The organism is Niveispirillum sp. SYP-B3756 (assembly GCF_009495745.1).
Taxonomy (GTDB): Bacteria; Pseudomonadota; Alphaproteobacteria; order Azospirillales; family Azospirillaceae; genus Niveispirillum.
Map to the genome: position 1 here is coordinate 1 of NZ_WIDQ01000024.1, position 43,986 is coordinate 43,986.

Consider the following 43,986-nt stretch of genomic DNA (forward strand, 5'->3'; position numbering starts at 1 on the left):
TGACAAGGACAACCCGCCTCGTCACCTGAAACGCAGGGCAGCGTGCCCAGCCCAAACCCGTCCCGCCAACCCCAAAACCAGCATCCGGAAACTCGCCAAGCGGCGCGAACAAGGCGCTGTGACCGCATAACCCTGCCCAGAACAAACACTACCACGTGGTGGAACTATCACCTCCTCGGTGCATAATCCGGGCTAGCATCCCAAGGTCTTGGAATGGCTGGCCGATCACCCAAGACGGGTGTTCCATTTCACGCCTGCTTCCGTCTTCCAGCTCCAGGACGAAATCAAGCGCTTCATCAAGGGGCACAACGGATCAGCAAAGCCCTTCTCGAAAAACTGTGCCGCGCCCCTGTTCCCTTCAATGAGTCCGCGCAATGGCTTGGCTTTAACCTGCGGTATCCCAGCCCGGCAGCGGGGTCAGCAGTAGATTGCTGATGCGGCCGTTGGCCGTCAGCATCATAGCCAGTTCCACCACACCACCATCATAACGGGCGCGGTAGCGATAGAGCACCTCACCGCACAAATCTTGCCGGTTGAACAGGGCCAGTTCCTGCATGGGTCCGAGGGTGGAAAGCGTCTTGCCGTATTCCACCATCAGTTCGGTGAAGTCCAGCTTGGCGTAATCGGTAAAGGCCGCATAGGCTACATTGCCGCCGGCCATATCCGCCAGCAATTGCCGTGCCCGCGCCGTTACCTTGGGATCGGCGTCGGATATCGGTGTGACAGGCTTGTCGGCCAAGCCCGGTTCCAGCAGCCCGGCGACATGCCGCGCCAGGGTGGCAGCATCCGCCCCCTCTCCATTGGCGAAGATGGCGATGGTCAGCTTCCGTTCCGGATAGCGGACCACATGGGTCTGAAACCCCTGCCAACTGCCGGAATGCCACCAAGCTTGTTCCCGGCCCTCACCGCGCTGATACCAACCGAGACCGTAGGGATAGGTACAGCCATTGGCCAGCCGGGCAGGCGCGGCGATCTGGGCCCAGGATTCCGCCGTCAGCACCCGGCGCCCATCCATGCCCATGGCCCAGGCCGCATAATCCAGCGGGGAGAGATAGAGCGAGCCGTCAGCGGTCGAATTGGCCGTCGCCGAAATCCATTCGGCATTGCGCAACTGGCCCTCGCGCGTCTCATATCCTGCGGCGCGATTGGGGATCACGTCCAGGTCGCTGATGGCCCTGGCCGTACGCATCCCCAGCGGGGTGAAGACGCGCTGTCGCAGAAAATCCGCGTAATAGAGTCCGCTGACCCGCTTCACCAGGAAGCCCAGCACGATATAATCGGCGTAGGAGAAGCGCCAGCGGCTGCCGGCCGCAAAGTTCAAATCCTGCTTGGCAATAATGCCCAGCAATTCCGCTTCTGTATAATCGGCGCGGAAATCGCCATTGGGCGTGGCCGGCAGGCCGGAACTATGGTTCAGCAACTGGCGGATGGTGATGGGCTGCCAGGTTTTGGGCACCTCTGGCAGATGCAGGCGGATGGAATCATCCAGCCGCAGCTTCCCATCTTCCACCAGCAGCATGACGGCCGCCGCCGTCAACTGCATCCCGACAGCCCCTGTTTTGAACAGCGTGTCCGGATGCACCGGCACCTGATGTTCCAGATTGGCCAGCCCATAGCCCTGGGCGCGCAGCAACTGCCCGTCACGCACAATGGTCAGGCCAAGGCCGGGAATGGCATCGCGGGCCATGGTGGCGGCGATATAATCGTCCACCGGTTCCGCCGCCGCTATGGAAGCCGCCAGCCCGGTCAGCAGGAGGGCGGCCAGGAGATGTCTGAGCTGTTTCATAAGGGCCATTTCTGGCAGCCTCCACCGGTTCGGCACAATTGCCGAACCGGTCAATCCTTTGGCGAAACTGGCCGCTCTGGTGGGGCGGGGACGGCACCGGGGCCGGTCAGCGCCTTCGACCTGTCCCAGATGCCCTGGATTTGCAGGTCGCGGCGCAGCACCAGCGTGGCCCCCAGATTGGCCGCTCCCATGGTGCGCACCTTATAGAGTGCTTCAAATCCATGTGACGGCTGGTCGGCCTGCAATGCGCTGGCCGTTGCCAGCCGCGCCGGATCACTGGCCAGTTCCGCCATTTCCAGCAGGCCGGGATCGCGGATGCCGGCAATCACCATGATGCGGTTATCGGCCGGGCCGGGCAGGCTGGCAATATAGCCATAATCCATGCGCGGGATGCGTTCTTCCGTCAGCACCACCCCATCGGACTGGTAATGCGTTCCCGTGGCCTTATCCATCAGGTCGGTCAAGCCTTCATCCAGCGCGAAGCCGGAGACCTGGAACAGCGGGTCACGCAGCAGAACATTCAACCCGCTCAGCAGCCCGACATAGACCATGTCGGAGGCTTTGAAGATGTCGGGGGTCAGTTGCGATGCAGCGATCAGCCGGATCGGCCGCGCCCGCCCACCTTCCAGATTGCGTAGGGTATTGTTGATCTTCTCCAGCGCCTGCAGGGTGCCGGAGGAGATATATTGTTCACGCGCACCGGTGATGCGTTCGCCGGCGGCGGGATTATGCATCAGATAGATGTCCAGATCCTCCCGCACCAGGACGGATCGTTCCCAGACAAGGCGCGGGGGGGCACCGGGGGGCGGCTTCTCCGCCCCGTTCTGCCCAAACAGGAAATAATCGCCCATGACGATGGTGATTGGCCGGTCGCTGCTGGCCAGCGGTTGCCAGAGGCTGGCAGCAGGGCTGCCGGCTGACAGGGGCCCCCGGCTGGTCAGCACGAAGAACAGCAGGGCGCAGAGACCCAGCAGGCCAATGGCGGCCAGCGCCAGCCGACCGGCCTGCTGGTGCCGGGGCGGGACGGCGGCAGGTTCGGCCGTTGCCGGTTCCGGCATTGCTGCCGGGGCGGGGGCCGCTGCCGCGACACCGATCAGGCTGATGCTGTACTCGCCCACCGGGATCATCAGCCGAGGGCCGGGCTGATCCCGATGGGTTTCTTCCAGCATCTTGCGCAGGCGATGGACATAGACCCGGACGGTGGAATCCTTGGGCGCGTCCAGCGGCTCCCCGCTGGCAAAGACCGCGTTGGCGATTTCCAATTCTGTTGGCGGCCGCGATTCAAGCGTCCGCTCCAGCAGGAAATCAAACAGGCGCAGCAGCTTGTCCGACCGTTTGCCGCCCAGCTCCTCCCGCAGGGTCTGGGCGGCTTGGCGCAACAGCTCTTCCCGTGAAGCATCCTCACCCCCCCCGCTGTCGGCCCTGGTGGCGGCCGCTTGGACCGGTGGGGTGTTGGGGGGGGACCATGGCTTCATGCGGTGAACCTTCAGCATCGCGCGACCAATAGGGATGACTGTAGCCGATCATGCGGTGACAACACCATTGTGAAGCATCGCGCGCCCGACTGTCGCTGTCGCCGGCGTCGGAAATCCAGCCCCAATTGCCGAAACGCCCCGGTGAACGGGGTCTGTAACGGTTTCGGAACTGTAATTAACTCCCCCGGAACGGGGCGAATGTTACGTTAAGTCAACCATTCTGCATACTCTGGTGGTGTCTGGCGATAAGCCGGCCGCCCCTGATCACCGGCGGCGGCCGGCAGGGGGTGGGGTGTCCCTGATGGGACGCGATACCGCTCAGCCCACGGGTAATTCGGGCCGGCAACAGATGATCCAGCCGGATGTCCGGCGCGCAATGCGGGGGCGGATGGGCCACATGAACAAGGAGTTGATTGATGAGACTGAGCAGGAAATCGGTATCGGCGATCGTTGGCGTGAGCCTTGTCGCCGGCTTGGTCGTGGCGCCGGCCTTGGCTCACCATTCGTTCGCAATGTTCGATCAGACGAAGGTGGATCAGCTGCAAAAGGCCACCGTCAGCGAATTCCGCTTCGCCAACCCGCATTCCTTTGTCGTGGTCAGCGTCGATGGCCCCTCGGGCAAGACCAAATATGCCCTGGAATGCAGCAGCGTGAATATGATGGTGGCCGGCGGTTGGGAGGCAACGACCATCAAAGCGGGCGATCAGGTGAGTGTTGATTACTATCCGCTGCGTGATGGTCGCCCCGGCGGGATGCTGAAGACGATCACCGTTCCCGATGGCCGCACCTTGAGTGGTTGGTGAGGAGCGCCCCCGCACTGGGGCACCGATAATAAGCACAAGGCTGGGAGGCCTGTAATGCGGGCAGTGAAATCGATGATGCTCGCCGTCGCCCTGGTGGCGATGGGCGTGGGTGCAGACGTGCGCGCGGCGAAGCCGGCGGCGGAACCGGATATTACCGGTGTCTGGCAAATCTATCCCGATCCGTTTGCGGGGGAGGAAAACACCTTCCTGGAACTGCCGGTGCCGGGTGAAGGGCCGAAGCTGAAAGAGCCCTATGCCAGCCAGTGGAAGGCGCAGCGCGCCAAGCGCGATGCCATGCTGAAGGCGGGCACCCCACTGGTCGATCCCAGCACCTTATGTATGCCGGAAGGGATGCCCATGCTGATGGGTGCGATCTTCCCGCTGGAATTCCTGCAGACCAAGGGCCGCCTGACGGTGCTGGGCGAATATCTGGCCCAGGTGCGGCGCGTCTATCTGAACGAGCCGATGCCGCCGGCGAACAAGCTGATCCCCTCCTATTATGGCATCTCGGTCGGCCATTGGGAAAAGGACACGCTGATCATCACCACCCGCGGGGTGAAGGAAGATGTGCAGTTCTTCGAAATTCCGCACAGCAATGAGATGGTGATTACGGAACGCATCCGCCTGACCGGGCCGGACCTGATGGAAAACCAGATCACCATCGAAGATCCCAAGATGCTGCAGGAGCCGTACCGTTTCACCTACGGCTATAAGCGCGATCATAATTACCGGATCATGGAATATTATTGTGAGCGCGAAGATCCGCTGTTCAAGGTCACCCCTGACGGCAAGGTGGAGATGAAATCGCTGGACGAAATCAAGTGAACGGGTGCGGGCCGCCCGGCTTGGCGGCCCGCCATCGCCCAGATGAACAGAGGCATCATGCCGCACAGACGCACTTTCCTGAAACAGGTGCTGGCGGCCGGGGTCGTGCCGGCGCTTTTCACCCCCGATGTTCTGGCGACCCCGCGCCGCGTTGACATTCTGTCGGCCATGCGACGGGAGGAGATGATCCTGCGCTCCCCCAGCCTGGGCGACGGCTATCACCTGTCCTGGACTGGGCAGGGGACGCAGGTGGTGGGCGTCAATGACGGTTCAGGCTGGGCCGATCCGCCCACCGCCTTTTATAATACGCGCCTGTGGACCATCAGCGGCACGCCCGAGAATGCGCGCTTCGCGGAGGTGGCAACCTATCCCGTCATCAACCGGTCCGCCCGGCCGGAGGGGGCGACCGTCTATTATGGGTCCGGCCTGTTGGCCGTGGGCCGGCGCATCTACCAGTTCATCAGCACGCTGGATAATGCAGAGGATCGGCCGCGTCACTGGACGGGGGCGAAGCTGGTCTTCTCCGACGATGGTGGCCGGACCTGGCGCAACCGCGACGGTTCTACCCCTGTGATCTGGGAGGATTGGGCGGAGCAGACGCGCGACCGCTTCAGCTTTTTCCAGGAACCGGGGGGCTGCTTCTCCCTTCTGTCCATCCTGCAGATGGGCCGGGATTATGCTGCCAACCGCGATGGCTATATCTATGTCTACAGCCCCAACGGTAATACCGATGGGACGATGAACGAACTGGTGATGTTCCGCGTACCCATCGCGCGGATGCTGGATCGTGATGCCTATGAGTTCTTTGCCGGGCACCGGGCCGATGGGGGGGCCGACTGGCGGCGGGACATCGCTGCGCGGGTGCCCGTGCATGTCTTCCCGCGCGGCTGGGTCAATCACACCAACCTGTTTCCAGGCGATCTGGTGCTGGAATCCTGGCTGCCCAGCGTTGTCTATAATGAGGCGCTGGGCCTTTACATGATGGCCGCCGCCGGCATCGGTGTGGCCCCTGACGGGACGGAGTTCGGCAAGCCCAGCTATCTGGGCCTGTGGGTGGCGGACACGCCCTGGGGCCCTTGGCGCCAGATTCATGAGGAGACGGCCTGGAAGCCGGGCGGCGATGCGGCGGCCCGCGCCTATGGCCCCCGCATCGCGCCCGGCTGGGTGGCGGCGGATGGCAAATCCTTCTGGCTGGTCTGGTCGGATCTGGACGGCATCCGCGCCTTTGCCACCGATCAGGCGCAATTGGCGGCGTCGCTGGAGAAAGTAACCGATCCCTTGTCACGCACCCGGATTGAAGCGGATTTCCTGCGCCGGTACACGCCGCGCTTTGCCTTCAACGCCCAGCGCGTCGATCTGGTCACAGGCTGATCTTTTTCGCATCGCCCCGGTGACAGGGATTGCTATTTGCTTTAAGCTTAAAATATCTATTTGCACACAATATCCACGGATGGCGGACATGGCTGAACGTTCCTTTGCCAAGGAAGTGGAACATTTGCGCCTGGGGGACGGGGAGGTCTTTCGGGGCGAGGCGATCCTGGCGATCACCAAGGGCCTGCTGCAGGCCGGTGTCTCCTATGTGGGCGGCTATCAGGGCTCGCCCATTTCGCACCTGATGGATGTGTTGGCCGATGCCAAGGACATTCTGGGTGAGTTGGGGGTCAATTTTCAAAGCTCCGCCAATGAGGCGACGGCGGCGGCCATGCTGTCGGCGAGCGTTATGTATCCCTTGCGCGGGGCGGTGGCTTGGAAATCCACGGTGGGCACCAATGTCGCCTCTGACGCGCTGGCCAATCTGGCCTCCGGCGGGGTGACCGGCGGCACGCTGGTGATCATCGGGGAGGATTATGGCGAAGGTTCCTCCATCATGCAGGAACGCACCCATGCCTTTGCGATGAAGTCGCAGATGTGGTTGCTGGACCCGCGCCCGGACCATACCTGTATCGTCGACCTGATCGCCAAGGGCTTTGAGCTGTCGGAGGCGTCGAACACGCCGGTGATGCTGGAGGTGCGGGTGCGCACCTGCCACATGCATGGGCATTTCATCGCCAAGGATAATGTCCGCCCGGCCTTCGGCCTGGATGATGCGCTGAACGCGCCCAAACGCGATCTGGGCCGCATCGTGCTGCCGCCCGCCGCCTATGAACATGAGCAGGAAAAGATCGCCCGCCGCCTGCCGGCCGCCATCGATTTCATCCGCCGCAACAAGCTGAATGAATGGTTCGGGCCGGCGGATGGCCGGGTCGGTATCATTCTTCAGGGCGGCATGTACAATAATGTCATCCGCGCGCTGCAATATCTCGGCCTGTCCGACGCTTACGGCAATACGCAGATCCCGCTCTATGTGATGAACGTCACCTATCCGCTGATCGACAGCGAGGTGGCCGACTTTGCCCAGGGCAAGGATGCTGTGCTGATCGTGGAGGAAGGCCAGCCCGATTATCTGGAACAGGCGCTGAATACGGTGCTGCGCCGGCGCGACATCCAGACCCCGCTGCATGGCAAGGACGTGCTGCCCATGGCGGGCGATTACACGATCCACGCCATCATGAAAGGGGTGCAGGGTTTCCTGGACAAGCGCGCACCGCAATTGCTGGGCAACCGGCCGCCTGTGCCCGATGCAACCCCGGTTCTTGCCGACCCCAAGGTGGTGCATCTGAAATCGGTGGTGCCGCCCCGGCCGCCAGGCCTGTGCACCGGCTGCCCGGAACGCCCGATCTTCGCGGCCATGAAGCTGGTGCAGCAGGAATTGGGTGACCATCATGTGTCGGCCGATATTGGCTGTCATCTGTTCTCCATCCTGCCGCCCTTCAATATAGGCAACACCACCATGGGCTTTGGCCTGGGCGCCGCCTCTTCCGCCGCCTTCAGCCAGAGCGGGGGCAAACGCTCCATCGCGGTGATGGGGGATGGTGGCTTCTGGCATAATGGCCTGACCAGCGGCATCGGCAATGCCGTGTTCAACAAGCATGACGGCGTCTTCCTGATTGTCGATAATTTCTATTCCTCGGCGACGGGCGGGCAGGACATCCTGTCATCGCGTGCGCTCAACAAGCATCGCAAGACCAACAATCCCATTTCCAAGGCGGTGGCCGGCGTCGGCGCCACCTGGGTGCGGGAGGTGGACCGGACCTATGATGTGGGCCGGATGCGGGCGGTGCTGAAAGAGGCGCTGACGACGAAGGAGGAAGGGCCGAAGATCATCATCGCCTCTTCCGAATGCATGTTGAACCGCCAGCGGCGGGAAAAGCCCCTGGTCGCCAAGGCGATCAAGGGTGGCAAGCGGGTGGTCAAGGAGCGGTTCGGCGTGGATGAGGATGTCTGCACCGGCGACCATGCCTGCATCCGCCTGTCCGGCTGCCCGTCCTTGTCGGTGAAGCAGCTGGATGACCCGCTGCGCGACGATCCGGTGGCCGCCATCGACAATTCCTGTGTCGCCTGCGGCAATTGCGGGGAAGTGTCGGAGGCGGCGGCCCTATGCCCGTCCTTCTACCGGGCTGAGGTTGTTCATAACCCGACCGGCTGGGACCGGTTCAAAGCCAAGCTGTCGATGGCGCTGATCGGCTTTCTGCAACAGCGGCGCGACCGCCGCCGTATTGTGGCGGAGGCGGCCTGATGCGCGACCAGACACTCAGGCTGCCCCTTGCCGCTGCGGGTGCAGCGACGGAGCGGCCGATCACCATCGCTATCGTGGCCATGGGCGGGCAGGGCGGCGGTGTGCTGTCCGGCTGGATCGTGCAACTGGCGGAAGATGCCGGCTGGGTCGCCCAGTCAACCTCCGTTCCCGGCGTGGCCCAGCGGACCGGGGCCACAATCTATTATGTGGAAATGATGCCGCCGGCCAATGGGCAGCGGCCGATCCTGGCCCAGATGCCCACCCCGGGTGATGTGGACATCGTTCTGGCCTCGGAATTCATGGAAGCCGGCCGGTCGATCCTGCGTGGCATCGTCACGCCCGACCGCACAACGCTGATCGCCTCCAACCATCGGTCGCTTGCCATATCGGAGAAAAGCGCGCCGGGCGGAGGCATTGCCGACAGCGGTGCCGTGGTGGAGGCCATCGGCGTAACGGCCCGCCAACAGATCATCTTCAATATGGATGAGCTGGCGGTCCGCAATGGCAGCGTGATTTCGTCCGCCCTGTTCGGTGCCTTGAGCGGATCGGGCGCCTTGCCCTTCAGCCGGGAGGATTATCACGCCGTCATCAAGCGCGATGGCAAGGGCGTGGCAGCCAGCCTGAAGACCTTTGATGCTGCCTTTGACCGGGTGACCAATCCACCGCCGCCCGTGGTGCTGGAGAATGTGCCCGCCAAACAGGTGGCCCCGGCTGCCGCCGATCCCCGCTTTGCAGCATTGCTGACCAGCCTGCGCGAGAGCCTGCCGGAAGCGGCCTGGCCGATGGCAGAGGCGGGCCTGCGCAAGGTGGTGGATTACCAGGATGAACGTTACGGCTGGGAATATCTGGAGATTCTGGGCCATGTCCAGTCGATTGACCGGCTGGCCGGCGGGGAGGCGCATCACTATGCCTTCACCGAGAATGCCGCCAAATATCTGGCCAATGCCATGACCTATGATGACGTGATCCGCGTGGCCGACCTGAAGACGCGGGCCGCCCGGCGGGCCCGCATCGCGCGGGAGGTTGGTGCCGGGCCGCAGCATATCCTGGGCACCACCGAATTCATGCATCCTCGGATGGAGGAGATTGCCGGTATGTTGCCGGCCGGCTTCGCCCGCTGGCTGAAAAGCCGGCAAGGGCTCTATGGCTGGTTGGACCGCAAGGTCAATAAGGGACGGCGGGTACGCACCTATTCGCCCGGTTGGTTCCTGGTTCTCTATGTGCTGGGCGGGATGCAATGGCTGCGGCGGGGATCGCTGCGCCATGCGGAGGAAGTGGCCCACCGGGAGGAATGGCTGCGCTGTGCCTATGATCTGGTCGGCAGCAACTATGATCTGGGGGTGGAGGTGCTGAAATGCCACCGGCTGATCAAGGGCTATTCCGATACCCATGCGCGTGGCCTGTCGAAATTCGACAAGGTAATGGCCGAAATCCGCCGCATCGCGCCGCGCTTTGATGCGGCGGTCTGGGCACGGCGTCTGCGGGAAACCGCGATCAAGGATGGGGAGGGCGGCGATCTGGACGGCCTGATCCGCACCTTGCACACGCTGGATTGAGCCGCCATGCGCTGCTCTCGCCACAAGGCAAACCCCTTGAACAGGCTGGTGAAGATGGGCGCGGTCACACAAAACTGGCGTCGGGCGGGGCTGGCCATCCTGTTTTTGCTGGTCGGCGGGACCGGTGCCGCACTTGCTGAGGTGCCGCCCCTGCCGACGATCCTGCCGATCCCACCCAGTGACCAGCCGCCTTTATCATCGGCGTTGCGGGCGACCGATCCGGGGACGGAATATCTGGACCTTGCAAGTGCTGGCTATACGGAGGCGGAATATTATCTCTCAGGTACCGCCCCGGCCATCACGGCACAGGGGGCGGTGCTGTTCCAGGCCCCCTATATCACCCGCATCCTGGTGCGCCGGCCCACCGACCCGGCAAAGTTCAACGGCACCGTTGTTATCGAGCCCTTTACCTGGATCGGGGAACGGGGGGCCGGCTGGATCTTGACACGGGATTATCTGGTGCGGCGGGGTTATGCCTGGGTTGGCTATACGCTGAACATCAACAAGCCGGCCGCCGATCCCAAGACAACCACCGACCCTGCCTGGACGCCCGATCCGGAGCCGCAGAACCTGAATTTCGATTTCATGCGCCGGTTCGATTATGCGCGCTATGCCCCGCTGGGCAGCTATTACGACCCGGTGCGGTTCCGGCGGGGCGACCATGCCGACCCGTTTGTGCCGCAATCGCAGGGGATCGGGGCGCAACTGGCCCTGGCGCTGAAATCCAACCTGACCGACGGCCCCCTGGCTGGATTGCGGGTGCAGCGTGTCTATGTGAACAGTTGGGCCGTCACAGCGCAGGTCTGGATGGATTATCTGGACCAGGGCCGGCACCAGCAATGGCGGCTGCCCGATGGCGGCCCCTTGATCGATGCCTATATGACCGGCCGCATGTCCTTTGGGGAGGTGGGGGGCGATGCCATCCGCGTTCCCCGGCAGATGCCAGACACGGCCCCGTTTGTCACCATCTACAGCCAGTCGGAGGCGATGCATGACGCGATGGAAGGCATCGCCCTGCCTCCCGACAGCGATACGCCCCGGTTGCGCTATTACGAGGTGACGGGCATGTCCCACCTGCGTCTGGCCGATCTGGGCACGCAGGAGGTGGAGGATATGCCGGCGGATGTCGGCAAGGAGAATGATCCGAACTGCCAGCATTTCTATGATGAACCGGCGGAGATGGTGGTCTCTGCCCTGTTCGACGCCATGGACCGCTGGGTGCGCAGCGGGCAGCCTATGCCGAAGGTTGAGCGCCTGACTCGGGCCGGGGCTGGCATCGCCCGCGATGCGCGCACGGGGAACATGATCGGCGGCGTGCGGCCGCCCTGGGTCACCGTGCCGGCCGCCACCTATCTGACCGATCAGGAAACCGGCTGCGGCATGGTGTTCGACACAAAGCGCCCCTATGCGCGCGACAAGCTGAAGGCGCTCTATGGCGACTTCCCCAGCTACGAACGTCGTTTTCAGGCCGCGACACAGGCCGCCGCCCGCCAGGGCTTTCTGCTGCCCGAGGATGCGGCACGGCTGCGGCCAGTGGCCGTCCCCGAGAATTTCCAAGGTGGAGCGCGAAAGTGAGCGCAATTGACCTGGGATTTGCTTTAGGCATAAAATATCCTGTCTCAGGAATGAATGCCCCCGGTTCTGCATCGGTGGCCGCAATGCCGGCCGCCGCGACGATATGTGCGAGGATGTGGTGAGCAGCGAAACAGTCTTTTCCCGGTTCGTCTCAACGGCCGGTGTCTATCCAGGACACCCGTTCCTGAATGTTCTGCCCGAAACGGCAGTGCTGTATGGCATTGCGGCGGGGGAAATCACCTATGCCCAGATGCTGGGCCGGGTGCAGGCGCGGCAAGCGGGCTTGCGCGCCGCCGGTATCGGCAAGGGCAGCCGTATCGGCCTGCTGCTGGAAAACCGGCCTGATTTCATTGAAATCTGGTTTGCCGCCAACGGGCTGGGTGCCTCTGTCGTGCCGATCAATCCCGATCTGCGCCGCAGCGAGCTGGAATATCTGATCGGCCATTCGGAAATGGCGGCCGCCTTTGTCCTGCCCCACCGGCTGGAAGAGGTGGCGGCTGCCGCGCGCAGTGCCGGCAGCGCCCTGGTACCGGTGACGCCCCAGGATGCGCTGCCGGCACGAACCGGGGGGACGGGAGAAGCAACTCCGCCCGACCGCGATACGGAAGCGGCCTTGCTCTACACTTCCGGCACCACGGGCGCGCCTAAGGGCTGTGTGCTGACCAACGAATATTTCCTGCATTCTGGCGATTGGTACCGCGATGTCGGCGGGCTGATTTCCTTGCAGCCGGGGCAGGAACGGATGCTGACGCCGTTGCCGGTCTTCCATATGAACGCCATGGCGGTGTCGGTGCTGGCCATGGTCACCCTGGGCGGCTGTCTGACCGTTCTGGATCGCTTCCACCCCGGCACATGGTGGGATGCGGTGCGGCAGAGCCAGGCCACCTGCCTGCATTATCTGGGGGTCATGCCCTCCATCCTGATGAAGGCCCCGCCGGCAGACAATGACCGCGCCCACACCGTGCGTTTCGGCTTTGGCGCCGGGGTGCCGCGTGAACTGCATGGCCCGTTCGAGGAACGGTTCGGCTTCCCGCTGATCGAAGCCTGGGCGATGACGGAGACGGGGAGCGGCGGCGTCATCTGCGCCAGCCAGGAGCCGCGCAAGATCGGCAGCCATTGTTTTGGCCGGCCCAGCGGCGCAGTGGAAATCCGACTTGTCGATGACCAGGATGTTGACGTTGGCACGGATGTGCCGGGCGAAATGCTGGTGCGCCGCGCCGGGGACAATCCGCGTTACGGGTTCTTCAAGGAATATCTGAAGAACCCGGAAGCCACGGCAGAGGCCTGGGCGGGCGGTTGGTTCCATACCGGGGACATCGTGTCGCGCGATGCGGATGGCGACCTGCATTTCGTTGACCGCAAGAAGAACGTCATCCGCCGCTCGGGCGAGAATATCGCGGCGGTGGAGGTGGAATCCATCCTGGCCCGCCATCCGCTGATCAAGCAGGCCGCCGTCGCCGCCACACCCGACGTCCTGCGCGGGGATGAGGTGGCGGCGCTGATCGTGCTCCAGGGCTCGGGGAAGGGTGACCAGACTGTGGCAGAGGAAATCGCCCGCTGGGGTCTGGGGCAGATGGCCTATTACAAGGTGCCGGGCTGGATTGCCTTTGTCCGCGACCTGCCCAAGACGCCGACGGAAAAAATCCTGCGCGCCGCCCTGAAAACCCTGGTCGCCGAGAAAATGGCGGCGGGGCAGTTCCTGGATACCCGCGCCTTGAAGAAGCGACAGGCATGACACGCACCCGCACTTCCTACGACGGGGTGGTTCTCTGCGCACCGGTGACTGTGCCCTATGAACGCTATTCCAGCCAGACGGCCCATTGGTGGGCGGGCCGGGCGTTGCGGGCGCTGGCCCGGGCGACGGGGTTCGGCCCCGGCGACATTGACGGTTTCTGCTTTGCCAGCTTTTCCGCCGCGCCCGACACGGCCGTCGGCATGGTTCAGCATCTGGGCCTGTCGCCGCGCTGGCTGGATCATCTGCCCACCGGAGGGGCCAGCGGCATCATGGCCCTGCGGCGGGCGGCGCGGGCGGTGCAATGTGGCGACGCCGATATTGTCGCCTGCGTTGCCGCCGATACCAACCATCTGGACAGTTTCCGCCAGACCCTGGCCGGCTTTTCCCGCTTTTCGCAGGATGCCGTCTATCCCTATGGTTTTGGCGGGCCGAATGCCACCTTCGCCCTGATCACCGATGCCTATATGCGCACCTATGGCATCGGTCGGGAGCATTTCGGCAAGCTGTGTGTCGCCCAGCGGCGCAACGCCCTTTCCAATCCGTTGGCTCTGATGCGCACAGAACTGACGCTGGAGGACTATCTGCGGGCGCGGCCGATTTCCGACCCGGTGCATCTGTTCGACTGCGTGATGCCCTGCGCCGGGGCGGAGGCTTTCATCGTGACGACGCCGGAAATCGCAGCGGCGCGCGGGCTGAAGGTCGCGCGCATCCTGGCGACGATTGAGCGGCATAATGCCTTCCCCGACGATCCGGTGCAGTTGCGCAGCGGCTGGGCGATGGATGTGGATGATCTCTGGTCCATGGCCGGCATCGGCCCGGAACAGGTGGATATGCTGCAAGCCTATGATGATTATCCGGTGATTGTCGCCATGCAGCTGGAGGATCTGGGCTTCTGCCCCAAGGGACAGGCGGCTGATTTTATCGCCCGTACCGGGTTTGAAATCCATGGCGACCTGCCGCTGAACACCAATGGCGGCCAATTGTCGGCCGGGCAGGCCGGGGCCGCCGGTGGCTTCCAGAATGTCACCGAGGGGTTGCGGCAGGTGCTGCACCAACCTTTGGGCGCCCAGGTGCCGAATGCCAGAACCGCTGCGCTGTCCGGTTTCGGGCTGGTGAATTATGACCGTGGCGTCTGCACTGCCGCCGCCGTGATCGAGGCCTGCCGATGAGCCAGCATCCCCCCCGCGACAAGCGTGATCCCCTGGCCCGGCGCAAGGAGCGCCATACGCCGCCGGGGCTGCGCAGTTCGGCGCTGCACGCCCTGTCCGCCCGCGCGGCGGCCGGGCGCTTTGTGCTTCAATCCTGCCAGGATTGTGGTGCCATGACCTACCCGCCGCGCGATGCCTGCCCCCAATGCTGGGGCGAACTGGTCTGGCAGGATCAGGCGCGCGGTGCCCTGGTGCTGTGTGAGACCACGATCCGCGCCACCACCGACCTTTATTTCCGCGATCATCTGCCTTGGCGCATGGGCAAGCTGGCGCTGGATGCCGGCCCCACGGCGCTGGCCCATCTGCACGCCGACCTGAAGCCGGGTGACCGGGCCGAGATGCATCTGATGCTGGACAAGGGCGGCAACGCGGCCCTGTTCGCCCTGCCAGCCGGAGGGAGGCCCGATATGGATGACCGTCAATGGCGTGAATTCACGGTGCCGGTGAAGGACCGTATCGTTCTGGTCAGCGACGCCCGCAGCGCTGTTGGCCGGGCCGTGGTGAAGGCGCTGCATTCGGCGGGTGCCGGGCTGATCTTTGCCGGCATGGCCCCGCCGGCCCGCGCGGCCGACCTGACGGATGAATGGGCGGGGCTGGACCGGGTGCAGACCCTGCCATTCGACATCACCGACAGTTCGCTGGTGGCCGAGGGCATCAGCAAAATTGCCGGGCCACTGGATATCGTCATCAACACCGCGCGTTTTGTTCGTGGCGGCCGCAATCTGGTGGACCAGAAGCGGATGATGGATATCGCCGTTCTGGGCTTCATGCGCCTGTCGGGGGCCTGTGCGCCCATGCTGGCCGGACGGCCCGCCGGAGCCTTTGTCGATCTTGTCTCCATCCAGGCCCTGGCGGGGGAGGTTGGTTTTGCCGGCTATGCCGCCGCTGAAGCCGCACACCTGTCGCTGCTGCAGAGCTTCCGGCATGACATGCGGGCCCAGGGGGTGCGCGTGCTGTCCATCTTCAGTGGTCCCAGCGATGACGAGGATTACCAGTCGGTGCCACCGCCCAAGGTGGCGCCTGCCCGGCTGGCGCGTGAGGTTGTCGAAGCGCTGCGGATGGGACGGGAAATAAGCTGCGTCGGCGAGGTCGCCAGTGACGCGATGGAACGCTGGCTGGCCGATCCGGCCCTTTTTGTAAGGGAGAAGAACCTGTGACCGCCCTGGACCCCACCCTGTCCGGCCTGATCGCCGGCATCGCCACGCAGCGCATCCGCACCGTGGACCTGACCAATATCCTGTCGCCGGACTTCCCGGTTATCGTGCTGCCGGCGGAATTCGGCCAGTGCGAGCCGTTCCGGATGGAGACCGTGTCCCGCTATGACGGCAACGGCCCGGCCTGGTACTGGAACAATATCTCGATGAATGAACATACCGGCACGCATTTCGACGCGCCGGCCCATTGGATCACCGGCCGCGACGTGCCCAATGGCACCGTGGATGCCATCAGCCCGGATGATTTCATCCATCCCGCCGTCGTCATCGATATCAGCAATGAGGCCGCAGCGGATGAGGATTTCATCGTCACCCGCGCCTTTCTGGAGGCGTGGGAGGCAGCCCATGGAACCATCCCGCCGCGCCACTGGATCTTGCTGCGCAGCGACTGGTCCAAGCGGGTGGGTACGCTGGCTTACCTGAACCTCAAGGATGATGGCGCCCATTCACCGGGGCCGGATGCCGGCGCCATGCGCTTTCTGGTGCAGGAGCGGGACTGTGTTGGGCTGGGGGTGGAAACGGTGGGCACCGATGCCGGACAGGCCTCCCATTTCGCCGAACCGCTGCCGGCCCATTCCATCCTGCATGGGCATGGCCGGTTCGGCCTGCAATGCCTGACCAACCTGGACCAATTGCCGACCTTCGGCGCGGTGATTGTGGCCATGCCGTTGAAAATCAAAGGCGGTTCGGGCAGCCCGCTGCGGGTGATGGCGTTGGTGTCCGGCCACTGAAATGCGCGCAGGAGGGGGGTTACAGTACCGTTACGGCGTCGTTGTGCGGTTCTTTCTCCCCCGATAGGCCCCTTGGAAGCCGCCCGCTGTACCCCGTAGCAAACCGTTTCAACCTGTCGGGCGGGGTCAGACGTCCGGTATCCATAAAATGTCGTCGGGCAGTGTGCGCCAGTTGAGGGGCAGCTGCCAGCCCGCACGATCCGGCGCTGCTGGCCGACGACCCATAAGGGGAGAGTTTCACGTATGTCCATTCAAACATTCAGTCAATGGCTCTATGCCACGCCACTTGCCGTGGCGTTCCGGGAGATGGTCTGGTTCATCCCGACGGTGCAGACCATCCATATCCTGGCCATCGCTATTCTTGTCGGCGCAGCCCTGGTTTCCAACCTGCGATTGGCCGGGATCATCGCCACTGACGAGGCTCCGGCGGCGGTGGTACGCCGTTATCTGCCCTGGATGGGGCCGGCCCTGATCGTGCTGTTATCGACCGGTCTTCTGCTGGTCATCGCCGAGCCGGGCCGCACGCTGGGTAACACGGTGTTCTGGGTCAAGATGGTGCTGGTCCTGTCCGGCTTTGCCCTGACGCGGGGCTTTCAGAAACCCGCCCTGGCGCTCCAGCCGGTGGGGGCGGCTCCTGTGGCCCTGGCGAAGCCGGCGGCCTGGCTGTCCCTGGCTGTCTGGGCGGCGGTGATCTTCTGCGGTCGCTTCATCGCCTATACCTGACGATCCACCGCACCCGGAATTTTCAACATAATCCAGAAAGAGCGGGGGGCTGACATGTCCTTGCAGAACATGCTGCTGGCACTTTATGAATCTGATCTTTCCCTGTGGATTCGCCAGAATCCGCCGGTTTTCCCAACCATTGAATCCTTCCATGTGATTGCCATCGCGCTGGTGTTCGGCACCATCCTGATCGTCGATCTGCGCCTCATCGGCTTTGCGGCGCATCGGCGCAGCATCGACAAGCTGATTACCGAATTGCTGCCCGTTACCTGGGGCGCCTTTGCGCTGGCCGTGGTCACCGGGCTGCTGATGTTCGTGGCCAATGCCCCGGCCTATATGAACAATGCCCAGTTCCTGTGGAAGATGGTGGTGATCGCGGCGGCAGGCATCAATATGATGATCTTCCATGCCACCATTTATCGCCGTATCGCCGATTGGGATGTGATGATCCCCCCCCCCAATGCCGCCCGCACCGCCGGCGTGCTGTCCATTACCTTGTGGCTGACGGTGATCTATCTCGGCCGCTGGATCGGTTTCACGCTGGATACATTCTTCTGAGCGGCTGTATTTCGATATTTTTTATTAAAAGTGGGCCCGATTGAATGATTTCAATCGGGCCCTTTTCATTATTTGGTGTCAGTCGAGCGCGGCGACTGCTTCGATTTCGACAAGATATTTTGGCCCGGCAAGTTTCGGTACAAATATAAGTGTCGCAGCGGGTGCAATGTCGCCAAAAGCATCTTCACGAATTTTGCGCATTTTATCTGGTGCTATCGGGGACACCAGATAGGTAGTGATTTTAACGATATTTTTGGGTGAAACTCCATTGTCAGCAAGAATGCAGACAATATTATTCAAGGCCACCCTGTATTGCTCTTCCACCGTCTCTGGAATTACTGCGTCAGGTGTCTCACCCACTTGGCCCGAGGTGAACAGCAGCCGGCTTCCGGCTGAAACGACGGCTGCGTGCGAATAGGCACCGTAAGGCGGCAGAACCGTCGTGGGGCTGCTGAACTTGATCGATCCGCTCATGGTTCCCTGCTCCTGTGTTAAGGCGATTTGATTGTTGATAAACAGCAACAAAATGATATATATCGTCACATTGTACATAAAAACAAAAAATCGGATGTGCCCCCAACCTATTTGAAGGGGGGCTGTCCAGAAGAACAGGATCAGTGAGGCGAGGGACTGAAAATGAGGAGCTCACAGTACGATATTTTGTTCGAACCCGTTCGTATCGGCCCGGTGACGGCCAAGAACCGTTTCTTCCAGGTTCCCCATTGCAATGGCATGGGGCATCGGGCCCCTTCCGGCATGGCCGCTATGCGCGGCATTAAGGCGGAAGGTGGCTGGGCGGTTGTCTGTACCGAGGTTTGCGAAATTCATCCATCGGCCGATGTTTCCCCGCATTCGCACGCGCGACTGTGGGATGATGCCGATATTCCCGCGCTGGCGCGGGCAGCTGAAGCGATTCATCGGTATGGTGCTTTGGCCGGTGTCGAGTTGGGCCACCATGGCTTCCGTGCTCAGAACCGGACCACCCGCGAAGTACCGATGGGGCCATCGTCGCAGACGGTCGTGTCCTATGATCCGGTCCAATCACGCGTGATGGACAAGCAGGATATTCGTGACCTGCGCCGCTGGCACCGGGCTGCAGCCTTGCGGGCCAAGCGGGCGGGTTTCGACGTGATTTACGTCTATGCCGCGCATGGCCTGGTGACGCCCATGCAGTTTCTGTCACGCCGTTACAATCAGCGTACCGACGAATATGGCGGCTCGCTGGAAAACCGCGTCCGGCTGCTCCGTGAGTTGATCGAGGAGACCAAGGATGCAGTGGGTGATACCTGCGCCGTTCCGGTCCGTATCTGTGTTGATGAACTGATCGGCCCATCTGGCCTGTGCGCCGATGGCGAAGGCCGCGACGTCATCGAAATGCTGGCTGACCTGCCTGATCTGTGGGACGTTACCGTCGGTGACTGGTCCAACGACAGCCGGCCATCGCGGTTTGGGGATGAGGGCGTACATGAGGAATATGTACGTTTCGTCAAACAGGTAACGGGTAAGCCCGTCGTCGGTAACGGGCGTTTCACCTCACCGGACACGATGGTGTCACAGATCCGGCGCGGCGTGCTGGATTTCATTGGGGCTGCCCGTCCCTCCATCGCCGACCCGTTCCTGCCGCGCAAGGTGGAATTGGGGCAGATGGAGGATATCCGCGAATGTATTGGATGCAATATCTGCGCGGCGGCCGATAACACCTATACGCCGATCCGCTGTACCCAGAATCCGACGATGGGTGAAGAATGGCGTCGCGGCTGGCATCCCGAAAAGGTTCCGCCGCAAGAAAGCGAAGACAGCATTCTGGTGGTGGGGGCTGGCCCGGCGGGGCTGGAATGTGCTGTTACCCTGGGCAAACGTGGTTATCAGGTCATGCTCGCCGAAGCCACGGAGGAACTGGGTGGGCGTGCCGTGCGCGAACCACGTTTACCGGGGCTGGCCGTCTGGGGACGCGTGCGTGAATATCGTGTCGAGCAGCTCCACCGCCTTGCCAATGTCGAGGTTTTTCTCGCCAGCCCCATGACGGCGCAGGATGTGCTTGATACGGGGGCGAACCGTGTGGTTGTGGCAACCGGATCGCGGTGGCGTCGGGATGGCGTTGCCCGTTACCATCGCTCTCCCATGACGGTGCTTGATGACCGTTCGGTGTTTACGCCTGACGATATCATGGACGGTACGGCCGTTTCCGGGCCGGTGATCGTTTATGATGACGACCATTATTACATGGGCGGTGTCATTGCGGAAAAGCTGCGCCTTCAGGGGCTTGAGGTTACCCTGGTCACGCCAGCGCCGCTGGTATCCGCTTGGACGGTCAATACGCTGGAGCAGACGCGTATCCAGCGGCGTCTGCTGCAGATCGGTGTGCGTATTCGTGCGAACGAGGCGCTTGTTGCGTTCCAGGACGGGGAAGCGCGTTTGGCCTGTACCTTCACTGGTACCGTGCAGCCCCAACCGGCAAAAGCAGTCATCATGGTCACTGCCCGGCTGCAGAACGACACCCTTTACGATGATTTGATGGCCCGTTCCGACGAATGGGAGGCAGTCGGGCTTAAGGCCGTTACGCGGATCGGTGATGCCGAAGCACCTGGCACCATCGCAGCAGCGATATTCAGCGGGCATCGCCATGCGCGCGAATGTGAGCGGACAACCGGTCAAGAGGGGGTGCCTTTCCTGCGAGAGATTCCGGCCTTAGGTTCCTGGCCCAGCTAGTCGACAGGCCAGGGCAAGCTGTGCCAGGAAGGCGGCAATCGTCGCCGGAGCAGTTTCCGGTCAGCTGGCAACTGCTCTAGGCTGCCGGCAACAGCCCGGCATTCATACGGGCGCGCATTTCCGCTGGCCAGGGGATGGGGCGGCGGGTCAGCAGATCCATGCAGACCAGCACGACATTAGCCCGCAATCTCACCCTGTCATCGCCGGAGAACACAATATGCAGATGACAACTGGTGCGGCCGATATCACGCGTGAAAATGGCAATGGTCAGCAGATCGCCCAACTCGCTGGGGGAGAGGAATTCCGTTTCCAGCTTGACGGTGGGCACGCCGATATGGCGGTCAATATGCAGGCTTTTGAAATCATGGCCCAACGCCTGGGCGCACCAATCCTCCACGGCGGCATTCAGCATTTCAAAATAACGCGGGTAGAAAACGATCCCGGCCGGGTCCACCTGGGAGAAGCGGACCTGGGTGGTGGTTTCAAAGGGCATGTCATGTTCCTCTGGACAGCAGTGCCCGAAGCTCCGTCAGAAGCTCCAGCAGGACTTCCATCCGCTCAAGGGGAAAGTCGCGGAATGTCTCCGCGATCCATTGATGGTGGGCTTCGGCCAAGGTCACAAACTGGGCCCGGCCGGCCTTGGTCAGGGAGACGATGGCCGACCGGGCATCCCGCGGGTCGGTCACCGATTGCAGCAGGCCCTGGGCCTGAAGCTGCCGCACGATGGAGGTGACGTTGCCGTTGGAGACCAGCAGCGCGCGCGACAGCGCGCTCATGCTCAGTCCCTCCGGTGCGCGGTAAAGTGCCGCCATCACATCGAAGCGGGGCAGGGTGGTGTCAAACTGCTCCTCAAAAATGCGACGCAGCCGTTTTTCCCCCACTTTGGCGCAGGAGAGCAGGCGGATCCAGGTTCGCAGTTCCATAGACCCGGCACCTACCGGGGTACGCTCGTTAAAAATCTCGGTTTCGGCTGTCATTCGTATTCTTGTTGGTGACTGGTGGCGTGGGGAAAGTTCGGCATGGGTCCGCATCCGGTGCCAGCCGAAGCGCCAGGAACCAGACAGGTTGATCCGTCCGGCCTCTCCCCGGTCGATAGTTTATGTTTAAAGCAAATCGGAAAGATAGCCAAGCGGCTTGCTGCCGGCAAACCCGGCAACAGCCCCAAAAAATGCCCCCATGGGGGCATTTTCTCCCGTTATTCCCTGTCCCGGCGATCGGAACCGATCACCGGCCTCAAGCGCCGGCGCTGTTTCCGGTCAACCGAAAACAGCGCTAGCGGATCGACCGGGTCAACAGGCTGTTTCGGCTTAACGCCAGATCGCCATTGGCTTTGATTTCAAACAAGGCTTCATAATTGCCATGGATGCCGGCCTCGGCCTCCAGGCTGCGCAGCTGTTCGGGATTGCCGACCAGGGCTGCCATGTTGCGCACCGCCGTATCGCCAATACCGGCGATGATGAAGATGCGCTGACCCAGCGGGGCGGAGAGGCTGGCAATATAACCATAATCCACCTGTGCGCCCGGCTGGCCGGGATCAATTGTGGCGACGAACCGCTTGCCCGAACTGCGGTCTGTCAGCACATTATAGGCCTCTCCCGCCTGGACGCCTGATATCTGCGCCAGCAACGGGGCAACCTGGCCCAGATTGGCAAAACGCCCGACATAGATGATGTCGGTGTCATCCAGCATCCCCGCTGTCAGCCTGGAGGCGGGGATCAGCGGCACATGGCCGCTGCTGTTGGCCCGGAAACGGCTGATGGCGTTCTGTACCTCCCAAGCGGCCACCGTGGTGCCGACAGGGGCGAAATTCAGGTCCAGATCATAGAGTCGGTAAAAGGCTTCCGGATGGGTTTGCAGGTAGCTGCCCAGATTTTCCCGCGACCGGATGCCGGGTTCCAGCGCCATGCGCTGAATCTCCCGCTGGTCCTCCGTTTCGGCGATCAGGAACGTATCCCCGACCACCAGTTGAGCCGGCCCGGTGCCCAGCGGCTGCCAGAAGGCGGTGGCACGTAATTTATGCCCCAGCGGTTCCACCCGCACACTGGACCAGAGCAGCCAGAGCCCGAACCCGCCGGAGATCAGCACCAGCAGGATGGCGAACAGGCTGGCCAGTGATGGTCCGGCGGCTGTTGGAGCGGCGGGGGGCGGTGCTGCTGACGCTTCCGCCGGTTTCTCTTCCTCCGGCGCTTCCTCGGCCGGGGTGATCAGGATGATCCGGTACTCGCCCTTGGGGATTTCCAGTTTCGGGCCGGTCTTGCCGGCATAAAAATCGCCGAGGCGCTTGCGGAGCCGATGCACATAGACGCGCACGCCGGAATCCAGCGACGTGGCTGTATCGCTTGCGCCGTCGCGGCCGAACACGGCCAGCGCAATCTCAATCTCCTTCGGGGCCCGTTCATCCTGGGATCGCTCCACCAGGAAGTTGAAAAGCTGCAACAAGGTGGCCGAGCGTGCATTTGTCAGCTCGGCCCGGACCTTGATCACCTCTTCCGCGAAGCTGTCCGCCGACGCGGACACCTCGTCTGACTGCGGGGGTTTCATGCCTTCCTGCTCCGTCTATTCTTCATTCGGCTTTTTTTGTCCAGCCGCCTGAAAACCGCGCTTGATGCTGCGGGCGTCTCCCAAAAAATGGGAAGAGGCGGCGGGCCGAATACCCTTGTCTCCCAACCTAGCAGGGTGGGTTGTATTTGTTCAGAAAATGTTTGGCACAAGCAACGAAAGGGCGGAAATTTCCGCCCTTGGCCAGAGGCCGTCTCTTACCGTGGCGTACGGGAATAGCGGCCGGGCGGCATCCCGGTCCAATCCTTGAAGGCGCGGGAAAAGGTGGCGGTGTCGGAATAGCCCAGCTGTTCGGCCGCCACCGACAGCGGCAGGTCCGGGCTGCCCAGGATCAGCCGCGCCCGTTCCTGCCGCGCCTCCTGCAACAGTAGCCGGAAGGAGGTGCCCTCCTCCATCAGCCGTCGGCGCAGCGACCGTTCAGACAGCTTCAGTTCCGCCGCCGCGGCGGCACAATCGACATGGGTCCGGCCCAGCCGGCGGGTGATGATATCCTTGGTCAAGGCGGCCAGCCCTTCGGCCGGCTTGCTGTCCGGCCCCATCAGGTCCAGCAGGTGCCATTCCAGAATATTCTTCAGCTTCTGGTCTTCCGACGGAATGGCGCTGGCGAAGGGCCGGTCGAGATCCTCATTGCGGATGGTCAGGCCATTGGCCACCTGGCTGCCTGTCACCGGCGCGCGGAAGAAGCGGGCCAGCGCCTCCTCCCGCCCGGTGATGGCATGTTCGAACTGGACCGAGACCGGCGCCCAGCGGCTGTTGGTCAATTGGCGGATCAGATGGGTATGGCCGGAAATGGCAAATTCCGCATCCTGGCGCCGGGGCCAGATATCCGCATCCTCAATCCGATAGGCATAGGTGGTGCAGTCCGGGCCGATATGGCTGTCGAACAGGGTGCGGCTTTGCAGACGGGACTGGAAGGTCGCCAGATAATCCAGCGCCCCCCGCAGGGTACCAGAGGCGCGCAGCAGCGCATAAAATGGCCCCAGATCGGCCAGCCCGAAGGAAAGCCCCATTTCCAGCCCCAGATCGGGCCGATCCAGCTTGGTGGCGGCATGTTCCAGCAGCGCCACATAGCGGTGCAGCGGCACCCGCTCATAGGGCGTATCCAGCTGGGACAGGAAGAATCCATGCTCACGCAGCAGCGGATCGATGCGCCCATCCATATCGGACAGCACATTCAGCAGGGCGGTGAGAAACAGCGCCCGGATGGTGGGCGGGGTGCCGGTGTTATGATGTTCCGGCTCCGACGATGCTCGGCTTTTCGGCATTCGACGCAAAACCTTTCCTGACCGATTCTGCAAAGCAGTGGTCCCCGCCTGCAATTTACACACAACCATGCGCGGACGAAACTGCTGTTCGTCCGCACAGGATTGCGGCCCGTTGGTCCATGCACCGCAGATGCGCGCCGGGCCGCCACCGCACCCATGTTCCCTATCAGGTTGGACCCATGAGCACCCTGCCTAAGATCGATTTCATCTACCTTTCCGAGCCGGACATGATCCGGGCCGGCGTGACCGATATGGCGGCCTGCGTCGACACGATGGAGGAGATGTTCCGCCTGCTGCACGCCGGTGATTACCGCATGGCCGGGCCGGATAGCAATTCCCACGGCGCCATCGTGATCTTCCCGGAAGAATCACCCTTTCCTAATATGCCCAAGCCGACGGCTGACCGGCGCTTCATGGCTATGCCGGCCTATCTGGGCGGGAATTTCCATACGGCGGGCATGAAATGGTACGGCTCCAACATTGAAAACCGGGGCAAGGGCCTGCCGCGGTCCATCCTGATGTTCATCTTGAATGATGCCGATACGGGGGCACCGCTGGCGTTGATGTCGGCCAACCTTTTGTCGGCCTATCGCACCGGGGCGGTGCCGGGGGTGGGCGCGCGGCATCTGGCGCGCAAGGACAGCCGGGTTGTCGGCATTCTGGGGCCGGGCGTGATGGCCCGCACCTCGCTGGCCGCCTTCATGGCCGTCTGCCCTGCCATTGACACGGTGAAGCTGAAGGGCCGGGGGCAGCAGAATGTCGATGCCTTCCGCGCCTGGATGGCCCAGACCTATCCGCAGATCACCAACGTGCAGGTGGTGGAAACGGATGAACAGGTTGTGCGCGATTGCGATATTGTCACCTTCTGCGCCTCCGTCGCCACGGGTGACCCGTCCATCTATCCGACCGTGAAGCGGGAATGGGTGCGCCCCGGCACCTTCCTGGCCATGCCCGCACCCTGCAACATTGATGCGGGCATGGAAGCGCCGGAAATCCGCAAGGTGCTGGATTTCACCGGCATTTATGAGACCTATCAGGCCGAACATCCCAAGCCGGTGCACAAGATCATTCCGGCCGTGGGCGTGCGCTTCTTCGATCTGGTCGATGAAGGCCGGATCGATCGCAACCAGCTGGAAGATCTGGGCCGTATCGCGGCCGGCGATGCACCCGGCCGCCGCAATGATGATGAAATCATCATCCTGTCGGTTGGCGGCATGGCGGTTGAAGACGTTGCCTGGGGCACGCAGGTCTATCGCAACGCCCTGGCCAACAATATCGGCGTGAAGCTGAACCTGTGGGATGTGCCCGCCCTGCGCTGAGGCTGTTGCCGCTCAAGTGCGTGTCCAGAAAGCGATCGTGTTTCTCCCAAGCGTTCACTAATCACCGCCGTCATTCCCGCCTTCGCGGGAATGACGGTCAAATGGTGGGGGGATGCGATCCTTTTAGGCTGAGTCTGACAAATAATACTGATTCGAGAGAGAAAAATGACCGATATCATCAAGGTAAAGACCGGTAACAAGTTTGAGGAACATGGCAGCTACTCCCGCCTTGTCGCCGTCAATGATCTGATTTTCGTCTCCAACACGGCCGGCCGCAATCCCCGCACCAAGGAAATGTCGGCGGACCCGGTGGAGCAGCTGCATCAGGCGCTCAACAATATTGAAGGGGCATTGGCCTCCGTGGGGGCGGTGCTGGCCGATGTGGTGGCGGCCCGCGTCTTCGTGCAGTTCCCTGACGATGTTGAAACGGTGATGACTGCCTATGGTGAGCGGATGCGCGGCATCAACCCCACCTTGACCATGACCTGCCCGCCGCTGGGTGCCCAATATTACAAGGTGGAGATTGAGGTCACCGCCTGGCGCGGTGCCTCGAAGGCCCAGGTCAAGGAACTGCTGATTTCCCTGTAAGGCGCACGCCCCCCCTTTTTCACGAAAGGGGGGGCGATTTCCGGTTTCAAGAGACACAAGAATGGCACCCGACATGGCGGCACCCGACATCACGCCCGTTGAAACCTCTGCCGGCTTTCCGGCGGCCACCAGCATTGTCATTATCGGCGGCGGCATCATCGGGCTGTCCGCCGCCCTGACGCTGGCAGAGCGGGGCATCCCGGTGGTGGTGCTGGAAAAAGGCCGCATTGCGGGGGAGCAATCGTCCCGCAATCTCGGCTGGGTTCGCAAGATGCTGCGATCGGTGCCGGACCTGCCAATGGCGCAGATGGCCGATCGGCTATGGGCGGAAATGCCCGCGCGGATCGGCCATGATTGCGGCTTCCGGCAGGCCGGCATCCTTTATATCGCCCGCACCGATGCCGAAATGACCAAGCATGAGGCGTGGCTGGCCTCTGTCAGCGGGGCGGGGCTGGACAGCCGGCTGTTGAGCCCGCGCCAGATTGCGTCCCTGGTTCCCGGCGGGGTGGGCACCTGGGTTGGTGGCATCCATACCCCGTCGGACGGACGGGCGGAGCCGACGCTGGCGGCCAGCGCTATCGCCAAGGCGGCCCTGGCCAAAGGGGCGGTGATCGTTGAAAATTGCGCTGTGCGCACCCTGTCGCTGAGCGCTGGGGCCGTCAGCGGTGTGGTGACGGAACGGGGGGAAATCCGCTGCGGGCAGGTCATTCTGGCTGGTGGTGTCTGGTCGCGGCGTTTTCTGGGCAATCTGGGTGTCAGCCTGCTGACCCTGCCGTTGGTCGCCTCCGTCTTGCGCACGGCACCGATGGAAGGGCCATGCGACATGGCCGTCGGCGCGCCGGATTTCTCCTTCCGCAAACGCCATGATGGGGGCTACACGATTACCCAGCGGGGAGCATTGTTCGCGCCCTTGACGCTGGATCACCTGCTGATCGGCCCGCGCTATCTGTCCACGCTGCTGGCGCAATGGCGCAATCTGCGGGTGGCACTGGGCCGGGATTTCCTGGACGATCTGGCGCTGCCCCGCCGCTGGGGCGCCTCTGACCTTTCCCCGTTTGAACGGGTCCGCACCATGGACCCGCCCGTCAATCAGGGCCTGAATGACGAAGCCATGCGCAATCTGGTGGCAGCCTGGCCAACCTTCAAGCAGGCGCAGGTGGCCCAGGCCTGGGGCGGGATGATTGATGTGACGCCGGATTCCCTGCCGGTGATCAGTCCGGTGCCAAAGATACCGGGGCTGGTGCTGGCATCGGGCTTTTCCGGTCACGGCTTTGGTATCGGCCCGGCCGCTGGGCAATTGGCGGCCGATCTGGTGACGGGGGCCCCGCCCTCGCTGGACCCGACGCCCTATCGACTGGACAGGTTCTGACAGGGTGGGGCGGCCTGTCTTCCGCCCCGATTGCCACCGCCGCCTGTGCCCCTATACGCTGAGTTGGTCCCTTGGAATACCCACGCCTTCCCCGCTTTCGCGGGGGAGGCACGGAAGGGGCAAGTAACTAACTTAACATCTATGGCCTGGCGTTGGCGCTGTTCAGACCAGCCCGCGCGTCTCCAGCCGCATACAGACGGCCTTCGGCTCGGTGAAGGATTTCATCGCTTCGCTGCCGAATTCGTGCCCCAGACCGGACAGCTTGTGACCGCCAAAGGGCATGGCCAGATCCAACACATTATGGGTGTTCAGCCAGACCGTGCCGGCATCAATCCGCTCGGCGAGCAGATGCGCGCGGTCCAGGTCGCGCGTCCAGATGCTGGCGGCCAGCCCGAAGGGCGTATCATTGGCCATGCGCACGATATCGGACGCATCATCCACCCGCACGGCGCAGACGACGGGGCCGAAAATCTCCTCCTGCATCACCGACATCTGGGATGAGACGCCGGCCAGCACGGTGGGCTTGTAGAACCAGCCATCTCCTTCCCCAGGGCAGCCGCCCGCCACGGCACTGGCCCCTTCGGCCAGCCCGGCTTCCACCATGGCGGCTACCCGGCTGCGGTGGCGGGCGGAAATCAGCGGCCCCATCTGGGTGGCAGGATCGAAGGCAGAGCCCAGTTTCAGGTTGCGGGCGATCTCACACACCCCTTCCATCACCTTGTCATAGATCGGCGCTTCGATCAGCAGGCGGGAACCGGCGGTGCAAATCTGCCCGCTATTGGCAAAAATCGCCGCAGCGGCACCGGGGATGGCCCGGTCCAGATCGGCATCGGCCAGAATGATGGCCGGCGACTTGCCGCCCAGTTCCAGCGTGACCCGCTTCATGGTCTGGGCGGCAGAGGCCAGGATGTTCTGTCCGGTGGTGGTGGAGCCGGTGAAGGCGATCTTGCGCACCAGCGGATGGTTGACCAGTGCCGTGCCGATTTCCGGCCCGTGGCCGGTGATGATATTCACGGCACCGGCGGGGAACCCGGCTTCCAGGATCAGTTCCCCCAGGCGCAGCGCGGTCAGCGAGGTTTCCAGCGCCGGCTTCAGCACCACGGTGCAGCCAAAGGCGATGGCCGGCGCGATTTTCTGAATCGCCTGACCGATGGGGAAGTTCCAGGGTGTGATGCCGGCGACAACGCCGACCGGCCGGCGCTGGGTATAGGCGCGGTAAACTGCGTCCTCAGGCACCAGCGGCGAATGGCTGACATATTCCCCGGTGATTTTCGAGGCCCAGCCGGCGTAATAGCGCAGCCCATCAATGGTAAATTGCAGGTCGATGGCGCGGGTGACGTTCAACAGCTTGCCGCTGTCCAGCGCTTCCAGCCGCGCCAGTTCCTCCCGGTTTTCTTCCACCAGCAGGGCCAGCCTTTCCAGCAGGCGGCCGCGATCCAGCGGCCGCATGGTGCGCCATTCCCGGCTTTCAAAACAACGATGTGCTGCCTGTACTGCGCGGTCGACATCGTCAATGGTGCAAGCGTGAAGCTGGGTGATGACCCGGCCGGTAGACGGGTCGACCGTATCAACCAGCCGGTCAGGCCGTTGCGGTTCCACCAATTGACCGTCGATCAGCGGCAGGCCGCGGGGCAGCTTCGGCAGGGGATGGGGGGCCGCAGGGCCATCGGGCGCGCGGTTCTGGGCGGATTGGCTCATCTTTCAACTCCACAATGTTCTTAGGGCCGCCCCATCCTGGCCCTGCGGCCCGATCGGCGGGGCGGCTGGTTATGCGGTTGCTGTCTTGGGCGCCTCGCCCAATTCCGTGTCGGCACTGCGGCCTTCTTCGACCTGGGTGGAACCGACCTGGCGATAGGTAGCGGGGCGGAATTTGCGCAAATAGGTGCCATGGGCGAGGCCGATCAACGCCACCGCCAGGAACAAAAGCGGCAGCCGGTTGACGGCGACCAGATCGGTGCCGGTCAGTGCTGAATAATTATCCAGCGACAGATAGGTGGCCACCGCGATCAGCAGACCGCCAATGAGCGGCGCCAGGGTCTTGCCGGCCGAATATTCGTGCCGGCGGGCAAAGTAGACCGGGATGGAAAGGGACGTCACCGTCAGTAGAATCTCCAGCCCGACCGCCCCCATCGAAGAAAGGCTGGTGGCAAGGTTCAGCAGCGGGTCCAGCCCCGCCAGGGCAAACACCCCGACAATGGCCGAAAAGATCACGGTCAGCAGGATGCAGGCCATATAGGGCGAACCATGCAGCGGATGCGCCCGGCCCAGCGGGGCCGGCAACAGCCCGTCGCGTGACAGGGCATACATATAGCGGGTGATATTGTTGAAAAAGCCCAGGGCCGCCGCAAACAGGCTGGTGACGGTCAGCAGGTTCAGCGCATTGCGCCCGAATTCCCCCAGATGCTGCGCCGCGATGCCGGAGACCAAGCGGCCGGGATCGGCCGCCGCCACCGCCTGTATCTTCTCTGGCGTGACCGCCAGCACCAGACACCAGGAGGACAGCACATAGAAGCTGCCCAGCACCAGCACCGCGCCATAGGTGGCGCGGGGAATGGTGACCTTGCGGTTCTTCGCCTCTTCCTGATAGATCGCCGTCGCCTCAAACCCGATGCAGCCATTGATGGCGTAGATCACGCCGATGCCCAGGCCGGGGGCGAAGATGGTGGAAGGCGTGAAGCTGCTGAAATCCAGCCCGGCAAAGCCCCGGTCATAAAGGATCAGCACGTCGATCAGCAGGATCAGCCCCACTTCCAGCAGCAAGGCCACCGTCAGTACCTTGGCTGCCATGGTGATCTTGCGATAGCCCAGCCAGGCAATGGCTGCCATGGCGATGGCGGCCCAGATTTCCCAGCGGCTGCTGATGCCGAACATGCTGTGCAGAAAGTCGGCGGCAAAAAAGGCCATGGCCCCCAGGGTGGAGGTGCCAGCACAGATATAGGCCACCACCGCCGTATAGGCGGCGGCGATCCCCGTCTCCTTGTTCAGGCTGACGGCGATATAGGCATAAAAGGCGCCGGCATTCTTCACATGCGGCATCATGCGCACATAGCCCACGGCGAACAGCAGCATCACGGCGCAGATGCCCAGCTGTGTCCCCGGCATTCCGGCCCCGTTCCCGAAGGCAAAGGCCAGCGGGATGATCCCGGCCAGCACGCCCATCGGCGCGGCACAGGCCAGGATCATGAAAATAATGTCGTTCGTTCCCAGCATTCCGGCCAACAGCCGGTTGGGGGGTTCAGTACCGGAAACGGGATTGCTCATGGCGATGGTGCAGTCCTGGATTCAGGGGTGGTGGCGGCCCGGTTTTAGGGGCGCCCGTCCTGGCGAACGACGGAAAGAAGGGGTCGGTCCCGGCCAGGGTGCCCGTCAAAGGGCAGCATCAGGGCCGCGACGGAAAACCTTCCCACGAAAAATTGTTATAGGCATAAAATATCTTGCCTCGGCGTCAGATGCAAGTATGTTGGTGGGAACAACAGCGCCGCCACGGCGCATCGGGTTCGAACAGGCGCACACTGACATCGCGGCTTTTTCCGGGTCGCCACCTTCCTGCCAGTTGGCCGGTGGGGGCGGTATCCGCTGCGTATTGCCAGGTGGCCACAATATCCACGGACAGGGAAGTCTCATAAGGAGGGGCTATGGTCAGGCTCTTGAACAATAAAGGGTATCATCTGATGGCTGGAAAGCAGGTCTCCCGCTACGCGTTGGCGGTGGGGTTGTCTCTGGCGGGGTTGGGCAGCAACCCCGCTTCCGCCCAACAGAAAGCGGCCGCCGCGGCGTCGGCTGAAACCGGCGGGTTGCTCGAAGAAATCGTCGTCTCCGCCCGCCGGCGGGATGAAAAGCTGACGGATGTGCCGGTCTCCATCACGGCCTTTTCGTCCGACTTTCTGGAGAAGCAGAATATCCAGAGCTTTACCGACTATGCGACGAAGATCCCCAATCTGACCTTCCAATATGGTCAGGGGTCGGATGTCTCCTCGGTCGGTTTCAGTGGTGGACGTCAGACGACGATTCGTGGCGTGGTCGGGGCTGAGACCACCGCCTATTATATGAATGATACGCCCGTCCCCTCCACGGTCAGTCCGCAGGCGCTGGGCCTGGACCGGATCGAGGTGCTGAAGGGGCCGCAGGGCACCCTGTTCGGTGCCAGCTCGATGGGCGGCAATGTGCGCTTCATCACCAAGAAGCCGTCTTTGTCCGACCAGCATTCCTCCGCCCAGGTCCAGGTTGGCGGCACCAATGGCGGCGGGCCCGATGCCGGCATCAATGCGCTGACCAATGTGGTGCTGACACCCGACAAGCTGGCGCTGAATGTCGCGCTGAACGCCCAGCGGGAATCCGGCTTCATCAAGCGCGCCTTCCCCGATGCCAATGGCCAGCCATTCGTCAAGGATGGGCAGGGGCGCAATGACAGCCTGTCGGGTACGGTGACCCTACGCGCCGCCCTGACAGAGAAGCTGGAGGCCACCGTCACTGGGATGGGCGAGATCTCCAAGCTGCACGGTTTCCCGGCCGCCTATCTGCCGCTGCCAGGCTTCAAACCAGTATCCTATACGCTCAACCGTGACCACGATGTGCAGGAATATTCCCGCAACCGTTGGGGCATTGGTTCCGTGGTGCTGAATTATGCCGGGGAGGGCTTTGCCGTCACCTCCTCCACCAGTATCTTTGCCCGCAAGGTGCAGGAGCTGGAGGATGGGACGGAGGGCACCAACCAATATTTCAAGCGCGAACTGGGTGTCGATCTGGGTAACCCCGCCCTTTACGTCATCAGCATCAACAAGGAAGAGCGCTATACCCACGAAAGCCGCATCTCCTTTGATGAAGGCACGCTGTTGCCCAACCTGTCGGGCGTGGCCGGCTTCTTCTATCAGCGCAAGGACCAGACCTTCCGCCAGCCGGCCATCCGGGTGCCGGAACTGCTCAAGGCTGGTTTTCCGCAGGATTATCAGAATGAAGTCACCATTCCCAAGCATGAAGATAACGTCGCTGTCTTTGGTGAACTGTACTACGATATTTTGCCGAAGCTGACGCTGACCCTGGGGCTGCGGCATTACTGGATCACCCAGCGGGTGGAAGAAAATCTCAGCACCGGCATGGTCAATCCGCCCGAAGGGGCCTATGTCCCGGAACTAAAGAATTTCCAGGCGGGCTTCGTGCCCAAGGCGGTCATCTCCTACAAGATGACGGACGAAGGCACGCTCTACGCTTCGGCTTCCAAGGGCTTCCGCGTCGGCGGGGCCCAGGCGCCGCTGCCCACCTTCTGCGCCAATGATCTGGCGGCCATCGGCGTCAGCCAGTCCCAGTCCCAGCGCTACAGCCCCGATACGGTGTGGAGCTATGAGGTCGGGGCCAAGGATCGGGTGGCCGGCGGGCGGCTGAATGTTTCGGCTGCTGCCTTCCAGATTGACTGGACCGATGTGCAACAGGCGGTGCCGCTGCCCGGCTGCTCTCTCAGCTTTACCACCAATGCCGGCAAGGCGCGCATCCGGGGTGGTGAGCTGGAAGTGTCGGGCCGTCCCTTCACCGGTATCCCGTTCACCTTGCAGGTGGGGCTTGGGTACACAGATGCGGTGCTGCAGGATCCGGGGCTGGTGCCCTTGGCACCGGGTTCCCGGTTGGCCCAGGTGCCGCGCTGGACGGGTACGGTTTCCGGCTATTATGAAACGCCGGTCAGCACAGAGACAGACCTGTTCATGTCGGCTGACTATAGCTACACCGGCACGGTGCCGGTGCCGAACCTGGACGGGAATGGCTTTCTGAACCGCCCGGCCTTTAATCTGGTCAATGCCAGTATCGGCCTGCGTTTCGACAATGCGACCCTGTCCCTCTACGGCAAGAACCTGCTGGATAAGCGGCTGAACTTCGGCAACCTTTACCCTTCCGCCTTCCTGCGGCGGGAGATGTTGTCGGGCGGGGGTTTCCATTACCTGCCGGTTGGAGCGGTCAGCCGCCCGCTGCAGATCGGCGTGCAGTATAAAGTGGAGTTCTGATGCTGCTCCACGGGGGAGGCTGCCGCCTTGCGGCGGCCTCCCCATTTTTTGGCATTCTGTTACGGAGCGCTGCAACGGTTTCATGACCGTTATCCGGCCGTGAAGCCCCTGGTGAGCGGATAGAATGGCGTGGTCGGCCCCTGCCATTGAATCGGCAAAGCCGGGCCGACCTTGTGGAGAAACCCGACATGACAGCAGCAGAGTGTGCCGCACGGCTGGTGCGGCACAATGATGATGGCATTCTATCCGGAGGGGCTGGACGCTCATGAAATTTGGCTTGAGGAGCAGGGGGAGAACCCGCACAAATCGTCTGACACCGTCCCGCCGCTTTCCCCTGCGGCCGCTCTGGACGGTGCTGGCGCTGGTCATGGGCTGTGGTGTGCTGTATGGGGTTGACCGGTGGCAGTCAGCGGATGCCGCTGCCCCCAAAGCCGCAGCCCCGGCATTTCAAGCCCACGCCACCATCCAGGAATTGATGGAACATATGGTCGATCCTGCTGCCGACGGGGTTTGGGATGCGGTGGCCGTCATCAGCAATGAGGCGGGAGTAGAGAAGCGCGAGCCACGAACGCCGGAAGAATGGCAGGCGGTGCGCGCCCATGCCATGATGCTGCTGGAAGCGATGAACCTGCTGCTGATCGAAGGCCGGCGGGTGGCAGCGCCGGGGGCCGAAGTGCATTTCGGCGAACATCCGACGGCGCAGATTGAAGCCATGATCAAGGAAAACCGGCCAGCCTTTATCGGCTTCACCGAAGGTGTGCGGCAGACGACGCTGCAGGCGCTGGCCGCCATTGACAAGCAGGATGTGCAGGGTTTGGTGGTTGCAGGCGGGCACCTGGATGAGGCTTGCGAGGCCTGTCATATCAGCTACTGGTATTCGATCCCGGCGAAGCTGCCATCCGCGGCGAAGTGACGGGCTTTCTTCTGGTGGGAATCTACCCGCCATGCGCTGCCAATCCGCCTTGATCGCGCTAGATCAAGGCGGATTTCGTATTTTAGCCGGCGTGGGCGACGACGATCACCCGCACCAAGCTGTATGAGGGCGGCCTTTATCGAGCTCTGTCCGCAATCTACCCGGTCGCCGACATCCGCGGGGGGGGCTGGCGTGGCAGGGTGATGGTGAAATGAGAACCCTCACCGGGGGCCGTCTTCAATTCCACATCGCCACCCAGCGCCGCCTGCGCCAGATTGTGCACAATGTGCAAACCCAGACCGGTACCGCCGCTGCCACGCCGGGTGGTGAAGAAGGGGTCAAAGGCGTGCGCCGCCACCTCCGGCGTCATGCCGACACCATTATCGCTGATACTGAACCGTACCGGCATATCCGGTCCCGCAGGGGCGGGCAGATGGATGGTAATGACCGGCTCACTGATGCCGTCAAAGGCGTGGATCACGGCATTCTGGATCAGATTGGTGGCGAGTTGCGCTACGGGGCCAGGAGCAATCCGCAGCATGACATCATCGGCCAGATCAAGCTGCATCGCCACACGGCTGCGACGCAGCAGCGGCTCCAGGCTGCGGACCATATCTCGAAGATAACGGCCGAGATCAATCTGTTGCGCTTCCTCACTATGCTGGTCAGCCGCGACCAGCTTGAAGCTTTGCACCAGATCAGCAGCGCGCGCCAGGTTGGTCAGAACCACATGCATCCCTTCATCGGCGATCTTGATGAACTCATCAAGATCGCTGCGCTTCAATGCTCGGTTATCCAACCGTACCTTCAGTTCCTGGCACTGGCCTTCGATAAAGCTGGCACCGGTCAGCGCCACGCCCAGCGGCGTGTTGATCTCATGCGCAACCCCGGCCACCAGCCCGCCCAGTGAGGCCAGTTTTTCCTGCTGTACCAATCGCGTGTGGGCAGCGCGCAGTTCCGTCAGCGTCGTGCCCAGCTGGCGATAGGCCTGGGCATTGGCAATGGCGATGGCCGCATTGGCGGCCAGGGTGCGCAGAATATCCTGTTCTCGCGGGCCATAGGCATTGGGTCGGCGTGTCTGCACCGTCAGTACACCCAGAATATGGTCGGAGATGGCCAGCGGACAGAAAATCAGCGAGGCCATGCGGGAATCCCCGCTTTCCTGCATGGAGGGGGCTGATGCCGCCGCGGCCTGGTCCAGCACCATCATATCCCCACCAAAGCTCAACGCCCGCACTGTCAGCGAGGTGGGATGATCCAGCGGATAGATCGGCAGGTCCGGATAGGGTTTGCCATCCAGGTTGAACATCTCATAGGCGATATGATCACCGGCCTCGTTCAACAGGGCGATGCCGAAGGTTTCGGTGGGCAGCAGGTCGCTGGCGCTTTGGGCCAACGCCGCATAGACTTGGCCCAAATCCAGGGTCGCCGTCAGCTCCCGGCCGACATGGCCCAGCCGGCTCAATGTGGTCGCAGATGCCGCCAGTTCCGCATTGGCCCGCTGCAGGTCAGCTGTCCGCAGCTCCACCTGTTCCTGCAACAGCTCTGTATCCACGCGTAAACGTTGCTGATACCGACCTGTCAGCCAGGACAGCAGGGCGACCCCCGCCGACATGGCGATGGCGAAATACAAAAAGGTCTGGATGCTGAGATCGGCGCGGTGGGCCGCTGCCGCGGCCAACTGGCGCGCCTGGTCGCCGTGCGCGCTGACCATCTTACCCAGCTGACCCTGCACCCGATCAAAAACCTGACCGAAGCTTTCCAGATAGGCAACGGCGCTGGGATAATCCAGATCCACCATGGAGCCAACCCAGGTGACGGCACTGCGGTAATCCGACAGCTCGTTCAACATGTCGTTAATCGCAGGAATCTGATCTGCCGTGGCGCCGGCCCGGCGATAGGCCTCCATATCGGTAATGACATTGTCCAGTGCGGCGATGGCCTTGTCCAGCTCCATCCGGACATCAATACCTTCGCGCTCCGCCGCTTTCAGCACCATGATCCAGTTGAAACGGGCGCTCAGCCCCTGCATCCGGTTGCCAATATCGGCCAGCCTTACGCTGGCCTCCATATTATGCAGGATCTGGGCATTGTCGTTTGAAAGGTCCAGTACCGTCTGGCCCCCCCGGCTGTAGAGCCCAGCCATGAGGATGATGGCAACCAGGGTGGGAACCAGCGCGCGCAGGGATGGCAGCAGTCGGCGTCGACCCCACCCCGATGCACTGTTTCCCGATCGGCTGTCGGCCATCACCGCCGTCACACTGGGCTGCGGGCTGGGCATCGTTTCATCCGGCCAGAGAGGCGGTTGTCTTGCATGGCCCGACCTTCCATCAGGGCGAAAAGTGCCAAACGGCAAGATCGCCCAAGCTGCAGAGATATTCAATCGTATGTGTATGTAAAAGAGGATAGGTCGCGCGGATCATGTTGGTGGGGCTGCCCTGGGTCGCCAGCGCTGAATGGTCAGAACCGGGTCGCCGAAGGGCGGGTTGCCCACCCCCTCCAGCCGGTTGGTGAACACAGTACCCAGGCTGTTGAACCAGAGGGGCAGCCGTGGCAATTCCGCCATCAGATGCTGTTGGAAGGTGACCCAGGCCTGCCGTTGATCATCGCGTGTGCATCCGGCCAGATCAATGCCATCCATTGCCCGGTCCAGCGCGGCATCGGCATGGCCGGTGAAATTCAAGCCGCGCATACCGTTTTCCGGTGTCGGCACAGCACTGGACAGGAAAAATTGCGGCATACTGGGAGAGATGGCGGAATAGGTGATACTGCTCAGTACCATATCGAAGCCTCGCCCCCGTAAGGTGCCAACGATGTCTGTCTCTTCCTTCAGGGACACTGACAGGCCCATGGTTCGCCAAGCCTCGGCCAGGGCCTGGGCGACCCCATGATCACCGGCGCGGTAGGACAGCGTCAGCGCCAGGGGTTGCCCTTCGGCATTGCGGCGCTGGCCTGTCTTGTCGCGCCGCCAGCCGGCGCTCTCCAGCAAACTGGCGGCGCGTTCCGGATTATAGCCATAGCGGGGAAAGCCCGCTGTATAGGCTGGCAGCCCCGGATGCAGATATCCCGGTGCCACCAGGGATGTGCCCAGCGTGAGGTCACGCACCATCGTATCCCGGTCCAGTGCCAGATAAAGCGCTTCCCGTACCTGCCGGTCAGCCAGGGCTGGCCGGCTGAAATTCGGGGTCAGCCAGGTGAGGGTGGTAGAGGGGGACCAGAGGATCTTGAAACGGGCGCGCCGTTCGCGGGTGAAGCGGATCAGGGCATCCTCCCGCACCGCCTTTGGCAGCAGCACATCAATATTCCCGTCCAGCAACCCTTGTTCGGCCGCCGTGGCATCCTTGAACAACAGGTCCACCCGCTCGAAATAAGGGGTGGGGCCGGCATAATAGGGGTTGCGCCGCAACTGGATGCTGTGCGGCGGCTTTTCCTGGTCGATCATATAGGGCCCCAGGTAAAGGCCGGGGCGTGTGCGGTCGGTGAAATAAAGCGTATGATCCAGATAATGCTGCGGGTCGGCACGGAAGATCGGCTCCTCCAACCGCCGCGGCAGCGGCGGCGGCACGAAAAGCTGTTCCTTGCACAAGGTGCCCTCATAGAGCACCTCCAGCCGGCGGGGACTGACCATCCGCATTGACCGGATGCGGGCGGTGATCCCGGTTGGGTCCAGCACCTGTGGCGGATAACGCCGGGCCACGGTCAGGCCGAATTCGATATCGCCAATATCCAGCGGTGTCCCATCACCCCAGCGCAGATTGGGCAGCAGGTCGAAAGTCGCACGGGTAATGGTGCGCCCTTGCTCGTCCGGCTGGGTCACCAGGGTACCGTCCAGGCTGTTGGGCAGCTGGGTGCAGAGCGAACAGGCAATCAATTCGCCATGCATCCGCCCGATCACCCCCTGGGTCAGCCTGAACAGGGTGGCCTGTGGCTGGGTGATGATCAGGCTGCCATGGGTGCGGGGATAAAGATTGTCTGCCGCTATGACCAGCCGCTTTTCCTGCAGCAATCGTTGGGCTTGCGCATCCTGTGCCCCGGCGGTGGGCACCAGGGCCAGCAGGAACAGCTGCATGGCGAGCAGCAACCGCCAGACGCGCAGACCTGTTACCCCCCTCATATCATCGGGAACGCATAGGCAGCGCCACAGCCCTGATACCACGGTGCCACGCCAAGATTGACCAGATGTTGCGCCAGAACCTGTCGGGCATAATCTGCCCGCAAGGCGGTGCGCGGCAGATTATGATAAAGGGGATCCCGGCTCAACAGGGCAGCCAGCACGCCCGTGGTCAGGGGGGCGGCCAGCGACGTCCCGCTCATATCCGCATAAGGCCTTTCCAGGCCATAGCGGCTGGGAATGGTGGAGATCAGGCCCGTCCCCGGGGCAATGGCATCGATCTGCCAGCCGACACTGATGAAATCCGGCACGAAGACGCCGCCGACACTGTAGCGGTCCCACTGATCCGGGGTCCAGCTGGCGGCAAAACTGCCGGCCGGCGTCGTGCCCAGCAGGCCCAGGGCCGATACAGCCACACATTCCGGATAGGCGGCCGGGTAGGTTACCGCCCCTCCTTCCGCGTTACCGGCGGAGGCAAGGCAGAGCGTACCGCGCAGCCGCGCGGCAGTGATGGCATCATGCTCAATCGCCGAGGCAGCGCCGCCCAGGCTGAGATTGATCAGATCCGCCCTATGGTTGATGGAGAGCAGATCGATGGCCGAGGCGATATCCACCTGGCTGGCGCCCCCCGTTTCGCCATAGACCCGGACAACCCCGATATCGGCACCCGGCACCAGCCCGCAGAAATCGGTCGAACCCGGCAATGGCCGTGCGCCCAGCAGCCCGGTGACGGCCGTGCCATGGTCCTGAACATCTTCCGCTGCCTGCGGACCGGGCAGAAATTCCCCAAACAGAAAGGCCCCCAGGCCATGAACATGGTTCAGCAGCGGCGTCGGCCCGGCGCCGGTATCCACCACGCCGATCCGGATGCCCGCCCCCCGGTTGGGGTCATAATAACGGGCGCCAGTCAGCGCGTGCCACCAGCCGATGGGCCCCTGGCCCATCGGCAGCGGCGGCAGATTGATGGTTTGTCCGTTCTGCGGGGCTTCCACCATCATGCTCCAGGCCCGGCCGTAGGGCAGAATCAACCCCTTGGATGCTGTCCAACCCGGTGTGTAGGCCAGGGCCGCCTGCCCCTGTGCATCCGTGACCGTCTGCACCAGCGTGGTGTTGCCTCCCCCCGTTTCAAACCAGATGCCGACCTGGGCGCCTTCTGCTGGCACACCATCGGCCAGCACGGTCAGCGTCAGGGAAAGCTGGGCTTTTTTCTCCACCGCCGTGCGGGCTGCTGGCTCCGGTCGTGCCCGCCGATGCAGGTCGCGCAGCGGCGGGGGCAGGGGGCGGGGGATCTGCCGGGGCAATTCCCGTTCAACCAGCAGGTGATCGGGCGCGTCCTTCAGCTTTTCGCGTAATTCATCATCATCCATCTCCAGCACCAGGATGCGGCGGCCATGGTCCTCCGGCGCTTCCTTCTGCCGTTTCAGCGTGGCATTGGGCGCCAGCGCCTGGTCCACAAAGCCGTCAAACCGCTCCCGCGCCAGTTTGCGCTGATCATCATCCTGAAAGGGGGCGGTGCGATGGGACACCACAAAACGGCTGCCCGGCTCCGGTGGGGGGGAACCCGGAAAACGGGCAGTGGCCTTCGGCGCGTTCATCTTGTTGTTCCTCCCATCGGGATATTGCGTGTTCCCAGATACGGGTCTGGCAGCAACAGGCTGCCAGCGGCCAGCGGATCATGCAGGCGCAGATAGAAATGGCCGATACCGGCCAGCCCGGTCATCAGACCCGGCTGTTCCCCAATACCCCGCAGGGCACAAGGCCAGGGCACGCGGGGAATTGCATGGCGTTCAATGCCGCGATAGCCGGCGGCGGCGGCCAAGGCCGTCAATTCCGGCCGGCCGAGCCAGAGCCCGGCATCCAGCAACAGGTCGGCCATGCCCGCGATACCGTGGCAATAGCTGAAATCGGTGGGAAGGGGGCCGGCGGGTTGCGACAGGGCGGCGGCGACAGAATGCAGGGCGGCCTCCAACTCCTCCCCCAGAAGCGACTCCTGCGCGCCGGCCGCCAGCAGCCAAAGCCGCGACCGGCCGATTCCTGCCGCGCCATGGCACCAGGATGCACCAAAGCTGGGCCGGGAAGAGGGATTGCCAACGCCATCGCGGTAATCCGGCCAGTTGCGGGCCTGCCGGTCAAAATGGCCCCTTTGATAGCGCAGTGCGGCGGTCAGGGCCTCTGCCCAGCGCGCCTCCCCATTGGCCAGATGCAGGCTGGCCAGGGCGGGCAGGAAACCGCTACCCCCATGGGCAAAGCCGCTTGCAGCCGGCATTTCCGCTTGGCTGGGCCAGCACAGCCCCTCCGGCGTGACCTGCGCTGCCGCCAGGATGGTGTCGCCCAGCGCCAGCGCCCGTTCATGGAAGTCCAGCCTGTCATGGTGGCGCGCCAGGGTCAGCAGCAGCGGCACCAGCCCGGCGGCCCCGTCCAGCAGATCCAGCGTGGCCGCATCCGGCATGGTGGCGGCTTGCGCCACCCTTTCCAGCCCTGATTCCACCAGCCCGTCACGTCCCAGCAGCAGGCCGATGCTGATGAACAGGGCGCCGATCCCGGCATCCCCTGTGTAAAAACCAGCCTTGCCACTACCCGCTGCGGCCAGCGTCAGCGCCTGCTCAACCGTGCGGGCGACCAGCCGGTCGCCCGTGCGCTGGTGCAGCATGGCCAGGAACAGCGCGATGCCGGCTGCCCCCTGGTATAGATCGGCCCCGACCGGTCGCACCAGCAATTGCGGCAGATTTTCCCGCTGCTCCGGCTCTGTCCGCAGCCAGTTGATGCTGTCTCCTTCGCGCAGCGCATCGCGGCAAAGCCGGCGGCCGATCTCATCCGCGCAGCGCAGGAAATGGTCCCGCCCTTCCACAAGCGGGGCTGTCACCAGCATCTGGTTCATGCTGCCCCCCGCAAAGGCCGGTAGAGATCGGCCAGACCCGGTGACAGATGCAACGCCTCCGGCCGCAGCCCGGCCCCGATCAGGCGTGCGGTCATGCAATCCAGCAGCGTGCCGCTGCCCGACCAGGCGTCAATGATGCCGGCGGCCAGCAGCCGGCAGCGTGACTGGCCAAAGCTTTCCCCCGTTCCGGGATCATCTGCCCCGCCCAGCCCAGGCAGCAGCTGGCGGGTGAAAAGCGGTTCCCCCGGCCGCAGCAGGGGGGCGATCATTGCAACCGCTTCATCCAGCACTTCCAGCACCAGGGGCAGATAACGCCGGGGCGGATACAGCACCAGCGTATCCACCCGGTCATAAAGTGCGGGTGCGACGGGGCATTTCAGGCTGAACGGAATGAAATAGCGGTTCAGCCCCAGCGTCAGCAGATGCAGCAGGGCTGGCACCTGTTCCGCCCCGACATTGAAGTAAAGCCGGGCCAGATCCCCTTCCTCCGCTGCACTGGCCGGGGTCGCACCAAAGGCATGGTAATAGCCGGCCTGCCCCGTGATGGACTGATGCGGCATCTGCAGGTCGATAACAGTGCCGGGTTGGGGCTGGTAACCGGGGGGAAGACCGGCCTGCCCCGCGCTGACCACGCGGTAGCAGCCGCCCTTTTCCACATGCAGCCGCCCATCCGGTGTCACCTGATAGATTTGCCAGCCCCGATCCAGCAGCGTCTGCCCGGCATTGGCAGCGGAAAGCGCCGCCACAAGGGAGGCATCGGGGGCCAGATCCAAGGGCTTGGCCGGGGTGGGGTTGCCGTCCCAGCGGCGTGTATAGGCATGTTGATAGAGCAGGGGCCACAGGGCTTCCACCATGGCTGGCCGAACATCCTGGCCCGGCGGGGCGGAAACCGTTTGCGGTGGCAGCGGTGCCAGTTGCACCGATTGCGGCGGCAGGATGCGCACCGCCTCGGCTGCGGCCACCAGGGACGGATCGGCCCAGTCGGTGGGGGCGGGTGGTGGTAAGGGGCTGGGGCCTGCTTCCACCGGCCGGATGACGGGGTTCTTGCCGCCCTCCCGGCCCAGGCCGAGGAATTCCGTCATGAAACGGTCTGGATTGGCAAAGGCCAATCCGGCCAGATTGACCAGCTCCGCCGCCAGCGGTGGCACGGTGGGGGAGGTGAAGGTGGATTCCAGGGCGCTTTGCAGCAACCGTGCGCCCAGATAGGGCAGCACCGGCCGCAGGCTTGCCGCATCTGGCCAGCTTGCCCCCGTTGCCGCCTGCCAGAAGGCAGCCATCGCTGTCCACATGGCTTGCAGGGGCGGCATGGGAACCGGTGCGGGCGTGCGCGGCGGCACGTTAGGACCGGCCATCCAGGGCAGGCCACCATCCTCCACCAGCCAACTGCTGAAAAAGCCGGCCAGTACCCCCGCCCGATCCCAGAGCGGGTCACCCAGATCGGCCAGTTCCCAATCCACAATACGCAGGTCGGGCGTGTTGTCCGCCCCGGAACGAAGCAGGATATTGTCCCATTTCAGATCGCCATGCACCAGGGTGCGCGGCTGCCAGCTTGCCAGTGCCGTCTGCAGGCCCTGAAGGATGGCGGGCGTGGCCCGTATGGAAGCCACCAGATGCGCGCCCCCCTGGCCGAGAAGCGGCATGTCGCGGTGGCCCAGGGTCAATATCCAGGGTGGCTGGCGCGGTGCGGCGATCTGTTCGGCGACCGTGGCGGCCAGCGGTTCCGCCTGCGCATGAATGCCCGCCAGACAAGCACCCAGCAGCGCCAGTGCCGCCGGGTCTGTCTGGCGGGTGCGGCGATAATGGGCGTCCAGTGTTTCGGCATCCCCGAACAGATCGAAGACCAGCGCACTGCGGCGTTCCTCAAAACGACGCAGTGCCACGGTCACCCCCCGCAGGACCGAAAGGGCAGGCAGCGTTGCCGCCATGCGGTGCAAAGCAGCCTCCCGTCCGATGGAACCGGCGAGATCGGGGGCAGCGGCAGCCACCTGCTTGATGAACAGGCCGGGCCCATCAATGCCAGAGATGCGGAAACTGCGGTTGCGTCGCCGCACCTCCCGAATCCGGAGCGTGTCGCCAGCAATATCCCCCGCCGTCAGCAGGGCGCGCGACAGCAGGAAGGGCGCAACATCGCCGGCCAGCAGAAACATGGAAACGCCTTTGCCGATAGGCTGTAAAGGGTCTGGACGGGGATTGCCCCCGTCCAGACCATCGGGGCCGATCTTAAGCGGCCGGCGGGCAGTAGGTGGTCTGCGTCACCCAGGGGTTGCCCATGACCGTGGTTTGCGGCGGGGCGACCGGACCCTGCGGCACCCCGGCAGGCACGCCACCCGGCTGAGCGAGGCTGATGGTGCCGGGCTGAGCGAGGCTGATGGTGCCGGGCTGAGCGAGGCTGATGGTGCCGGGCTGAGCGAGGCTGATGGTGCCGGGCTGAGCGAGGCTGATGGTGCCGGGCTGAGCGAGGCTGATGGTGCCGGGCTGAG

The 43,986-nt window shown here is 63.2% G+C and carries 33 protein-coding genes and 1 pseudogene; 19 read left to right on the forward strand and 15 right to left on the reverse strand.

The window, feature by feature from the left end; all coding sequences use genetic code 11:
• Positions 1-196: 196 nt before the first annotated feature.
• Positions 197-328 (forward strand): annotated as a pseudogene (locus tag GE253_RS24135) (IS630 family transposase); the annotation flags it as partial.
• Between the two features lie 57 nt (positions 329-385).
• Here the strand turns inward: GE253_RS24135 and GE253_RS24140 are convergent.
• The gene (locus GE253_RS24140; RefSeq protein ID WP_153206719.1) at positions 386-1,786 is read right to left on the reverse strand and encodes a serine hydrolase domain-containing protein; all 1,401 of its coding nucleotides are present in this window, start codon (positions 1,784-1,786) and stop codon (positions 386-388) included.
• Between the two features lie 50 nt (positions 1,787-1,836).
• Entirely contained in the window at positions 1,837-3,261 is a 1,425-nt protein-coding gene (locus GE253_RS24145; protein ID WP_153206720.1) for a hypothetical protein, read from the reverse strand.
• Between the two features lie 416 nt (positions 3,262-3,677).
• Between GE253_RS24145 and GE253_RS24150 the strand changes: the two genes are divergently transcribed.
• The 12 genes from GE253_RS24150 (at position 3,678) to GE253_RS24205 (ending at position 17,805) form a co-directional block, all read left to right on the forward strand.
• Complete coding sequence (locus tag GE253_RS24150) at positions 3,678-4,064, forward strand: DUF6152 family protein (RefSeq protein ID WP_153206721.1); 387 nt, start codon at positions 3,678-3,680, stop codon at positions 4,062-4,064.
• A gap of 54 nt (positions 4,065-4,118) precedes the next feature.
• On the forward strand, positions 4,119-4,889 hold the full coding sequence (locus GE253_RS24155; protein ID WP_153206722.1) for a hypothetical protein: 771 nt from the start codon (positions 4,119-4,121) through the stop codon (positions 4,887-4,889).
• A 57-nt stretch (positions 4,890-4,946) separates the two neighbouring features.
• Positions 4,947-6,260 (forward strand): DUF4185 domain-containing protein, encoded by a 1,314-nt coding sequence (locus tag GE253_RS24160; protein WP_247878848.1) that lies wholly within the window; start codon positions 4,947-4,949, stop codon positions 6,258-6,260.
• A gap of 88 nt (positions 6,261-6,348) precedes the next feature.
• A complete protein-coding gene (locus GE253_RS24165; protein ID WP_153206723.1) occupies positions 6,349-8,505 on the forward strand; it encodes an indolepyruvate ferredoxin oxidoreductase subunit alpha in 2,157 nt (718 codons plus the stop codon).
• Positions 8,505-10,061 (forward strand): indolepyruvate oxidoreductase subunit beta family protein, encoded by a 1,557-nt coding sequence (locus GE253_RS24170; protein WP_153206724.1) that lies wholly within the window; start codon positions 8,505-8,507, stop codon positions 10,059-10,061. The genes GE253_RS24165 and GE253_RS24170 overlap by 1 nt, the downstream gene beginning before the upstream one ends.
• Positions 10,062-10,115: 54 nt before the next feature.
• On the forward strand, positions 10,116-11,636 hold the full coding sequence (locus tag GE253_RS24175; RefSeq protein ID WP_211101575.1) for an alpha/beta hydrolase domain-containing protein: 1,521 nt from the start codon (positions 10,116-10,118) through the stop codon (positions 11,634-11,636).
• Between the two features lie 118 nt (positions 11,637-11,754).
• On the forward strand, positions 11,755-13,371 hold the full coding sequence (locus tag GE253_RS24180; protein ID WP_348770944.1) for an AMP-binding protein: 1,617 nt from the start codon (positions 11,755-11,757) through the stop codon (positions 13,369-13,371).
• A complete protein-coding gene (locus GE253_RS24185; protein WP_153206726.1) occupies positions 13,368-14,540 on the forward strand; it encodes a thiolase family protein in 1,173 nt (390 codons plus the stop codon). Before GE253_RS24180 ends, GE253_RS24185 begins: the two co-directional genes overlap by 4 nt.
• A complete protein-coding gene (locus GE253_RS24190) occupies positions 14,537-15,736 on the forward strand; it encodes an SDR family NAD(P)-dependent oxidoreductase (protein WP_153206727.1) in 1,200 nt (399 codons plus the stop codon). Before GE253_RS24185 ends, GE253_RS24190 begins: the two co-directional genes overlap by 4 nt.
• Positions 15,733-16,524, forward strand: coding sequence for a cyclase family protein (locus GE253_RS24195; protein WP_348770945.1), 792 nt, complete (start codon positions 15,733-15,735; stop codon positions 16,522-16,524). Before GE253_RS24190 ends, GE253_RS24195 begins: the two co-directional genes overlap by 4 nt.
• 243 nt (positions 16,525-16,767) lie before the next feature.
• Positions 16,768-17,247 carry a DUF6644 family protein gene (locus GE253_RS24200; RefSeq protein WP_153206728.1) on the forward strand — a complete coding sequence of 160 codons (480 nt, stop codon included), beginning with the start codon at positions 16,768-16,770 and terminating at the stop codon, positions 17,245-17,247.
• A 54-nt stretch (positions 17,248-17,301) separates the two neighbouring features.
• Complete coding sequence (locus tag GE253_RS24205; RefSeq protein ID WP_153206729.1) at positions 17,302-17,805, forward strand: DUF6644 family protein; 504 nt, start codon at positions 17,302-17,304, stop codon at positions 17,803-17,805.
• Positions 17,806-17,883: 78 nt separating this feature from the next.
• Here the strand turns inward: GE253_RS24205 and GE253_RS24210 are convergent, their stop codons facing one another.
• Positions 17,884-18,279 carry a RidA family protein gene (locus GE253_RS24210; protein ID WP_173012811.1) on the reverse strand — a complete coding sequence of 132 codons (396 nt, stop codon included), beginning with the start codon at positions 18,277-18,279 and terminating at the stop codon, positions 17,884-17,886.
• Between the two features lie 162 nt (positions 18,280-18,441).
• Between GE253_RS24210 and GE253_RS24215 the strand changes: the two genes are divergently transcribed.
• Entirely contained in the window at positions 18,442-20,514 is a 2,073-nt protein-coding gene (locus tag GE253_RS24215) for an FAD-dependent oxidoreductase (protein ID WP_153206731.1), read from the forward strand.
• Between the two features lie 76 nt (positions 20,515-20,590).
• Here the strand turns inward: GE253_RS24215 and GE253_RS24220 are convergent, their stop codons facing one another.
• The 4 genes from GE253_RS24220 to GE253_RS24235 all read right to left on the reverse strand — a co-directional run bounded on the left by GE253_RS24220 (position 20,591) and on the right by GE253_RS24235 (position 24,338).
• Positions 20,591-21,007 carry a thioesterase family protein gene (locus GE253_RS24220; protein WP_153206732.1) on the reverse strand — a complete coding sequence of 139 codons (417 nt, stop codon included), beginning with the start codon at positions 21,005-21,007 and terminating at the stop codon, positions 20,591-20,593.
• A gap of 1 nt (position 21,008) precedes the next feature.
• Positions 21,009-21,491 (reverse strand): MarR family transcriptional regulator, encoded by a 483-nt coding sequence (locus GE253_RS24225; protein ID WP_153206733.1) that lies wholly within the window; start codon positions 21,489-21,491, stop codon positions 21,009-21,011.
• Between the two features lie 295 nt (positions 21,492-21,786).
• Complete coding sequence (locus GE253_RS24230) at positions 21,787-23,055, reverse strand: hypothetical protein (RefSeq protein WP_153206734.1); 1,269 nt, start codon at positions 23,053-23,055, stop codon at positions 21,787-21,789.
• Between the two features lie 215 nt (positions 23,056-23,270).
• Positions 23,271-24,338 carry an AraC family transcriptional regulator gene (locus tag GE253_RS24235; RefSeq protein WP_153206735.1) on the reverse strand — a complete coding sequence of 356 codons (1,068 nt, stop codon included), beginning with the start codon at positions 24,336-24,338 and terminating at the stop codon, positions 23,271-23,273.
• 179 nt (positions 24,339-24,517) lie between these two features.
• Between GE253_RS24235 and GE253_RS24240 the strand changes: the two genes are divergently transcribed.
• The 3 genes from GE253_RS24240 (at position 24,518) to GE253_RS24250 (ending at position 27,614) form a co-directional block, all read left to right on the forward strand.
• Positions 24,518-25,657, forward strand: a complete 1,140-nt coding sequence (locus tag GE253_RS24240; protein WP_153206736.1) for a tyramine oxidase subunit B — start codon at positions 24,518-24,520, stop codon at positions 25,655-25,657.
• Positions 25,658-25,822: 165 nt separating this feature from the next.
• Positions 25,823-26,245, forward strand: coding sequence for a Rid family hydrolase (locus tag GE253_RS24245; protein ID WP_153206737.1), 423 nt, complete (start codon positions 25,823-25,825; stop codon positions 26,243-26,245).
• Between the two features lie 61 nt (positions 26,246-26,306).
• The gene (locus GE253_RS24250) at positions 26,307-27,614 is read left to right on the forward strand and encodes an FAD-binding oxidoreductase (protein ID WP_247878849.1); all 1,308 of its coding nucleotides are present in this window, start codon (positions 26,307-26,309) and stop codon (positions 27,612-27,614) included.
• 162 nt (positions 27,615-27,776) lie between these two features.
• Here GE253_RS24250 and GE253_RS24255 read toward each other — a convergent pair whose 3' ends face one another.
• Both GE253_RS24255 and GE253_RS24260 read right to left on the reverse strand, forming a co-directional pair.
• Complete coding sequence (locus tag GE253_RS24255) at positions 27,777-29,312, reverse strand: aldehyde dehydrogenase family protein (RefSeq protein ID WP_153206738.1); 1,536 nt, start codon at positions 29,310-29,312, stop codon at positions 27,777-27,779.
• A 69-nt stretch (positions 29,313-29,381) separates the two neighbouring features.
• Positions 29,382-30,875: an APC family permease gene (locus GE253_RS24260; RefSeq protein WP_153206739.1), complete on the reverse strand. Its 1,494-nt coding sequence runs from the start codon at positions 30,873-30,875 to the stop codon at positions 29,382-29,384.
• Positions 30,876-31,285: 410 nt separating this feature from the next.
• On the opposite strand from GE253_RS24260, the gene GE253_RS24265 reads away from it, so the two are divergent.
• On the forward strand, positions 31,286-33,604 hold the full coding sequence (locus GE253_RS24265) for a TonB-dependent receptor (protein WP_153206740.1): 2,319 nt from the start codon (positions 31,286-31,288) through the stop codon (positions 33,602-33,604).
• Between the two features lie 277 nt (positions 33,605-33,881).
• A complete protein-coding gene (locus tag GE253_RS24270) occupies positions 33,882-34,517 on the forward strand; it encodes a hypothetical protein (RefSeq protein WP_153206741.1) in 636 nt (211 codons plus the stop codon).
• A gap of 157 nt (positions 34,518-34,674) precedes the next feature.
• Here GE253_RS24270 and GE253_RS24275 read toward each other — a convergent pair whose 3' ends face one another.
• The 6 genes from GE253_RS24275 to GE253_RS25955 all read right to left on the reverse strand — a co-directional run.
• On the reverse strand, positions 34,675-36,798 hold the full coding sequence (locus tag GE253_RS24275) for an ATP-binding protein (protein ID WP_153206742.1): 2,124 nt from the start codon (positions 36,796-36,798) through the stop codon (positions 34,675-34,677).
• Positions 36,799-36,936: 138 nt separating this feature from the next.
• Entirely contained in the window at positions 36,937-38,631 is a 1,695-nt protein-coding gene (locus GE253_RS24280) for an ABC transporter substrate-binding protein (protein WP_153206743.1), read from the reverse strand.
• Complete coding sequence (locus GE253_RS24285) at positions 38,628-40,223, reverse strand: S8 family serine peptidase (RefSeq protein ID WP_153206744.1); 1,596 nt, start codon at positions 40,221-40,223, stop codon at positions 38,628-38,630. The genes GE253_RS24280 and GE253_RS24285 overlap by 4 nt, the downstream gene beginning before the upstream one ends.
• Positions 40,220-41,506, reverse strand: a complete 1,287-nt coding sequence (locus GE253_RS24290) for a lanthionine synthetase LanC family protein (protein WP_153206745.1) — start codon at positions 41,504-41,506, stop codon at positions 40,220-40,222. Before GE253_RS24290 ends, GE253_RS24285 begins: the two co-directional genes overlap by 4 nt.
• The gene (locus GE253_RS24295) at positions 41,503-43,653 is read right to left on the reverse strand and encodes a T3SS effector HopA1 family protein (RefSeq protein WP_153206746.1); all 2,151 of its coding nucleotides are present in this window, start codon (positions 43,651-43,653) and stop codon (positions 41,503-41,505) included. Before GE253_RS24295 ends, GE253_RS24290 begins: the two co-directional genes overlap by 4 nt.
• A gap of 73 nt (positions 43,654-43,726) precedes the next feature.
• Positions 43,727-43,986: hypothetical protein (locus GE253_RS25955; protein ID WP_211101576.1), on the reverse strand; the 260-nt coding region annotated here is incomplete at its 5' end.

What these genes read in the sequence shown, in the direction of transcription:
- GE253_RS24235 (WP_153206735.1), bottom strand. Translation starts at nt 24,338, where the DNA reads ATGCCGAAAAGCCGAGCATCGTCGGAGCCGGAACATCATAACACCGGC.
- GE253_RS24185 (WP_153206726.1), top strand. Translation starts at nt 13,368, where the DNA reads ATGACACGCACCCGCACTTCCTACGACGGGGTGGTTCTCTGCGCACCG.
- GE253_RS24215 (WP_153206731.1), top strand. Translation starts at nt 18,442, where the DNA reads ATGAGGAGCTCACAGTACGATATTTTGTTCGAACCCGTTCGTATCGGC.
- GE253_RS24250 (WP_247878849.1), top strand. Translation starts at nt 26,307, where the DNA reads ATGGCACCCGACATGGCGGCACCCGACATCACGCCCGTTGAAACCTCT.
- GE253_RS24140 (WP_153206719.1), bottom strand. Translation starts at nt 1,786, where the DNA reads ATGAAACAGCTCAGACATCTCCTGGCCGCCCTCCTGCTGACCGGGCTG.
- GE253_RS24265 (WP_153206740.1), top strand. Translation starts at nt 31,286, where the DNA reads ATGGCTGGAAAGCAGGTCTCCCGCTACGCGTTGGCGGTGGGGTTGTCT.
- GE253_RS24200 (WP_153206728.1), top strand. Translation starts at nt 16,768, where the DNA reads ATGTCCATTCAAACATTCAGTCAATGGCTCTATGCCACGCCACTTGCC.
- GE253_RS24295 (WP_153206746.1), bottom strand. Translation starts at nt 43,653, where the DNA reads ATGTTTCTGCTGGCCGGCGATGTTGCGCCCTTCCTGCTGTCGCGCGCC.
- GE253_RS24155 (WP_153206722.1), top strand. Translation starts at nt 4,119, where the DNA reads ATGCGGGCAGTGAAATCGATGATGCTCGCCGTCGCCCTGGTGGCGATG.
- GE253_RS24145 (WP_153206720.1), bottom strand. Translation starts at nt 3,261, where the DNA reads ATGAAGCCATGGTCCCCCCCCAACACCCCACCGGTCCAAGCGGCCGCC.
- GE253_RS24170 (WP_153206724.1), top strand. Translation starts at nt 8,505, where the DNA reads ATGCGCGACCAGACACTCAGGCTGCCCCTTGCCGCTGCGGGTGCAGCG.
- GE253_RS24240 (WP_153206736.1), top strand. Translation starts at nt 24,518, where the DNA reads ATGAGCACCCTGCCTAAGATCGATTTCATCTACCTTTCCGAGCCGGAC.
- GE253_RS24220 (WP_153206732.1), bottom strand. Translation starts at nt 21,007, where the DNA reads ATGCCCTTTGAAACCACCACCCAGGTCCGCTTCTCCCAGGTGGACCCG.
- GE253_RS24285 (WP_153206744.1), bottom strand. Translation starts at nt 40,223, where the DNA reads ATGAACGCGCCGAAGGCCACTGCCCGTTTTCCGGGTTCCCCCCCACCG.
- GE253_RS24225 (WP_153206733.1), bottom strand. Translation starts at nt 21,491, where the DNA reads ATGACAGCCGAAACCGAGATTTTTAACGAGCGTACCCCGGTAGGTGCC.
- GE253_RS24230 (WP_153206734.1), bottom strand. Translation starts at nt 23,055, where the DNA reads ATGAAACCCCCGCAGTCAGACGAGGTGTCCGCGTCGGCGGACAGCTTC.
- GE253_RS24290 (WP_153206745.1), bottom strand. Translation starts at nt 41,506, where the DNA reads ATGAACCAGATGCTGGTGACAGCCCCGCTTGTGGAAGGGCGGGACCAT.
- GE253_RS24210 (WP_173012811.1), bottom strand. Translation starts at nt 18,279, where the DNA reads ATGAGCGGATCGATCAAGTTCAGCAGCCCCACGACGGTTCTGCCGCCT.
- GE253_RS24255 (WP_153206738.1), bottom strand. Translation starts at nt 29,312, where the DNA reads ATGAGCCAATCCGCCCAGAACCGCGCGCCCGATGGCCCTGCGGCCCCC.
- GE253_RS24280 (WP_153206743.1), bottom strand. Translation starts at nt 38,631, where the DNA reads ATGAGGGGGGTAACAGGTCTGCGCGTCTGGCGGTTGCTGCTCGCCATG.
- GE253_RS24175 (WP_211101575.1), top strand. Translation starts at nt 10,116, where the DNA reads ATGGGCGCGGTCACACAAAACTGGCGTCGGGCGGGGCTGGCCATCCTG.
- GE253_RS24190 (WP_153206727.1), top strand. Translation starts at nt 14,537, where the DNA reads ATGAGCCAGCATCCCCCCCGCGACAAGCGTGATCCCCTGGCCCGGCGC.
- GE253_RS24165 (WP_153206723.1), top strand. Translation starts at nt 6,349, where the DNA reads ATGGCTGAACGTTCCTTTGCCAAGGAAGTGGAACATTTGCGCCTGGGG.
- GE253_RS24260 (WP_153206739.1), bottom strand. Translation starts at nt 30,875, where the DNA reads ATGAGCAATCCCGTTTCCGGTACTGAACCCCCCAACCGGCTGTTGGCC.
- GE253_RS24245 (WP_153206737.1), top strand. Translation starts at nt 25,823, where the DNA reads ATGACCGATATCATCAAGGTAAAGACCGGTAACAAGTTTGAGGAACAT.
- GE253_RS24150 (WP_153206721.1), top strand. Translation starts at nt 3,678, where the DNA reads ATGAGACTGAGCAGGAAATCGGTATCGGCGATCGTTGGCGTGAGCCTT.
- GE253_RS24275 (WP_153206742.1), bottom strand. Translation starts at nt 36,798, where the DNA reads ATGCCCAGCCCGCAGCCCAGTGTGACGGCGGTGATGGCCGACAGCCGA.
- GE253_RS24205 (WP_153206729.1), top strand. Translation starts at nt 17,302, where the DNA reads ATGTCCTTGCAGAACATGCTGCTGGCACTTTATGAATCTGATCTTTCC.
- GE253_RS24160 (WP_247878848.1), top strand. Translation starts at nt 4,947, where the DNA reads ATGCCGCACAGACGCACTTTCCTGAAACAGGTGCTGGCGGCCGGGGTC.